The sequence below is a fragment of the Amycolatopsis sp. NPDC049252 genome (genome assembly GCF_043197175.1).
Lineage (GTDB): Bacteria > Actinomycetota > Actinomycetes > Mycobacteriales > Pseudonocardiaceae > Amycolatopsis.
The window spans coordinates 56600-104348 of the sequence record NZ_JBICSQ010000015.1 but is presented as its reverse complement, the minus strand read 5'-3'; the positions used below and the strand labels follow the sequence as shown (position 1 = coordinate 104348).

Here is a 47749-nt window from a genome sequence, read left to right as displayed (position 1 = left end):
ACAGCGATGTCGGCACGGGCGTCCGCGACCGGCACCCCCGACGCAGGCGACGTCCTGGCCCGCCACGTGCTCACCACCATCGCCGAGCGGCGCGGGGCAGCCTGAACCGGTGTCCGGTGACGCAGCGGGACCGCGGCGGCGATGTCGGCGCGCGCGACGCCGGCCTGGATCGAGACCACGCTGATCCCGGTGCTCACCGATCCCGCCCGGATCACAGCGATGTCGGCACGGGCGTCCGCGACCGGCACCCCCGACGCAGGCGACGTCCTGGCCCGCCACGTGCTCACCACCATCGCCGAGCGGCGCGGGTCAGCCTAGGTGGGCAGCTGCACCGTGACCCGCAGTCCGCCGCCGGGCCGGGCGGTCAGGTTGAGGATGCCGTCGTGGGCCCGGGTGATGCTCCGGACGATGGCCAGGCCCAGACCGACGCCGCCGTGGTCGTTGCGGATGCGTTCGGCGCCGCGCTGGAACGGCTCGGTGAGGGTCGAGACCAGCTGCGGGGTGAGTTTGTCGCCGGTGTTCTCGACGGTCAGCACGACGAACCCGGGACGGACGGCCGTGTCGATCTGCACGGTGCCGTCTTCGGGGCGGTTGTGGACGATGGCGTTGTGCAGGAGGTTCGTCGTCAGCTGCAGCAGGAGCGCGGGTGAGCCCCCGACCGGCGTCATGTCCCCGGACGTCCGGACCGTGACACCCCGCTTCTCCGCCAGGGGCAGCAGGGTTTCGGCGGCTTCCTCCGCGACGAGGGACAGGTCGACGCGCTCCGGGGTGAACGAGCGCTGGCCGCTGCGGCTGAGCAGGAGCAGCGCCTCGGTCAGCTCGATCGCGCGGGTGTTGACCGTGTGGAGGCGCTCGACGAGCTCGCCGCTGGGGCCGCCGGGATCCCTGCGGGCCACCTCGAGCAGGGCCTGCGTGGCCGCCAGCGGGGTGCGCAGCTCGTGGGAGGCGTTCGCCGCGAACCTCCGCTGCTCGCCGACGTGCGCTTCGAGCCGCGCGAGCATGGCGTCGAAGCTGTCGGCCAGTTCGCGGAACTCGTCGCTGCGGCCCTCCAGGTTGATCCGGTGGGAGAGCGAGCCGCTCGCGGACATCCGGGTGGCGGCGGTGATCCGGACCAAGGGGCCGAGCATCCGGCCGGCGAGTAGCCACCCGCCCAGCAGGCCGAACACCAGCAGGAACCCCGCCACCGCGGCCGCCCGCGGCAGGAACACGTGCAGGAGCGTCGACCGGACCGGGAAAACGCCGTTGAGCGCGGTGCTGTCGGGGACGTAGAGCATCGCCCGGTCGGGGACGTACCGCAGGAGGAACACCCACACCGCGGCCAGCAGCAGAGCCCCCGCGACCATGAGGAACCCGGCGTAGCTGAGGGTCAGCTTGAGGCGGACGCTCAGCCCCGGCGCCCTATTCACCCTCGCCCCCGGTCCCGATGCGGTAGCCGACCCCCGCCACCGTGGCGATCAGCCAGGGTTCGCCGAGCCGCTTGCGCAGGGTCGAGACCGTGATGCGGACGGCGTTGGTGAACGGGTCGGCGTTCTCGTCCCAGGCCCGCTCCAGCAGCTCCTCGGCGCTGATCACCCCGCCTTCGGCGGCGACGAGCACCTCGAGCACGGCGAACTGCTTCCTGGTCAGCGCGACGTAGCGGCCGTCGCGGTAGACCTCGCGGCGGAACGGGTCCAGCCGCAGGCCCGCGATCTCCCGCACCGGCGGCCGGTTGTGCGCCCGCCGCCGGTCGAGGGCCCGGAGCCGGAGCACGAGCTCCTGGAGCGCGAACGGCTTGGTGAGGTAGTCGTCGGCGCCGAGCTCGAACCCGGTGGCCTTGTCGTCGAGCCGGTCGGCGGCGGTGAGCATGAGGATCGGCAGGCCGCTGCCGGAGGCCACGATGTGCTCGGCGATCTCGTCACCGGAGGGGCCGGGGACGTCGCGGTCGAGCACGGCGATGTCGTAGGCGTTGACGCCCAGCAGCGCCAGCGCCGTGTCACCGTCACCGGCGATGTCGGCGGCGATCGCTTCGAGGCGCAGCCCGTCACGGATGGCTTCGGCCAGATAAGGCTCGTCCTCGACGATCAGCACGCGCATCCTCCGATGCTAGGAGGCGCCGCATATCGCCCGCATATCCGAAGCCGGATACGGGACGGCAACACCGCGCGCCCTTGGCTGGTGGCATGCCCGACTTCGAACCCGCCGTCCGGCAGGCCCTCGGCCCGGCCCACGGCGCCGTCCCCGTCCCCGTGCCGGTCTTCGACGACGAGACCCCGGCCGTGGCCAACCTCCATCCCGCGCTGCTCGGTGCCCTGCGCCGCGCGGCAGCGGACGCCGCACGCGACGGCGTCGGATTCGTCGTCAACGGTGGCTGGCGATCGCCGGAGTACCAGGAACAGCTGCTCCACGACGCCGTCTCGAAGTACGGCTCGGCCGAGGAGGCGGCCCGCTGGGTGGCCACCCCCGCCACGTCGGCGCACGTGCGGGGCGACGCGGTCGACGTCGGGCCCGCCGACGCGCGGGCCTGGCTGTCCGAGCACGGCGCCCGGTACGGGCTGTGCCAGATCTACCGCAACGAACCCTGGCACTACGAGCTGCGCCCGGAGGCCGTGACCGGCGGCTGCCCGCCCCTGTACCCCGACCCGACGCACGATCCGAGGATGCGGCGGTGACTACGGCAAATGACCGATGGTCAAGCGGGGCGTTTTCGGGCACGGTGGGAGGTTCAGGTCATTCGAGCCGAGGGAGGCCGGCGTGCCTCGTCGCCGCGTGCCCGAATCCGCCACCGAAGGCCAGGCCGGACGGATCTTCCTGCCCGTGATGCTGGTCCTGTTCGGGCTGGGCACGGCCGTTCTCCTGGTCGCCCGGATCCTCGTGCTGGTGGGCGAGCTGGACCACGGGGACGAGACGTCGCCGTGGTTCGTGCTCGCGCTGCTCGCCTCCGCGGTGCAGCTGATCGGCGTGCTCGCCGTCGCCGTCCGGCGGCGCTGGGGCGCGAAGATCCTGGCGGGGGCGTTCCTCGCGGAGGTGCTGCTCGACCTCGGGCAGGTCACCGGCGCGAGCGCGCTGCTGATCATCGCCAAGATCCTCGTCGCCGGCCTGCTCGCCGCCGCCGTCCTCGTCCGCTGGGACGACCTGGCCGCCTGACCGCTCAGTCCTTTTAGGATAGTCCGTCGCGGGCGGCCTCGATCGTGGCGTGCGCCGGGAAAAAGGCATCCAGGCCGATCAGCTTCAGGCTGCGCTGCAGCTGGCGGGGCACGCCGACGAGCGCGATCACGGCGTCGGCGGCCAGGGCGAGGTTGCGCGCGGCCAGCAGCGCCGAGATGCCGCTCGAGTCGCAGAACGCCAGCGCGGACAGGTCGACGACCAGCTGCTCGCCGCGGTGCGGGGTCAGCGCCTGGATCGCCTTCAAGGCGGTGGGGGCGGTGGCGGCGTCCAGCTCGCCGGTGAACGCGAGGACCGGGCCGGCGGGCTCCGTGCGCGTGGCGGTCGTGAAGCCCGGGGTCACGATGCCGTCTCCGAGGGGATGCTCAACGCGAGGAGGGCCGTGTCGTCCTCGACGCCGTCACCGAAGCTCGTCAGCAGGCCCTTCAATGCCGCCGTCACCGCCGGTGCCGTGGTCGGGGCGGGAGTCCTGAGGAACTCCCGCAGCTCCTCTTCGCTGTAGCGGGCCCGGCCGGACGACGTGCGGGCTTCGGTGAGGCCGTCGCTGTAGAGCAGCAGCGTGTCGCCGGGCGCCAGACGCAGGCCGACCTTGGTGAACCGGGCGTCGGGCACCGCGCCGACCAGCATGCCGCCCGGCGTGCCGACGAACTCGACGGTGCCGGCCGCCCGGATGAGGAGCGACGGCGGGTGCCCGCCGCCGGCCAGGGTGATCACGCAGCCGCCGGCTTCGGGGGTGAGCGAGCCGTAGACGACCGTGCAGTACCGCGGGTCGGTGCCGCGGAACTCCTGGTTCAGCACGGTGTTGAGGTTGCGCAGCACGCCGACCGGATCGGGGTCGTAGACGGCGGCGGCGCGCAGCGTGTAGCGGACCAGGGACGTCACGGCGGCCGCGACGGCGCCCTTGCCGGAGACGTCGCCGAGGAAGAAGCCCCAGGTGCCGCCGGTGAGCGGGAACAGGTCGTAGAAGTCGCCGCCGACCTCGTCGGCGGAGGCGGGGTGGTAGTGGGCGGCGACCTCCATGCCGGGCACCGCCGGCAGCGCCGGCGGGAGGAGGGTGCGCTGCAGGATGGCCGCGAGCCCGCGCGCCCGGTCGCGTTCGAGGTCGGCTTGGCGACGGGCGCGCAGCAGTTCCTCTTCGTAGGCGCGGCGGTCACGGGCGTCGAAGATCGTGCTGCGGATCAGCTGGGCGGTGCCGTCCGCGCCGTTCTTGACCGTCGAGGTCACGAGCACCGGCAGCCGGGTCCCGCCGGCGGTGCGCAGCTCCAGGGCCAGGCCGCCGGCCTCGCCGTGCATCGCCAGCATCGGCGCGATGTGGGTCTCGTGGTAGATCCGGCCGCCGACGGTCAGCAGGTCGGCGAACCGCCGCCGCCCGACCAGTTCTTCGCGGCGGTGGCCCAGCCAGCCGAGCAACGTGGTGTTGATCTTCGCGATGGTGCCGTCCATCAGCGTCGAGAGGTACCCGCACGGGGCGTGCTCGTAGAGGTCCTCGGCGCTGTCTTCGAGCAGGGCCGGGAACGCGTCCCCGACCGTGTCCTCGCTGCTGCCGTCGGCGTCCCCCGCCTCGCACATCACCGCGGGCTCGCGAACGCCAGGATCGCTTCGGCGGTCGCTTCCGGCGCGCTGAGCTGAGGGCAGTGCCCGGTCGCGTCGAGCGTCACCAGGGCGCTGCCGTCGATCTGCTCGTGCACGAACCGGCCGACCTCCGGTGGCGCGATGGCGTCCTGGGCGGTCTGGATCACCAGCGTGGGCACCGCGACCCGCGGCAGGTCGGCGCGGTTGTCGGACAGGAACGTGGCGCGGGCGAACACCCGCGCGATCACCGGGTCGGTGCGGCAGAAGCTGTCGGTCAGCTCGCCGCCGAGCTCGGGTCGCTCGGGGTTGCCCATGATGACCGGCGCCATGGCCGCCGACCAGCCCAGGTAGTTGGCTTCGAGCGACTCGAGCAGCTCGTCGACGTCCATCCGGCTGAACCCGCCGCGGTAGTCCCCGTCGTCGATGTAGCACGGCGACGGCGTGAGCAGCACCAGCTTCGCGAACCGCTCCGGCGCGCGGTTCACGGCCAGCACGGCGATCATCGCCGACACGGAGTGACCGACGAGCGTCACGTCGCGCAGGCCGAGTTCGGCGCAGATGTCCAGCACGTCCGAGGCGTAGGCGTCCAGGCCGGCGTACCGCTCCGCCGACCACGCCGAGACGTCCGACTTGCCCGCGCCGACGTGGTCGAACAACACCACCCGGAAGTGTTTCGCCAGCGCGGGGACGACGAGCCGCCAGAGGTTCTGGTCGCAGCCGAAGCCGTGGGCCAGCAGCACCACGGGACCGTCGGCCGGGCCGGTGACGACCACGTTGTTCCTGCTGCGCGCGTCCATCGGGACATCCTGCCAGGTGGCACGCGCTCAGCCCGCCCGGCCGAACGCGAACAGCCGCCGGTGCTCACTCGGGGAGACGTTCGTCGCGCGGCGGAACTGCGCCCGCAGGTTGGCCGGCGAGCCCAGGCCGACCTCCCGGGCGATCTCCTCGATCGGCAGGTCCGAGCTCTCCAGCAGCTCCTTCGCGCGGGCGATGCGCTGCTCGCGCAGCCACGACAGCGGCGGCACGCCCGTCCGTGCACGGAACCGGCGGTGGAACGTGCGCTCGGCCATGGTGACGCGCTCGGCCATGTCCCGCACCGACAGGTTCTCCCCCATCGCGGTGAGCATCCACTGCTGGGCGCGGGCGATGACGTCGTCCCCGGGCGGCACGACCTTCTTCTCGACGAACTGCCGCTGGCCGTCCGGCGCCCGCGACGCCATCACGACCCGCCGCGAGACGTGGCGCGCCGCCGCGGCGCCGAGGTCGCTGTGCAGGACGTGCAGGCACAGGTCGACGCCGGCGGTCACCCCGCCGGACGTCAGCACCGCGTCGGTGCCGGCGACGAGCAGCGACTGGTCCACCGTCACCGCCGGGAACCGCGCCGCCAGGTCGTCGCACAGCGACCAGTGGGTCGTCACCGTCAGCCCGTCGAGGACACCGGCCTCGGCCAGCGCGAACGCCCCGGAGCAGATCGAGATCATCCGGGCACCGCGGCGGTGCGCCGCGGCCAGGGCGCGCACCACCATCCCGGGCAGCCGCCGCCCGGCGGCGTCCGCGTACCCGGGCACGATCACCGTGCGCGCCCGGCGCAGCAGATCGAGGCCGCCGTCGGGCACGACGGACGTCCCGCCCGCGACCGGCACCGGCCGGCCGTCCACGGAAGCGGTCACCACGTCGTAGGCCTCCGGCGCTTCGCGGGCGAAGACGTGCAACGGGATCGCGTAGTCCAGCGGGAGGACTTCGTCGAGCAGGACGACGACCAGACGATGACGAGCCATGGCAGGATCGTAGCGCTGAGAGGCAGTCCTGCCACTGCTCGAGCACGCCGCGAAAGCCGAGACTTCCGTGCATGACCACCAAGACCGTTGTTCTCGTCCACGGCGCACTGACCGACGCTTCGGTGTGGCGCCGCGTCTGTCCGATCCTGCAGGCCGAGGGGCACGCGGTGATCGCGCCGGCGCTGCCTCTCCGCACCCTCGACGGCGACATCGCCTACCTGCGCCGCTTCCTCGAAACGCTGCCCGGGCCGCTGGTCGTCGCGGGTCACTCCTACGCGGGTTCGGTGCTCTCCGCGCCGGACGCGCTCACCGCGGCGGTGCGGGCGCTCGTGTTCGTCGCCGCGTTCCAGCAGGACGCCGGCGAGACGGCGGGTGAGCTGAACGGCAAGTTCCCGGGCAGCCTCCTCGGTCCCGGCAACCTGGTCGTCCGCGACTACCCCGGCGGCCAGGAGGCCTACCTGCGTCCGGAGATGTTCGCCCCGGCCTACGCCGCCGACCTCGAGCCGGCCGAGGCGCGGGTCCTGGCGGCCGCCCAGCGCCCGTTCGACCCGGCGGCGCTCTCCCAGAGCTTCGACGGGACGGCCACCTGGCGGACGCTGCCGTCCTGGGCCGTGGTCGCCACAGCGGACCGGTCGATCCCGACGGAAGCCCAGCGGTGGATGGCCGGCCGGGCGGGCTCGAAGGTCACCGAGGTCGACGCCTCCCACGGGGTTCCGCTCTCGCAGCCCGACGTGGTCGCCCGGGTGCTCGTCGAGTCCACAAAGGACGTCACAGCTCCGTACTCCGGCTGAGCTCCTCCCACCGGGCGAACTCACGCTGAAGGGACTCGATCTTGCCGCGGGCGACGGCGAGGGCGGCGGTGCCGAGCAGCAGCCGCAACGGCGGTTCGCCGGCTTCGAGCGCGGTGACGATCGCTTCGGCGGCGCGGGCCGGGTCGCCGGGCTGGCTGCCGTACGTGGCCAGCGTCGCTTCGCGGCGCTTGCCCGCGGTCTCGGCGTAGTCGTCGATGCGGGTCGCGGACTGCTTCATCGACGGGCCGGACCAGTTCGTGCGGAACGCGCCCGGCTCCACGATGGTCACCCCGATGCCCAGCGGCGCGACCTCGGCGGCCAAGGACTCCGACAAGCCCTCCACCGCGAACTTCGTCGCGTGGTAGTAGCCGGTGGCCCCGAACCCGGCCAGCCCGCCGAGGGAGGAGACGTTGACGACGTGGCCGGACCGGCGGGCGCGCATGCCCGGCAGCACGGCCCTGGTCACCGCGGCGAGGCCGAAGACGTTCGTGTCGAACAGCGCGCGGACCTCGGCGTCGTCGCCCTCTTCGACGGCGGCGAGGTAGCCGTAGCCGGCGTTGTTGACCAGGACGTCGATCCGGCCGAAGGTCTCCTCGGCCCCCTTGACCGCGGCGGTGACCTGCTCGGGATCGGTGACGTCGAGGGTGCGGGCCACCGCGCGATCGCCGTGGCGGGCGACGAGGTCCGCGACCGTCCGCGGGTCGCGGGCGGTGACCGCCGCGCGCCACCCGCGTTCCAGGACGCAGGTGGCCAGCGCGCGGCCGAGGCCGGTGGAGCAGCCGGTGATGAACCAGGCCGGGGATTCGGTGAGTGTCATGGGCTCCAGGTTCGGCCGGGACGTGCCGGGCCACCAGCCGCCGGGTCTTCCTGGGACCGCTGGTACCAGGCAGATCCGGCGGGCGCGGCGCACACTGGAGGGCATGGCGAAGGCGGAGTTCGGGCAGGCGGTGCGGCGCTGGCGTGACCGGGTCGCGCCGGAGACCGCCGGCCTGCCCGCCGGCGGGCAGCGGCGCGCGGCCGGGCTGCGGCGCGAGGAACTGGCCATGCTGGCCGGGATCTCCGCCGACTACGTCACCCGTCTCGAACAGGGCCGCGCGTCCCACCCGTCGAGCCAGGTCGTCGAGACACTGGCCCGGGCCCTGCGCCTGTCCGCCACCGAACGCGAGCACCTCTTCCACCTGGCCGGGCTCACCCCGCCCGGCCCCGGCACGGTGCCCGCCCGCATCACCCCGAGCGTCCAGCGCCTGATGGACCGGCTCGACGGGACGCCCGCCGCCGTGTTCGACGCGGGCTGGACGCTGCTGGTCGCCAACCCGGCGTACGCGGCGCTGATGGGCGACCCGTCCGGGTGGCACGGCCACGAGCGCAACGCCGTGTGGCGCAACCTGCTCGGCCCGGGCACCCGGGTCCGGCACACGCCGGAGTCGCAACGGGCGATGGAGGCCATGCTGGTCGCCGACCTGCGGGCGGCCGCCGGGCGCTACCCCGCCGATCGCGGGCTGCGCCGGCTGGTCGCCGAACTGCGCGCGGAGAGCGACCGGTTCGGCGAGCTGTGGGACTCCGGTGCCGTCGGGCACCACGAGACCGCCCGGAAGGTCGTCGACCACCCGCGGGTGGGCCCGGTGACGCTGGACTGCGACACGCTCACCGTGGCCGGCAGCGACCAGCGCGTCATGCTCTACACCGCCGAGCCCGGCACCGAAGACGCCGAGCGCCTCGCCCTGCTCACCGTCCTCGGCACGCAGGCACTCACGAGCTAGTGCGCAGGCGCGGCCCGGGACGTGATCGGCGCGCCTGGAAGACGTTCCGCGGCCGCGGGCGGGGCACCATCGGAGGCATGACCGACGCCACCCGGCCGCACGGAACCGCGCCCCGGCAGCTCGTCCGGCAGGGTGCGAAGTTCGTGCTGGTCGGGTCGACGGCCACGGCCGGGACGTTCGCCGTCTACTGGACGCTGCGCACGGTGCTGGCGCCCGTCGTCGCCACGTTGCTCGCCAACGCGGTGACGACGGTCGCCGGGACCGAACTGCACCGGCGGTTCACCTTTTCCCGCGCGAGCGCGATCCCGGCGCGCAAGGCCGTGCAGAACCTGGCGAGCTGGGCGTGGTCCAGCGGGTCGACGTCGGCGGGCCTGCTCGTGCTCCCGCTGCTCGTCCCCCGGCCGGGCGTGCTGCCGGAGAGCCTGGCCATCCTGGTGCTCAGCACCCTCGGCGGGGCCGGCCGGTTCGCCGCCCTGCGCTGGTGGGTGCGGCCACCGCACGAGGCCGGCCGGACCCGCGCGAGTCCCGTCCGGTGATCGCGGCGCCAGTACGCTTCGCGCCATGCACCTGGACCTGAACCTCCTCACGGCGCTGGACGCGCTGCTCGAGGAGGGCAGCGTGGCCGCGGCCGCGGATCGCCTGCACCTGTCCTCGCCCGCGGTGAGCCGGGCGCTCGGGCGGATCCGGCGGGTCACCGGCGACGAGATCCTGGTCCGCACCGGGCGGACGATGACCCCGACGCCGTACGCGCTGGCGATCCGGGCCCAGGTCCGCGATCTGGTGCAGCAGGCCGAAAGCGTGCTCGCGCCGGAACGGGAGCTCGACCTGGCCGCGCTCGACCGGGTGTTCACGCTGGTCTGCCACGACGCGATCACCACCGCGCTGAGCCCCGGGCTCATCGCCGCGGTTCGCCACGCCGCCCCCGGCGCCCGGCTGCGGCTGCTCGCCGAGTCCAGTGTGGACACCCACGAGCTGCGCCGCGGCCAGGTCGACCTCGAGCTCGGCAGCGCGGCCCCGGACTCCCCGGAGATCCGCTCGGAAACCTTCTTCGAGGACCGGCTGGTGCTCGTCGTCGCACCGGATCACCCTTTCGCCAAGCGGAAACCGACCCTGCGGCGCTACGCGGACGCGCCGCACGTCCGGATCAGCAGGCGCGGCCGGCTGCGCGACCCGATGGACGACGTCCTGGCCGGGCACGGCCTCGAGCGGCAGGTCGTCGCGACCGTGCCGACCACCACGGCCGCGCTCGGCGTGGTCCGGCTCGGCGAGTTCGTCACGGCGGTGCCGGAGGGCATGTGCGCGGGCGTGATCGAGGCACTGGGCCTGGTGATCGTGCCCCTGCCGATGCCCCGGCCGCCGGTGCCGCTGGTGGTGTCCTGGCACCAGCGCTACGAGAACGACAAGGCGCACCGCTGGCTGCGCGACCGGGTCCGCGAGGTGCTGGCGGAGATCGGTTAGCCCTGGACGGTGGGCCGGATCACCAGCTCACCGATCTCGACGTCATACGGCTGCTCCACCGCGAAAGCCACCGCACGAGCCACCGCGTCCGGCGCGATCGCGAACTCGTCGATGCCACGGCGGATCTCCGCGCGCACCTGCGGGTTGTCGATCGAGTCGGCCAAGTCGGTCCGGACGAAGCCCGGGGAGATCGCCGTGGTGCGCAACACCCCGTCGGTGGACTCTTGGCGGAGTCCTTCCAGCAGGGTGCGGACGGCGTTCTTCGTGGCGGCGTAGACCGCCATCGTGGGCGTGATCTTCAGCCCGGACGTCGACACCGTCGTCACCAGGTGCCCCCGGCCCTGCCGCCGGAACACGGGCAGGGCGGCGGCGATCCCGTGCAGCACGCCGCGGAGGTTGACGTCGATCATCGCCGACCAGCCCGCGACGTCGAGGTCCGCCACCGGGCCGATCTTGCTGATCCCGGCGTTGCCCACGAACACGTCGAGCCGGCCGAACTCCTCGACGGCCCGGGCGACGAGCCGTTCGACGTCGGCCTGGACGGTGACGTCGGTGGCGCAGGCGACGGCCCGCCCGCCGCGGGCGGTGATGTCCTCGGCCAGCTCGGCCAGGCGATCCGCCCGGCGCGCTCCGACGACGACCGCCGCGCCGCGTTCGGCGAGCAGGCGGGCCACGGCCTCGCCGATGCCGCCGCTCGCTCCCGTGATGGCGACGACCTTGCCCTCGATGCCTGACATGACACGCTCCCGTCGATTGCCGCGGACAAGTGTCCGCTTAAATCGACGTTAGCGGACACTTGTCCACTTGTCCATCGGGGCTCACTCCCCGGCGAGGTGCCGCGCGTGCTCCCGGGTCTCGTCGTTCATCGGGAAGAAGCACTCGATCCGCAGCTCCTGCAGCGTCACGTCCTGCGGGGTGCCGAGCGTCGTCACGGTGGAGAAGTAGTCGAAGCGCCGGTCGCCGCGGGCGTAGCGGATCGGCACGATCGGCAGCACCGGCGCCGTCGCGTCGAGCGACCGCAGCGACGCCGGCACCCCGGGGTAGTCCAGCACCTCGTCGAGGATCCGCTGGGCGCGCTCGTCGGTGATCCCGCCGATCGCCTCGCGACGGACGCGCCGGACCAGGGCTTCGGCGACGTCGGTCCAGTTCGTCACGTTCGGGCGGACGCCGTCGGGGTGGAACATCCGGCGCAGCACGTTCGACGGCCCGGGCGGGGTCGTCGAACGTCCGTCTTGGAGGAAGGCGAAGAACCGGCGGGCCGCGGTGTTGGTGTGCCGGATGTCCCAGTTCCGGTCCATCACCAGCGCCGGGAACGGCTCCTGCTGGGCGAGGATGGTTTCCAGCGCCTCGCGGACGGCGGCGAGCTCCGGGACGTCCCATGCGGACTCCGGGTACTCGGGTGCGAACCCGGCGCTGAGCAGCAGGGTGTTGCGTTCGCGCAGCGGCACGTCGAGCACCTCGGCGAGCTTCAGCACCATGGCGCGGCTGGGCTTCGCGCGCCCGGTCTCGAGGAAGCACAGGTGCCGGATCGACACCGCGGCCTCGGCGGCCAGCGCCAGCTGGCTCAGCCGCCGGGCGCCGCGCCAGTGTTTCAGCAGTGGGCCGATGTCAGACACCGTCCGAGTATCCCGCGGTCCACGCGTGCGGCCGCACGGCCGGCTCCAGCGGCGGCCGGGCGACGTTCGCGGTGTAGTTGGTCATCGTGGAGATCGCCACGCCGGTGATCACCTCGAACACCTGCTCCTCGGTGAAGCCGGCGGCGGTGAACGCCGCAACGTCCGCGTCGTCGAGGTGGCCCCGCTTGGCGATGAACGCGCGGGTGAGCGCCGACAGCGCGGCCATCCGCGGATCGGCCGGCCGTTCGCCGCGGCGCAGGGCCTCGACCACCTCCGGCTCGACGCCGTCCGCGAGCGACTCCAGGGTGTGGAAGGCGACCGCCCACTCGCTGCCGTTGGCGACGGCGTTGGACAGCAGCAGGACCTGCCGTTCGTCCGGGCCGAACGTGCCGCCGCCCCGGAAGTGCCCGAACGCGGAGAAGAAGGTGTTCAGCAGCGCCGGCGAGTTCGCCATGAGCCCCGCCGCGGCCGGCACGAACCCGAACGCCTCCTGGAGCACCTTCAGCGGCTCGGCTTCGGGAGCGGTTTCGACGGTGTGGATCGGATAACTGGTCATGCCACGAGTCTGCGACGGCGCCGGAGCCGAACCAATTCCCTCGGAGGTAAATGCCGCTCCTCCGTGCGAAGATCCGCGAATGGGCTTCTCTTCGACCGGACGGGTCGGCACCCCGGCCTTGGAGGTCGCGTACGAACACACCGGCTCCCCCGGCGCGGTCCCGGTGATCCTGCTTCACGGCTTCCCCTACGACGTGCGGGCCTACGACGACGTCGCGGACCTCCTGGCCGGCCGCGCGTGGGTGGTGGCGCCCTACCTCCGCGGGTTCGGCGCCACGTCGTTCCGCGACGCGGCCACCCCGCGGTCCGGGCAGCAGGCCGCGCTCGCCCAGGACCTGGTCGAGTTCATGGACGCCCTCGGCATCGGCACCGCGGTCCTCGCCGGGTACGACTGGGGCGGGCGCGCGGCGTGCATCACGGCCGCCGTGCACCCGGAGCGCGTGCGCGGCCTGGTCACCGTCGACGGGTACAACGTCCAGGACATCGCCGGCGCGAACGAACCCGCGAAACCCGAATGGGAAGCCACGTTCTGGTACCAGTACTACTTCCACTCCGAGCGCGGGCGCCGTGGTCTGGACCGCAACCGCGAGGAGCTGTGCGAGCTCCTGTGGCGGACCTGGTCGCCCACGTGGTCCGGTGCCGCCGCGGCCTTTCCGGCGAGCGCGCCGAGCCTGCACAACCCGGACTTCGTCGACGTCGTGATCCACTCCTACCGGCACCGTTACGGCCTGGCGGAAGGAGATCCGCGCCACCAGGCGCTGGAAGACCTGATCGCGCGGCAGCCGCCGATCACCGTGCCGGCGGTGATGCTGGAGACCGGCGCCGACGGCCTGCTCGGGCCGAGCTCGTCCGGCGACCGGGAGCACTTCACCGGGCCGTACGAACACCGGCTGCTCGAAGGCGTCGGCCACAACGCCCCGCAGGAGGCGCCCGCAGCGTTCGCGGTGGCGGTGGCGAGCCTGCTTTGACCGGCGGCTGCTGCATTCGGCGGCTGACTTGTCCTGTGGACAACCCCGACAGTGGATCAGCAACGGGATCAGGCGGAGCGTGGACAAGGGAGTGCGCGTGTTCCGAGCACAGTCGCTGAAGACGGTCCAGACCATCGTGGCGCTCCTGACCGGCGCCGTCACGTTCACCGGCGTCGCCGCCGCGCAGGAGGCGAAACCCCGGCTGGAGAGCCAAAGCGTCGTCCAGGACGGGCACGCGCGGTTCGAGGTGCTGTCGCCGACGCTGATCCGGCTCGAATACGCCGGTGACGACCGGTTCCAGGACCTGGCCACCTTCACCGCCGTCAACCGGTCGATCCCCGAACCCGCGTACACGACCACGGTGACCGGCGGCGTCCGCGAGATCCGGACCGCGAACCTGACGTTGCGGTACCGCCAGAACAGCGGCCCGTTCACCCGGGACAACACGTCGGTGCAGCTCACCGCCACGAACGTCACCGCGCAGCCGCTGTTCCCGTCGTACTGCGCGTTCGCCACCGCCTGCGAGGCCGAAAACGGCGTCCCGGGCGGCTCGGCGTCGACCGCCTACGACCACACCGGCAACACCGGCTCGGGCTTCCTCGCCGGGTTCACCTCGGTCGGGGACTCGCTCGCCCAGGACGTCTCCGCGGTCCCGTCGGCCGGGCAGTACCGGCTCACCGTCCGGTACGCGAACGCGCAGGGCGGCGACGGCCAGACCACCACCCGCACGTTGTCCACCACGGTCAACGGCGCGCCCGGGCCGAAGCTCTCGCTGCCGGCGACGTCGTCCTGGAACACCTGGGCGACCGCGTCGGTCACGGTCCCGTTGAACGCCGGGACGAACGCCGTCCGCATCGACCGCAAGTCCGGCGACTCGGGCAACGTCAACCTCGACAGTCTCGCCGTCACCACGACTGCCGGGGCCTACCCCGCCGCCGACACCTCGCTGCTCAGCACCGCCTACGGCGCCGGGCCCAAGTCCGTGCTCGGCGGCTGGGACCGCTCGCTCGACAACCCGGAAGCCGTCCCGACGCCGCAGCACCCCGGGCTGCTCGACCGCGACGGCTGGTACCTGCTCGACGACACGCGCTCTGCCGTGCTCAACGCCGACCGCACCGTCACGGACCGGCCGTCACACGGCGCGCAGCCCTACCAGGACGGTTATTTCTTCGGTTACGGCAAGGACTTCAAGCAGGGACTGGCCGACCTCAACACGCTCACCGGCGGCACGGCGCTGCTGCCGCGCTCCGCCTACGGCGTCTGGTTCTCGCGCTACTTCGCCTACTCCGACAACGACTACCGCACGTCGCTGCTGCCGAAGTTCCGCTCGACCTTCACCCCGATCGACTGGCTGGTCGTCGACACCGACTGGAAGTCGCCGTCGCAGTGGAACGGCTGGAACTGGAACACCGGGCTCTTCCCGGACCCGCAGGGGTTCCTGAACTGGACGAAACAGCAGGGTCTCGCCGTCTCGCTCAACATCCACACCTCCATCGCGGGCAACGACCCGAAGTTCGCGGCGGCGAACACGACCGCGGGCGGGCTGATCCCCGACGGCTCCAACTACGTGTGGGACTGGTCGAACCCCGCGCACCTGCGGTCCTACTTCGACCTGCACAAGCCGTTCGACGCCCAGGGCGTCCGGACGTGGTGGCTGGACTACTGCTCCGGCTGCGGCCGCTCGACGGCCTCGGACCCGGGCGTGGCGCCGGACAACTTCATCAACCAGGCCTACGCCGACCACGCGGCGGCCCAGGGCCTGCGCGGGTTCTCCTTCGGCCGCATCGGTGGTGCCGAGCAGGGCGGCATCCACAGCAGCTACCCGCTCGGCCCGTGGTCGGAACGCCGCAACACCCTCCAGTTCACCGGGGACACGCCCCTGAGCTGGGACATGCTGGCCTACGAAGCCCACTTCACGCCGGACGAGGCGGCGGCCGGGCTCAGCAACGTCAGCCACGACATCGGCAGCTTCCACGGCGGCCACCTGTCCGACGAGCTCTACGCCCGGTGGCTGCAGCTGGGCACCTTCCAGCCGATCGACCGGCTGCACTCCGACCACGGCGACCGGCTGCCCTGGGACTACCCCGGCGCGGCGGGCGACAGCGCGGAGAAGTTCCTGCGGCTGCGCGAATCGCTGGTGCCCTACACCTACACGCTGGCCAAGCAGGCCAACCAGACCGGCGTGCCGATCACCCGGCCGCTCTACCTGAACTACCCGGACCAGGACGCGGCCTACACCCATCCGCAGGAGTACCTCTACGGCGACAACGTCCTCGTCGCGCCGATCACCGCGGCCGGCGGCTCGGTCTCGGCGTGGATCCCGCCGGGCACCTGGACCGACTACTTCACCGGCACCGTCTACACCGGACCGTCGACGGCGACGATCACCAAGCCCCTGTCGGAGATGCCGGTGCTGGTGAAGGCCGGTGGCGTCGTGCCGATCCGCACGAACTACACCGACAACGCCGCCGCGCCGCTCGACCAGCTGACCCTGAACGTGACCGCGGGCTCCGACGGGAGCTTCTCGCTGTACGAGGACTCCGGCGAAGGCGCCGGCGCGTCGTCGACCACCCGGTTCGGCTGGCAGGACGCGGCGAAGACACTCACCGTCGACCCGGCCACCGGCAGCGCCCCGGCGCGGGCCTACACCCTCCGGCTGGCCAACTCGGCCGCGCCCACCGCGGTTTCCGTCGACGGCCAGCGGCTGCCCGAGACGGCGTGGGCGTACAACACCAACTACCGCACGGTCACGGTGTCGACGGCGAGCCTGCCGTCGAACGTGCGGCACACCGTCACGCTGACCGGCACGGCTTCCGGCAACCCGGCCGCCGGCCAGGTGACCGGGCGCGGCGGCCGCTGCCTGTCCGTCCACAACGGACAGACGGCCGTCGGGACGCCGCTGGAGCTGGCCGCCTGCGACCACACGGCGGGCCAGCAGTTCACGCCGCCGTCCGCCGGCGTGGTGCACGTCCTCGGCAAGTGCCTCGACGTCGCCGGCGGCGGGACGGCCGCGGGGACCCCGGTCCAGCTCTACACCTGCAACGGCTCGGCCGCGCAGGCGTGGAGCCTGACCAGCGCGGGCAAGCTGGTGAACTCGACCCGCTGCCTGGCCGCGACGACGGCGGGCGACGGGATGCGCCTCGCCGACTGCGCCGACACCCCGGACCAGGCGTGGCAGTTCCCGCCCGGGCCGGTCACCGGCCCGGCCGGGCTGTGCGCGGACGTGGCCGCCGCCTACCCCGCGTCGGGCACCGCGGTGCAGCTCTACGGCTGCAACGGCTCCGACGCCCAGCGGTGGAGCGCGCCCGGCGACACGTCGCTGCGGACGCTGGGGAAGTGCCTCGACGTGCCCAACGCGAGCACCGCGAACGACACGCCCGTCCAGCTGTGGGACTGCAACGGAACCGCCGCTCAGCAATGGGCCGCGGCGCCGGGCGGGGCGCTGCGCAACGCCGCCTCGGGGCGGTGCCTGGACGACCCGGACAACGCGGGCCAGGCCGGGGACCGGCTGCGGATCCACGACTGCAACTCGACCACCGCGCAGCGGTTCACGCTGGGCTCGTGACCACCGCTGCGGCGGGCGCCGGCGAGCGTTAAACTCCAGGAGGAACACGACGTAGAGGCAACCCCGGACCCCGGTGGCCGAACACGCACCACTTCGCCGATCGGGAGCAGCTGATGGCCGGCGTCCAGCACGCGACGAGACCCCTCCTCACCCCGGAGTTCACCCGGCGCGCGGCCTGCGCCTGGATCCGCGCGGCCGACGCCGGGCTGATCGACGCCGCCGAGCTCGACTGGCTGCTCAGCCACCTGCCCGGCGACCAGGCCCGGACCGGCGTCCAGGCGAAGGAATGCTGACCACGGCCGCGTGGCGCTCCGCCGTTCCCGAACTGCCCGAGCGGATGCTGACGTTGGTCTACCGCGTCGCGAAGCAGACCGGGCGGTCGCCGCGGACGAGCACCGCGTTGTGCCGCCGGGTCCTCGGCGCGGCACCGGAGCTGGACCGGCGGTGCCGGGACACGGCCGCCGGGCGGCGGGTGCGGGCCCGCGTGCTGGTGGCGCTGCGGGCGGACCTGGCCCCGCGGATCGACCACGCCCGGCTCGACGCGGCCCTGCACGACGCGGTGCTGCTCGACGAGGTGACGCTGCTGCCGCCCCGCCAGCGCTTCGCCCTGTGGTCCACCGCGGTGGACCACCTCACCACCGCCGAGCTCGCCACCCGCACCGGCTGGACCCCGCCCCAGATCGCCCGGCTGCTGCGGGCCGGGCTGCGGACCGTGACCTCGGGCGCGGCGCTGCCCGAGTGACGGCGAGCACCGGAACCCGGGCACCACGCTGCGGCCACCGGGCGGCCGGGAGAGACTTGTACCGTGCCCAGCAACGAACCCCCCGAGCCGCTGGTGATCCCCGACGAGCAGCCGGCCTTCCAGTGCAGTGTCAGCCGCCGCGGTGACGCCGTGATCGTCGCCGTGTCCGACGAGCTCGACCTCTTGACCGTGCCGGAGTTCAGCCGGACCCTGACCGCCGTCCAAGCCGCCGCGGCCGGGCCCGTCGTGCTGGACCTGACCGGGGTGACCTTCCTCGATTCGAGCGGCATCAACGCCATCGTGCGGGCGAGCCGCGACGCCGACGACGCCCCCACCGGGCTGCGCGTCGTCGCCGAGGGTCCCACCGTGCTCAAGACCATCCGGCTGGCCGGCGCCCACGACCTGATCACCCTCGCCCCGAGCGTGGACGACGCCCTGAACATGCGCTGAGTCCTGCTAATGTGGAACATGTTCTAGTTTCCCCGGGCGGGAGGGCGATGGCCGAACCACAGCTCAGGAGCGCTTTCCCGGTGGTCACCGGCGTGCCGCCCGCGCGGGCCTTGCTCGGCGCCCGGATCCGGGAGCTGATCGACGCCACGGTGTGCGTGCGCGACGAGGACGGTCTCGCCGCCGCAGCAGCGCGCGTCGAAGTGGTCACCGAGACACTGCGCGCGGCCGGCGGCGAGCCGCCGCTGCTGCTCGCCGCGCTCGAAGGCGGCGGCCACCTGAGCGTCAACAACCCGGTCGAAGGCCCGGGAAACCCGCTGGCCCCGCCGGTGTCGTGGATCCACGTCGGGCCGGACGCGGTCCGCGCCGAGGTGGTCCTCGGCCCGGCGCACGAAGGCCCGCCCGGCCGCGTCCACGGCGGCTGGGTCGCGGCGATCCTGGACCACGTCCTGGGCCGCGCCACCGCCGCGGCGGGCTTCCCCGGCATGACGGCCTCCCTGACGGTCGACTACCGCCACGGAACCCCCTACGGAGTCCCGCTGACGGCGGAAGGCCGCCTCACCACCCGCGACGGCCGCAAGCTCCACGCCACGGGCGAACTACGAGCGGGAGACCTGGTCTGCGCCACGGCGACCGCGCTGCTGGTCCAGTTCCGCCCAGGCCAAACCCCCACCCCAGCTCCACCTTCCTGACCCCACGCCCACCTCGCCGCGTGTCGTCCCCCAACCACGCGAGCCGCCCCTCCAGGCACACCAGCCGACTGCCTCACCGCGAGTCGACCCCCCAACCACGCGAGCCGCCCCCCTCACCGCGTGCCATCCCCCAACCACACGAGTCGACCCCCAACCCCGCGAGCCGACCCTCCAGGCACGCGAACCGACTGCCTGGCCGCGTGTCGTCCCCCTAACCACGCGAACCGACCGTCCAAGTGCGCGAGTCGTCCGCCCAGGTACGCGAGTCGTCCGCCCAAGTACGCGAGTCGTCCGCCCAAGTACGCGAGTCGTCCGCCCGAACAGCCAGACCGACCACCGGGTACACGCCAAAGCTGCGGAAACCCGGGCGCCGCCCCACGGTGCCCCGGTGGTCGTGAGTGGCAAAGAGGGTTCTAACCCTTCTGAACACTCACGACCCCGGTGACCACTCGCTAGGTCGCCGGGCCGCGGCTCGGTAGCTCGACCACCACCGTGCCGTGCTCGTCCACCTCTCCGGCCGGCGCGGCCGGCGGAACCAGCGGGGCCAGCGGGGTCGGGGGAATCGGCTCGCCCGGGGGGCGGGCGTCGAGGATGTCCGTGGCGCGGATCAGGCGCAGCGGGGTGTCCGGGGTGGCGCAGAACGGGCGGACGCGGACCCACGTCGTGCTGGTGTGCTCGTCGCGCAGGGTGGGGCCGGCGATCGTGCCGATGCGTTCGCGAGAGGCGCCCGCACGCTCTCCTCGCCCCCGGTAACGGACCTGCCAGCCCGGTGGGTAGCCCTCGGCCATCTCGTCACCCCGCTCAGTCGACGGTGCTCCGGGCGCCGGGGTCCGGGGCGCGCCATCCAGCCTAAGCCTGGGCGCGGCGCCTGGCCCTCAGCCAGGTGGGTGGTTCCGTCGGAGTCCTTTGAGGACAGATGTCACCCGGCCGGGGTTCGGCTAAGGTCGTCATCACGCCCCGGACCTCGGCGCTCGTTCCTCCGACGGCGGCCGGCGCCGCCCCGAACGGCTGAGGCGAACCATGCTCACACGCGTGCTCCGGGCGGCGGCCGCCGTCTTCGCGGCGATCGTCCCGCGACGCCGGGAACCACCACAGCAGCGCGGCCTCGGGCCGGCCGCCGAGGACGTCATCGCCGCGGTCACCCTGCCCCCGCCGTCCCGGCCGGTCGCCGAACTCAGCACCGACGAACTCTGCACGGCTTGGCGGCGCAGCTACTTCCAGCTGCTCGTCGCGCGGGACGCCCCGGCCCGCCGGAGCACGGTGCAGCGCCGGCAGGACTACCTCGACGAGATCGAACGGCGCGACCGCCGTGGCTTCGTCCGCTGGCTCCACAGCGGCGCCCGCGCCGGCGGCGACCCGGCGCCCTACCTCAGCACGAAGCGCTGAACGCTCACCGGCGCGCCTGCCTCGCCAGCACGATGGCGGGATCCAGCGCCCGCTCGGCCAGCGCGCGGGCGACGTCGCTCAGCCGAAGGCTGTTGCTGCGGGCGTAACCCCGCAACGCGCCGAACGCGCCGTCCATGGTGAGCCCACCGGTCACGGCGAGCACGCCCTTCGCCTGTTCGATGGTCACCCGGCTGTTCAACGCGGTCTGCAGCTGCTCGGACATCGTCTCCCCGTGCCGGACGGCCCGCTCCTGGAGGATGCCGATCGTCGCGGTGTCGGCCAGCCCCTGCGCCAGGTCGACGTCGTCGGACCCGAGCTCACCCGGCCGGGTGCCGAACAGGTTCAGCGCGCCGATGGTCTGCCGGCGCAGCCGCATCGGCAGCGCGTGCACCGAGGCGAACCCCTGGTGGGCGGCTTCGGCGGCGAACCGCGGCCACCGCGCGGCCTGCGCGGCGACGTCGGCCACCAAGACCGGCGCGTGGCCCGCGAAGCACTCCACGCACGGGCCCTCGTCGCTGCTGAGCTGGAAGAGCTCGAGCAGGCGCGCCTGTTCGGTGGACGACGCGAGGACCTGCAGGCTGCCGCGCTCGTCGACCAGCGTCAGGCCGGCCGCGGCGACGTCGAGCAGGTCCACGCAGCGCAGCACCAGCGTGTGCAGCAGGTCGGCGACGTCGAAATCGTCGACGAGCGTGTCGGCCAGTGCGACGAACGTCCGGGTCACCTGTCGTTCACGGTCGGCCATGCCCACCATCTCCTGATTGCTCGTCGGTTCTCTTCATGGTGGTCCTCACCGGGGCTCCCGGTCCAACCTGAGCCGTCCGGCCACGATGTCGGCGGCGACGTCGCGCAGCGCGCGGCCGTGCCCGAACGCGTGGGCCCGCATCCGGGCCAGCGCCTCCGCGGCGGGCAGGTCCAGTTGCACGATGAGCATCCCGGTGGCCTGGTGCACCTCCCGGTGCCGCATCCCGGCACCCTCCATCCACCGGCCGTCCCCGTCGAGCCACCGGTCGCCGCCGAGCAGGCCGGACAGCGCCAGCGCGGCGATGTCGGCCACCTGCAGCGCCGTGGCGAGCTCGGCCGCGGTGAGCGACCCCGGCGTCGCCCGGTAGGTGTCCAGGGTCGCGACGCGCACCACCCCGATCTGCAGCGGGAAGGTGAACAGCGCCGCGACCGGCTGCTCGGCGGCCTGGGCGGCGAAAACCGGCCAGGCCGACGGCAGCGTGGCCGCGAGATCGGGGTGCAGCACCGGGCCGCCCAGGGAATAGGCCTCGAAACACGGCCCTTCGCCCAGGGTGAACTGCAGTTCGGCCAGCACGGCGCTCACCGTGTCACTCGTGTAGACGACTTCGCGGCGCCCTGCGTCCGCCATCACCGAAACGGCGGCGCCGTCCACCGGGAGCAGCCGGACGAAGGCCCGGCAGACCTGGCCGACGACGTCGACACCGCTGTCCGGCTGACCTTCCGCGAGCGCGGCGAGCACGCTGACGCGCAGGGCGTCGAGCTCAGCCACCGACCTCCCGCCACCGCATTCCGCCTCCTGCCCGGAACCCTACCCCGCGAGGTGCGGGTACACCGGCGAGCGATGCTGGAAGGCCAGGATCGCCGGGTTCCGGATGACGCCGTCGCGGATTTCCACCGCGCGCCGGACGGTTTCGTGACCGTCCCATGCGGACGGTCCGCCGAGCACCGGCCGCAGGAGCGGGAGCAGGGCCGCGCTGATCTCCCACGTGGCCGAGTTCCAGAGGTAGGACGGGCTGTGGTCCACCGCGTAGTAGGTGATCCCGTCCCCGACGGTGAACGCCGGATGGGTGAACGTCGTCGGCTTCGCCCAGCTGAAGCCCATCCCCTCGTCGCAGGAGACGTCGACGATGAGGCTGCCCGGGGCGAAGGCGGCGAGGTCGTCCTCGATGAGGAACGTCAGCGGTTCGGCGGTGTCCTGCAGGACGCAGTTGACGACGATGTCGTGCTCGGCGAGGAACCCGGCGAGCGGCACCCGGCCCCGGTCGGTCAGGGCGTGGCTGCGCCGGAGGTCGCCCGGGTTGTTCTCGTCGTGCTCGAAGTGCACCATCGTCGCCGAATGGATCGGCGAGCCGACCGCGGTGACCCCGCGGCCGGTGAGGACGTGCACGTCGTGCACCCCGTGGGCGTTGAGCGCGGTCACCGAACCGCGCGCCGTCGCGCCGAAGCCGATCACGACCGCCTTCAGCCGGCGGCCGTAGTCCCCGGTCGAGCCGGCCAGCTGCAGCGCGTGCAGCACCGAGCAGTAGCCGGCCAGCTCGTTGTTCTTGTGGAAGACGTGCAGGCCGAACGAGCCGTCGCGGTTCCAGTGGTTCATCGCCTCGAAGGCGATCAGCGTCAGCTTGCCGTCGATCGCCAGCTGCGTCAGCTCGGTGTCCTGGACGCAGTGCGGCCAGCCCCACAGGACCTGGCCGGGCCGCAGTTCGGCGACGTCCTCCCGCAGTGGCTTGGCGAGCAGCAGGACGTCGCACTCGGCGACAAGCTGCTCGTGGGTGCGGAATCCGCCGACGAGGGCGGCCAGCTGTTCGTCGGGCATGCCGAAGTCTTCGCCGTAGCCGTGTTCGAGGAAGATGCGCTCGCGCAGATCGCTTTCGATCTGCGCGAAGTGGCGGGGGTGAATGGGGAGCCGGCGTTCGTTCTCCTTGCGGGAACGCGAGACGACGCCGAGGGTGAGCTGGTCCACGAGGGCCCCTTTGCTAGACCCCAGTTCTAACACACGGTGTAGGGTTCGAGGTGACCGAGAGCATTTCGCGCGCGGGCGCTCGAGCCCGCGCCGTCCTCGGGCACGTTCCGGCCGCGATCGGCAGCCGGAGACGGGAGCACCGGCATGACGTCGGGCCCACACACAGTCACCGCCCCCGCGGCCGAGGAGCACGCGCTCCGGCTGCGGTTGAAACCGAAGGGCCCCACGACGGGGTACGTCGACGGCGCGTGGTGGCCACGATCGGCCGACCTGGTCGGCGAGCTGCCGGAGCTGTTCGCCGTGCTGGCCGTGCGCCTGGGCCGGATCGAACGGGTCACGTTCCACCTCGGCGACTTTTCCGAGCCCCCGCGCCGGATCGTGTACGACGGCGAACGGGTCCGGCTGGAAGGGTTCCGCGCGCAGCGACCCGGGACGGTGACCGTGATCGGCGCGTCGGACCGGCATCGGGTGACGCTCCTGACCGTGCCGTCGGACACCGACCCGGACGTCGCGCACGACGTGCAGATGACCGCCGCGCACCGCGACAACACCGACACCGTCGAGACGCTGCGCGACCGTCTAAAGTAGACGGCCCGGCAGGGCGAGGCGGAAGATCTTGCGGACGACCGAGCCGAGCTGCCGCGACAGCGATCCCGTGTTGTAGGGCAGGCCGTGGTCTTCGCAGATCTCCCGCACTTCGCCGGCGATCCGCGGGTACCGGTGGCTGGGCAGGTCGGGGAACAGGTGGTGCTCGATCTGGTGGCTGAGGTTCCCGGACAGCACGTGGAACAGCGGGCTGCCGGTGATGTTCGCCGAACCCAGCATCTGGCGCAGGTACCACTGGCCCCGGCTTTCGTCTTCGCTCTCCTCCTCGGAGAAGACCTCTGCACCGTCGGGGAAGTGGCCGCAGAAGATGATCGAGAACGCCCAGAGGTTGCGGATCACGTTGGCGGTGACGTTCGCCGTCAACGTCAACGGCGCCAGCGGCCCGGTGAGCAGCGGGTAGACGACGTAGTCGCGCCCAGCCTGTCGCGCGGTCTTGCGCAGCATCGGTTTCAGCAGCGGGAGGACGTCCCGCCAGCTGCGCCGCCGCTGCACGATCCGGTCGACTTCGAGGTCGTGCAGCATGATCCCGTACTCGAAGAACACCGCCTGCGCCGCCGCGTAGAGCGGGTTGCCGAGGTAGTACGGGTGCCACGGCTGGTCCTCGGTGATCCGCAGGATGCCGTACCCGACGTCGCGATCCTTGTCGAGGATGTTCGTGTAGGTGTGGTGCATGAAGTTGTGCGAGCGGCGCCACTGCTCGCCGGGACAGACCATGTCCCACTCGAAGGTCCGCGAGTTCAGCGCCGGGTCCTTCATCCAGTCGTACTGGCCGTGCATGACGTTGTGGCCGATCTCCATGTTGTCGAGGATCTTCGACACCGCGAGCGCCGCCACCCCGCCCAGCCACGCGGGCGGGAACCAGCCGGCGAACAGCAGCACGCGGCCCGACACCTCGCAGAACCGTTGCACGGCAACGACGTTGTGGATGTAGTCGGCGTCTTCCGCGCCCAGCTCCCCGGCGACGCGGGTGCGCAGCTTGTCCAGGGCGGTGCCGATCTGCTCGATCTCGACGGGATCGAGCTCCCGGTGCGTGGTGGTCATCAAGCGTTCTCCTCGGGCCGTTCGACTGCGGTCGCCGTGGTCCGGGGCGAGCCCCCAGCGTAGGCGCGTCCGCCGCGCCCGCGCTCGGCCAGGTGGGTGGTCCCGGATCGTTTCCACCGGTGCCACACGCGCGTAACGTGGCGCACCGGAGACCCGACAGCCGGAGCGGCACATGGACTCGTCGAGGAAAACCGCGCTCGTCGCGGGCCTGCTCTACCTGCTCACCTTCGTCTCGATCCCGACTCTCGCGCTGTACGGCCCGGTGCGCGACCGGAACTACGTCACCGGCCCCGGGCCGGACACCGCCGTGATCGTCGGCGGGATCCTGGAGGTCGTCGTCGCCTTCGCCGGCGTCAGGACGGCCGTCGTGCTGTTCCCGATCTTGAAGCGGCAGAACGAATCCGCCGCGCTGGGCTTCGTCGGCGCGCGGACCCTGGAGGGCGCGGCGATCGTCGCCGGCGTCGCGTGCCTGCTGACCGTCGTGACGTTACGACGGACCGGGGCCGGCGCGGACGCCGTCGTCGGCGGCCAGGTGCTGGTGGCGTTGTACGACCGGCTGTTCCTGCTCGGGCAGAGCCTGATGCCGGTGGTGAACGCGCTGCTGCTCGGCTCGCTGCTGTACCGGGCCCGGCTGGTGCCGCGCGCCCTGCCCGTGCTGGGATTCGTCGGCGCCCCACTGCTCCTCGCGGCCACGCTCGCGACGATGGCCGGCGCCGTCGAGCGGGACGCGCCGGTGGTCGCCCTCGCCGCGCTGCCGATCGCGTTGTGGGAGTTCTCGCTGGGGATCTGGCTGGTGGCCAAGGGGTTCAAGCCCTCACCCGTCCTACCCGAGGCGGCGGTGGCGTGATCAGTCCGCGACGGCGGCGTCGACCAGGGCGGCGGCGACCGACCGGGCGGCCGACTCGGCACTGGGGTCGCGGTCCATCCACGCGCTGATGCCGGCGCCGTCGTACAGCACCACGAGCTGCTGCGCGAGCAGCTTCGGGTCTTTCGCGTGCGCCTGCCTCGCGAGGTCGAAGAAGAGGGCGTGCAGCCAGGTCCGGTAGTCGGCCGCGGTCTGCTCGACCACCCCGCCCGGCGGGGCGTCGGCGCTCGCGCTGACGAACGCGCAGCCGCGGAAACCCGGCTCGGTGAAGGAAAGGCCCTGCACCTCGAACGCACCGACGAGACGCTCTTTCGCGGTGGCGTAACGGGTTTCGAGCTCGCGGGCCATCCGGTCGGCGGTGGCGGCGTGACGCGCCTCCAGGTACGCGCGGACGAGGCCGTCCTTGCTGCCGAACGCGCTGTAGAGCGTCGCCTTGGCGACCCCCGCGTGCTCGATGACCCGGTCGATCCCGACCGACTGCACACCCTCGGCGTAGAACAGCTCGTCGGCGGCGGCCAGCAGCCGCGCCCGCGCGGCCGCGCTGCGCTCCCGCGGTGACGGTGCCTTCTCGGACATGCGCACACCATAGCAGACAGGTCGGTCTGTCTGAGCTGAGGCGAGGATCACGCTTGACGCAGTCAGACAGGTCTGTCTACGTTGACTCTTGCCAGACAGACCGGTCTGGATGAGAACTACGGAAGGCGCCGACCATGTCCGTTCAGCCCACCACCGCCCTGGTCACCGGCGCGACGTCCGGGATCGGCAAAGCCGTCGCGAAGAAGCTGGCCGCCGACGGGATGACCGTCATCGTGGTCGGTCGCGACGCCCGTCGCGGCGCCGCGACCGTCGAGGAGATCACCGCCGCGGGCGGCCGGGCCCGGTTCGTCGAGGCCGATCTCGAAGACCCGGCCGCCATCGACCGGCTCGCGGCGTCGGCCGGCGAGATCGACGTCCTGGTCAACAACGCCGGACGGTCGGTCTGGGCCCCGACCGAGGACCTGAAGCTCGCCGACTACGACGCGATGTTCGCCGGCAACGTCCGTGCCCCGTTCCTGCTGGTGGCCGCGTTCGCCCCGGCGATGGCGGCGAAGGGGTCGGGCAGCGTGATCTCGCTGGGCAGCATGGCGGGCAGCGTCGGCCTGGTGAACGGCGCCGCGTACGGCGCGACCAAGGCGGCGCTGGCCGCGCTGACGCGGGGCTGGGCGGCCGAGTACAGCGGCCGCGGCGTCCGCTTCACCACCGTCGCCCCGGGCCCGGTCTACACCCGCCCGGAGGCGCGCGAGCTGTTCGACGCGCTCGCCGAGACGACGGCGATGAAGCGTGCCGCGGACCCGGCCGAGATCGCCGAGGTGGTCTCGTTCCTGGCCTCCCCCAAGGCGAGCTACGTCACGGGCGCGACCATCGCCGTCGACGGCGGCCGCACCGCCATCTGAGGCCGCTGCCGGCCGGGAATGACGTTCAAGACCACGGGTACCGTCGGGACATGCCCGAACCGACACGTCGCGGTCCGCACGCCGAGGGGAGCACGCCGCCGGGCTTCGAGCTGCTGGTGTCGTCGCCGTTCGTCGCTCAGGTGGGCCCGATCCACATCAACGACGAGGGCGTCCTCGGCGTCCACGTGCGCGACGAGCACCGGAACGTGATGGGCACGGTGCACGGCGGCTTCCTGATGACGTTGGCCGACGTCGCCGCCGGCCGGATGGCCCGCCGCGCGATCGGCGAAGGCGCGGTCGTCCAGACGGTCAGCGCCACGGTCGACTTCCTCTCGACGGCCGCCGTCGGCAGCTGGCTGGAGATCGAGGCGACGGTGGACCGCGCCGGCCGCCGCGCGGTGTTCACGTCGTGCCGGGTGACGTCGGGCGACAAGACGATCGCGCGGGCCAGCGTGGTCCTGCTGCGCAGCTGACCGCCCGCACCGGCCGTGTCGTCCGTCCAGGTACGCGAGTCGTCCGTCCAGGTACGCGAGTCGTCCGTCCAGGTACGCGAGTCGTCCGTCCAGGTACGCGAGTCGTCCGTCCAGGTACGCGAGTCGTCCGCGGAGGTACGCGAGATGGCCGGCGATCTCGCGTGATGAGCGGGCATAACCCGTGATTGACGGGTTGACCCGCGTGATCGGGAGGACGACATGCGTACCTGAGTGGACGACACGCGTACCTGAGTGGACGACACGCGTACCGGAATGGACGACACGTGGGCCGGGAGGGATTTCCGGGCGGCGGAAAATTGCGAACTGCGGCGGCCGGCCGGCGGGGGCACGGCGGGAGGGGCGGGTGGTCCTGGGGTGTGGGCGTGAATTGTGGACCAACTTCGAGGTGGCGGGCCGGCTGGCGGGACTACGGCTTGTGACACGGAGGGGCGCCGGGGCGACCGGCTAATGTCAGCACCACAAAGAGGACGTCGCGAGGAGACACTGTGGTAGCCGAAAGCGGGCAGCCCCACCGGCTGGCTGAGTTGCTCGGAACCGAGCGGGAACAGCTGGTTCGCCGCTGGACCGAGCTTGCCGGTTCGGCCCTCCGGGGACGGCTGACCACCACCGAGCTCGAGCGCGACCTCGGCGAGCTGTACACCGCGATCACCGCCGTGCTCACGCTGGACGGCGACCTGTCCAAGCCCGAGTACACCGAGCTCAAGGCGCAGCTGGGCGACCTTTCGCGCACCCGCGCCCGGCAGGGCTTCAGCCCGTCCGAGACCGCCGCGGGCGTGTTCGCCCTCAAGCAGGCCGTGTCCGAGCTGGCCGAGGCCGACGACGGCTCCCCGGTGTTCCGCGAGGTGCTGACCTTCTCGAACCTGCTCGACACGCTGGGGCTGTGGACGTTCGAGACGTACGCCTCCGCCCGGGAGGAGATCATCCGGGAGCAGTCCGAGCAGCTGCTCGAGCTGACCACGCCGGTGGTGAAGCTGTGGGAAGGCGTGCTGGCGGTGCCGCTGGTCGGCACCCTCGACTCCGCGCGCACCCAGGTCGTGATGGAGAAGCTGCTCGAGGCGCTGGTCGAGACCGGCTCGGAGCACGCGATCATCGACATCACCGGGGTGCTGGCCGTCGACACGCAGGTCGCCCAGCACCTGCTCAAGACCGTCGTGGCGGCGCGGCTGATGGGCGCCGAGTGCATCATCTCGGGCATCCGGCCGCAGATCGCGCAGACGATCGTCGCGCTCGGCATCGAGTTCGGCGACATCACCACGAAGGCCACCCTGGCCGACGCCCTCCGGCACGCCCTGCAGCGCGAGGGCGTCGTGGTGAGCCGCCGATCCCGTGAAGGGACCCTGTGATGGACCGCGTCCCCATCCTGAAGATCGGCGACATGCTGCTGGTCTCCATCCAGATCGACCTGCAGGACCAGAGCGTGCTCGCGCTGCAGGAGGACCTCGCGGACAAGATCAGCACGACCGGCGCGTCCGGCGTGGTCATCGACATCTCCGCGGTCGAGATCGTCGACTCGTTCATCGGCCGGATGTTCGCGACGATCGCCTCGCTGTCGAAGCTGTTCGACGCCGAGACGGTCGTGGTCGGCATGCGGCCCGCGGTGGCGATCACGCTGGTCGAGCTCGGCCTGACGCTGGGCGACGTGCGCACCGCGCTCGACCTCGACCGCGGGATCAAGGTCCTCAACTCACTCACCGCCGCGCGGAACAAGGGGGCGTCGGACGATGATTCCGTCCGGGTGACCGGATGACCGCCGCCGACGGGCCGGAGGAGATCGTGATCCGGGCCGACGAGGACGTCGTCCGGGTCCGCCAGCTCGTCCGCTCCTACGCGCTGCAGGTCAAGCTCTCCCTGGTGGACCAGACCAAGCTGGTCACCGCCACCAGCGAGCTCGCCCGCAACACCCTGATCTACGGCGGCGGCGGGACGGCGCGGGTCGAGGAGGTCGCCGACGGCCGCCGCAAGGGCGTCCGGGCCAGCTTCCACGACGACGGCCCCGGCATCCCGGACGTCACCGTGGCCCTGGCCGACGGCTGGAGCAGCGGCAAGGGCCTCGGCCTGGGGCTCGGCGGCGCCAAGCGCCTGGTGGACCAGTTCGACCTGGACACCGAGGTCGGCCGCGGCACGGACATCACCGTCGTCAAGTGGGCCCGGTGACCACCGCCGGCTGCCTGCCGGTCACCGAGGACGTCGCCTGGATCCGGGTCGAGGACGACACGGCCCACGGCCGGGCCCGGCGCACCGCGGCCACGCTCGCCGCCCAGCTGGGTTTCGCCGAGGTCCGGGTGGCCGAGGTCGGGCTCGCCGTCACCGAACTCGCGACGAACCTCGCGAAGCACGCCACCGAAGGCGTCCTGGTCGTCCGGTCCGTCCGAGCGGTCACGCAGGCCGCGGTCGAGGTCGTCGCGTTCGACCGTGGCCCGGGCATGGCCGACGCCGTCGCCTCGGGCCGGGACGGCGAGTCCACCACCGGGACGCTCGGGGTCGGCATGGGGACCGTGCGCCGGCTCGCCGACGCGACGTCGGTGCTGTCCGAACCCGGCCGCGGCACCGTGGTGACCGCGCGGTTCCACCCCGGGCGCGCCCCGCTCGACGAGATCCCCGAGACCGGCACGGCCGGGATCACCCGCCCGATCGGGGGTGAGGACGTCTGCGGCGACACCTACGCCGTGCAGAGCGGGCCCGGCCGGCTCCGGCTGATGATGTGTGACGGGTCGGGTCACGGCCCGCTGGCGGCCGCGGCTTCCCGGGCGGCCGCCGACACCTTCTGCGCACGCCCGACGGACCCGCCGGAGGCGATGGTGAAGCAGATCCACGAGGCCCTGCGGCGGACCCGCGGCGGCGCGGTCGCCGTCGCGGACGTCGACGTCGCCGCCGGCACCGTCCGGTTCGCCGGCCTGGGCAACATCGCCGGCTGGGTCGTGGCCGGCGGGCGCAAGCAGGGCATGATCTCGGCGCCCGGGGTCGCCGGGCACCAGGCCCGCACGATCCGCGCGTTCGACTACGAGCTGCCGCCCGGCGCGACGGTGGTCCTGCACTCCGACGGCCTCACCGAGCGGTGGAGCGTGGACGGCCGCGAGCGCCTGTTCGCCGCCACTCCCCTCGCGATCGCGGCGGCGCTGCTGCGCGACGCCGGGGTCCGCAACGACGACGCCGGCGTGCTGGTCGGCAAACCACGCCCATGACCGGCCGGGCCCGCGACGAGCTCATCCGGCTGCCGGTCAGCGCGGAGACCGACGTGTTCACCGTCCGCCGGTGCGGGCGCGAGGTGGCCGCCGCGGTCGGCCTGGAGGGCCAGGACCAGGTCCGGGTCGCCACCGTGCTCAGCGACCTCGGGCGCGACCTGGTGCACGCCGGGGTGAAGGCCACCGTGCGGTTCGTCCTCCAGGAGACGCCGCCCGCGCTCGTCGTCGAGTTCGGCTGGGCCGGCGGCGCGGCCGAGGCGGTGCTCAGGACCGGCCGGGACACCGCGGACCGGCTCATGGACGGCGTCCGCGTCAGCCAGGACGGCGGCCAGCACCTCGTCTCGCTGCACAAGCTGCGCTCCCCCGCGGCGCGCACCCCCGCGCCCGCCGATCTCGCGCGGCTGCGCGAGGTCCTGGAACAGCGCGGGGTGAGCACCCCGATGGACGAGCTGCGGGCGCAGAACCAGGAACTGCTCGAGACGCTGGAAAGCCTCGAAGCGAAGAGCCAGGAACTGATGCGGCTCAACGAAGAGCTCGAAGAGACCAATCACGGTGTAGTGGCGCTCTACAAGGAACTCTCCGAAGAGCTCGAAGAAACCAACCGCGGCGTCGTCGCGCTCTACGCCGAGCTGAACGAGAAGTCGAGCCAGCTCAAGGCGGCCAGCGAGGCGAAAACCCGGTTCTGGTCCAACATCAGCCACGAGCTGCGGGCGCCGATCAACTCCGTCATCGGCCTCGCGCGGCTGCTCACCGGCCCCGGCGCCGACCCGCTCACCGACGACCAGCGGCGTCAGGTGGAGCTCGTCAACGACGCGGGCTCGACGCTGCTCTCGCTGGTCAACGAGCTGCTCGACACGGCGAAGGCCGAGTCCGGCCGGCTGGTCGCGCAACCGACCCAGGTCGACCTGACCGTGGTCTGCCTGCAGTTGCGGGGCGCGCTGCGCTCGACGGTGAACTCGCGCGAGGTCAAGCTGGTGATCGAGGAGCCGGACCCGGTACCGCCGCTGCTCACCGACGAGACGATGCTCGTCCGGATCCTGCGCAACCTGCTGTCCAACAGCCTCAAGTTCACCGAGCGCGGCGAAGTCCGGCTGGTCATCGACACCGACGAGGACAACGTCCGGTTCACCGTCTCGGACACCGGCATCGGCATCCCGGACGACCAGCAGGAGCGGGTCTTCGAAGAGTTCCACCAGGTGCGCAACGACCTGCAGGCCGGCGTCGCGGGGACCGGGCTCGGCCTGCCCTACGCCCGCCGGCTCGCCGAGATCCTGGGCGGCGGGCTGACGCTGTCGAGCGAGCACGGCCGGGGCACCACCGTCGTGCTCGCACTGCCGCGGCCCGACCCGCGCCGGGCCACCCCCGCGGGCGTCGGCTCGCTGCTCATCGTGGACGACGACGCCGACTTCCGCGACCGGCTCGCACGGCTGGTCCACGGCGTCTCCGCCGACGTCCGGCACGCCGCGGACGGGCGCGAGGCGATCGAGGTGCTCGACGAGCACCGGCCGGGCCTGATCTTCCTCGACCTGTTCATGCCGGGGATGAACGGCAAGGAGGTGCTCCAGGTGCTGCGGGAGAAACCCGAGCTGCGCGACATCCCCGTGGTCGTGGTCACCTCGTCGGCGCCGGACGGGCTGGACCTCACCGGGGCCGGGCTGCGCGCGGGCCTGCTGCTCAAGTCGCAGGTCACGCCGGAAACGCTCAAACTCGCCATCGGAGAAGCATTCGCGGTCGTGGCCAGGACGGTGCCCAGATGAGTTCCCCCGAACACGACTCCACGGCCGGGCGGGCCAGCATCCTGGTCGTCGACGACCTTGAAGCGAGCCGGTACCTCACCAGCAGCTGGTTGCGCCGCAACGGCTACCGCGTCACCGAGGCCCGGACCGGCCGGGAGGCCCTGGACGTCCTCGCCACCGACGAGCTCGACATGGTCCTGCTGGACGTCAACCTGCCGGACATGAGCGGGTTCGAGGTCTGCGAGCGGGTCAAGGGCGACCCGCGCACGGCCGCGATGCCGGTCATCCACATCTCCGCCACCGCCATCGAGGTCGAGGACCGCACCACCGGGCTCGACCGCGGCGCGGACGGGTACCTCGTCGAGCCGGTGGACCCGGGTGAGCTGGTGTCCACCGTCGAGGCCGCCCTGCGGTACTACCGGGCCCGGACCCACGCCGAACGGCTGGCGCTGCGGCTGGGCCGGCTGACCCGCGCCACCCTCGCGATGAACAGCGCGAGCACGTTCGACGACGTCCTCGTCGCGGCGGCGGCCGGCGCCGCGACGATCTTCGAAGGGCCGGCCTCGGTCGTCAGCGCGAGCCACCGCGGCCTGGTGCGCTCCGCGACCACCGGCGAACCCGACGAACCGCCGGTCGTCCGCGCGGACACCCCGCGCGCGCTGGAGCAGGTCACGAACCTGGCCGGCGACGGTGTACCGGCGTCGTCGGTCTTCCCGGCCCCGGACGGGCTTTCGACGGTGGCCCTGGCCTTCCCGAACCCGTCGCGGCTGCCCGTCGCGATCACGGTGGCGTCGCGGGCGATCCGGTCCGAGGACGACCGCAACCTGCTGCTGCAGCTGGGCCAGGCGACCGCGCTCGCGTGCGAGGCGATGCGGAGCTTCACCGAGGAGCACCAGCTCGCCCTGACCCTGCAGCAGAGCCTCCTACCCCGGGAGCTGCCGGCCCGGCCCGAGCTGGAGATGGCCGCCCGGTACGCGCCCGCGAGCGACAACGCGGAGATCGGCGGCGACTTCTACGAGGTGTGCGACCTCGGAGGCCGGCTCCTGATCGCCGTCGGGGACGTCGTCGGGCACTCCATCGAAGCGGCCACGGTGATGGGCGAGGTCCGGCACGCGCTGCGGGCGTACGCGGTGGAAGGGCACGGCCCGGTGGAGATCCTGCACCGGCTGGACGCCGTGCTGCGCCGCTACCACCCCCGCAGCCTCACCACGCTCTGCCTGGTCGCGATCGACCCGGCGACGGGCGCGACCGAGATCGCGAACGCCGGCCACATCCCGCCCCTGCTCGCCGACGCGACCGGCGCCCGCTACGTCGAGCTCGCCGGCCCGCTGCTGGGCATCGGCCTGCCGCGCCCACCGGCGACAGAGCTGACCGTGGCGCCCGGCACGCTGGTGCTCCTGGTCACGGACGGCCTGATCGAGCGCCGCGACATCGTGGTCGACGACGGCATGGAGTCGCTGCGCACGGCGGTCGTCCACAACTCCGACCTGGAGACCCTCTGCGACGAGCTGCTGGAGCGCTTCGGCGAAGCGGCGGAGGACGACATCGCCCTGCTGGCCTTCCGCCGCCGCTGATCACTCAGGCTTGCCGGCTCACCCCGCCGCCGCCCCAGGTGAAAGCCGTGAATGGCCCATTGAGGGACTTAGAGTCCCTCAATGGGCCATTCACGGACCTGGCAAACCCGCTGGTCAGGGTGCGGCGGTGTAGCGGTGTGCGTGTTCCGCCTTGGCCGCCGCCGCGCCCAGGTGGACCACCACCCGGCACTGCGGATCGCCCATGGCGATGCGTTCCTCCAGCGTCACCGCCGACGAGCCGACGTTGCGCGCGGCGATGCCGCCGAAGACCGAGGACGTCATGCGGCACAGGGACGGGGACTGGCGCACCGCGGCGCCGAACGGGCAGTCGGAGTTCACGAAGACCAGCCGGTCCTCGGTGACCTCGACCACCTTGAACGTGCCGCCGATCGCCGCCTTCAGGCGGACCAGGCACTCCGCGATCTGGGCGGGCTCCAGCGGGGCCGCGGGGCTCGCGACGGCGTCGCGGTACTCCTGCTCCATCTGGCCGCCGATGTCCGCCGCGACCTGGGCGATCGCGCGCTGCGCCGCTTCCGGGCCCTGCTGCTGCTCGACGGCCGTCGACAGCTGGACGACCAGGGCGCGCAGGAAGCTCTCGCGGCCGAACCCGCCCTCGGGCCGGGCCTCCGACAGCGCGGGCAACGGGCTGACCCGGCGCGCGGGCAGGTCGAGCGTCAGCTCACGCGGGCGGACCACCGGCAGCACCGACCGGACGAACTTCCCGCCGGCGCGCTTCGCGGCCACCGCCAGCTCGGACGAGAACCGGGACACGATCCACAGCCCGCGGCCGCGGGACTGCTCCGCGGACGGCGCCTCCCGGGGCAGCGCGAACGCCGCCCCCATGTCGTGCACCTCGAGCACGGGCTGGGCCTCGGTCCACTGGAGCGACACCCAGATGTCGCCCTGGCCGTGGTCGTAGGCGTTCGCGAGCAGCTCCGCCACGATCAACGCGGCGTCGTCGATCTCCTCGGCCTGGTCCACCGTGTGCCGGGTGAGGAAGGCGGTGATCTCGCGGCGCAGCAGCGACGCCGACGCCCGGTCCTGCCGGTCAAGGAACCAATCCACGCCAAGGACCTCCTCGGTAGCCCCCCATACCGTACGCTCCCCGGCCGCGGCTCCCCGGCGCTCCGGAGCACGGCCGCCGGCGCCGCGGGCTGCTACCGTCGTGTCCATGCGGCCTAGAACCCAGCCGTGGTCCAGTCATGCGTGGCCGCCACCCGGCCCGCAGTGACCCGGAGGAGTCCCCCGTGCTCGACGGCCCGCCCGCTCGCCTCAACTTCTCGATCGAACTGACGTCCACCGGCGCCGCGACGGTGCTCAAGGTGGCCGGCGAGATCGACGCGGCCGTGTCCGGCCGGTTGACCGAACAGCTGGCCGCCGCCGTCGAGGCCGGGCGGCCCGTGGTCGCCGACCTGGCCGGCGTGACCTTCTGCGACTCCACCGGGCTGACCGCGCTGATCCACGCCCACCGGACCGCCGAGGCGGCCGGCACGAGGTTCGTGATCGCCACCGGGCAGCGTGCCGTGCTCCGGCCGCTGGCCCTGCTGGGGCTGACCCAGCTGCTGGAGATCCACCCGGACGTCGAAACCGCCCGCCACGCCGTCGCCTGACCCGGCAGTCCACTGAGGACACGATCGTCCCGGTAGGGTGAGCGACGCTCATCGCACTGGGGCGGATCGACGACCGAGCCGTCCGACGCGCCGGTGAACTGGAAGTTTCCCGGGTCGCTCGGTGCCCTGGTGGTGGTGGTCCTGGTCGTCACCGCGGCCGGCCTGAAGTACGCCTCGAGTTTCGTCACCAGCGGGCCGGAGCCCGGGCAGGCACCCGGCGAAACCTCCTGCGGTGGCCCGGTCCCTGGCCGGGCCGAAGGTCACCCACACCGGGCTCGTGGGCGGCGAGGCGATGCCGGCCAAGCTGGTCGACGGGGTCGCCGCCGGGCCGAAGCCGCCCACGGACGGGAAAGTGGGCGAGTCGCGCACCGCGCACGAAGCGTTTTCGGTGTCCGGCGACCGGATCGAGATGGGCTGCACCCGAGCGTCCGCGACGCAGGAGACCGTGCCGGTCACGCAGACGATCTACCGGTACGCCGACTTCGCCGCCGTACCAGGCCGGGGACCTCGGCGGTGCCGCCCGGGCGATCCACGACGCGCTGCCGGCGTGAAGACCGCGCCGCCGGCCCGGCGGCGCGGTCTTCGGCTTCAGCGGCGGATGGTCTTCGACGCGTTGATGTAGGCGTTCGACGGGGCCATGAAGGACAGCACCACGCCGACCACCGCGGCGAGGACGCTGACGTAACCCGCCCACGTGCTCTGGCCGACCAGGACCGACAGCAGCTGCAGCGCCGTGATCACGGTGAGCACGATGCGCGCCCAGTTGCGCCCGGCCCGGAGCTTGAACGCGAACAGCAGGTAGAGCAGGGCGATCACGACGGCGATCACCAGGGCCACGACGATGCCGATGGTGACGAGCTGGTCGATCTGCGCCTCGGTGAGGCTGCTGCCGGTCTGCCGGCTGCTGTTGCGGGTGGCTTCGGCGAGGGCGTCTCTGTTGCCGAAGACCAGGATCCCGCCCAGCAGGCTGATCACGGTCGAGGCGATGAACGCCCAGAACGCGCCCTCGATCGTGCTGGGACGGGCCTGGACGGGGGCTCCGGAAGCGGATGGGTCGGACGAAGCCGGATAACTCGGGTATTCGCTCATGGGATCAACTTGGCACGGCCGTTCGGCGGTCGCTAGCTGAATACGAAAGGCGGACTCGACTGGCCTCATCGGAAGCCGGAAACCGGCAGCGGCGCTACGCACCGCTACGGATTCCACGCTCCACGTCACCGTTCCCGGACGTGCTCAGCCCCAACGGCCGCGGTGCACGACGTCGGCCGGCGGCTTCCGGCGCCGCTTGAACCGGTCCCGGTCGACCGGCACGGTCTCCGCCGGGTACCCGATGGCGATGGCCCCGATCGGCTCCTGGTCGTCCGGGACGCCGTACAGCGCGCGGAACGGCGCCACCTGCCCGGGCACGATCCCGAAGTACAGCGCGCCCAGGCCTTCGTCGACCGCGGTCTGCAGGATCAGCAGCGCCGCCATCCCGGTGTCGATGTGCCAGAACGGCACGGGCCACCGGGATTCGTCACGGTCGGTCCACCCCTTGTCCGGTTCGGCGTAGCGATCCAGGTACACCCGCTTGCACGACAGCGGGACGATCACCAGGGGCGCACTGCGCACCGATTCCTGGACGGCGTCGGAACCCACCGTCCAGAACGGTTCCAGGGCGTCGCCTTCGAGCACCAGGAACGCCTGCCCCTGCGAGAATCCGGCCGACGGCCCGCGGGTGGCGTTGCCGAGGATGCGGTCCAGGCTTGCGGCGGGAACGGGATCGGGCCCGAACTCCCGCACCATGCGCCGCCGTCGCACGACGTCTTGGAACTCCATGGTCGAAAACCCTAGTCGAAGACGGCAATTGGTATCAATTTCGGCTATCGAGATTGACTGTATCCTGCGGGCATGTCGAGGGATTTTTCGGCGACGGCGGGCCGCGGCGAGCGGGTGCCGTCCGGCGCCGATCTGGCGAACGCGCTGATGCGCGCCACGCACACCCTGCGCCGCTTCGCCGGCCGCCCGTACCGGCAACGCGGCTGGTCGACGCCGCGCGTCCTGCTGATGCTGGCCGTCGAGGAAGCCGGCTCGCCGCGCATGGGCGACCTCAAGAAGCAGCTCGGCGTGACCGGTCGCTCGATCACCTCCCTGGTCGACGGCCTGGCACAGGAAGGTGTACTGACCAGGCACGCCGATCCGGACGACCGGCGCTCGACCCGGCTGCGGATCACCGAGAAGGGCCACGAGCACCTGGCGGAGATCAAGGCGCTGCACGGCGCGCACGCCGACCGGACGTTCGGGGTGCTGGGCGCCGCGGAGAAAATGCTGCTCCTCGAAATGCTCGAACGGCTGGAGCGGCACGTCCTCGACCAGTCCGAAAACGCTGGAAATTGACACTTTAATCGTCGCCGGACCCCGGGTCGCCGTATTGGTCCAGACCAGGATGCGGCATCCTCGCCGGTGGGCGCCGGCGGTCGCCGGTGTCGAGTCACCGACCTGACGAGGAGGATCGTGCGCGACACGAACAGTCCGGCCAACGCCCCCGCCGGACGACCCTGGCTGGTGGCCGGCGGGGTCTCCTTCACCTCCCGGCTGATCGTCGGGATCGAGCAGTACGCCGACCCCCGGCTGGTCGCCGACGTCCTGGCCGCCGGCGGCTGCGACGTCTTCATCACCACCTACGACCCGGCCGGGAACCGGGCCAGCCTGCTGCTCTCCGACCTCGACGAAGCGATGGACCTGTCCCGGTTCGGCTGGATCGGGACGACCTCGTTCGCCTACTCGGCCGGGGAAGCCGTGGACACCGCGAAGAGGCTGCGGGACTCGTTCGGCATCGAGGTGATCAAGCTGGACGTCCGCACGCCGGACAACCTGCCCGACGGCGAGCCCACCGTGGCCGCGGCCCGCAGCCTGGTCGCCGACGGGTTCGCCGTGCTGCCGTTCATCCGCGCCGACGCAGACCTGGCGACGCGGCTGGTCGACCTCGGCGCGGTGGCCCTGCGGGTGATGGCCTCACCCGTGGCCAGCGCGCAGGGCATCCTCGGCACGGAAGCCGTCCGGGCGGTGATCGACACAGCGGGCGTCCCGGTCGTCGTCGAGGGCGGCCTCGGGACCCCGGAACACGTCTCGGACGCGATGGCGCTCGGAGCGGACGCGGTCCTGGTCAACACGGCGATCGCGACGGCGCACGACAGCCCGGCCACGGCGGCGGCCATGCGCCGGGCCGTCGAAGCCACCCGCCTCCCCGAGGTGGCCGGCACCTGAGTCCACATCGGACAGTGCCCCGACGATGTCCGTGAAGGCCACATTGAGGGACTCTGAGTCCCTCGATGCGGCCTTCACGGACAGTCAAGCGGAGCGGGTGGGCCAGTCGCGGGCCAGGATGGCCCAGATTTCCTTGTCGTAGCGGACTCCTTCGTACGGCCAGTGCTCGCGCAGCACGCCTTCGCGGACCATGCCCAGGCGCTCGGCCACCGCCGAGCTGCGGGTGTTGTCCGCGCGGCAGCGCCATTCCGCGCGGTGCAGGCCGCGGGTCGTGAACGACCAGTCCAGCAGGGCCGCGCACGCCCGCGTGACCAGGCCGTGGCCCACCGCCGACGGTTCCAGCCAGCAGCCGATCTCGCACGAACCCCGCGCCGCGTCGAAGTCCACGAACAGGACGCCGCCGACGAGCGTGCCGTCCAGGCGGATCCCGAAGATCCTGCCGCCGTCCGCGGCCTGGCTTTCGGCGTACCGGCGCAGCGTCGCCCGGGCGCCCTCGAGACCGTCGGCGACGAACGACGCGCCGACCCACGGGCGGATGTGCTCGCGCGCCCGGTCGAGGTGGGCGGCGAACTCCTCGGCCTGCCACGGCTCCAGCGGCTCGAGCCGGGCGTTTTCCTTCAACGGCAGGTGGAACACAGTGACCCCCAATTCACGCAACGCTTGTTATGCTATCACCGTGCCCCGCCCCAAGGGAGATCACGAGGCCCGCCGCCGTGACGTCTCCGAAGCCGTCTGGCGCGTCCTGACCGCGCACGGCTTCGGCGGGCTGACCCTGCGCGCGGTCGCCGCCGAACTCGGCGCCTCCACCGGCCTGCTCACCCACTACTTCCGCGGCAAGCAGGAGCTGCTCACGCACGCGCTCGACCTGCTCGACGAACGCACCGGCGCCCGCGCGCGCCGCGACACCGGACCGGGACTGGCCGGCGTGCGGGCGCTGCTGCTGGACGTCCTGCCCCTGACCGGGGACGCCGTCACCGGCAACCGGATCTGGGTGTCCTCATGGGACGCGGCCCTGGCCGACCCGGCGCTGAGCGCCGAGTACGCGCGCAAGTACGGGCGGAGCCGCGAACGGCTGCGCGAACTCGTCGCCGACGCGCAACGGCTCGGCGAGCTGCGGCCGGGTGATCCCGCGCGCATCGCCGAGGGCGCGTTGTCCTGCACGCTCGGGCTGGTCGTGCAGGCGCTGTTCGACCCCCGCGCGTTCCCGCCCGAACGGCAGGTCGAACTGCTCGACGACCACCTGGACGCCCTGGTGGAGCCGCAGTTCCGGGCAAACCGATGAGCTCGTGTTAGCCTGACGCCGTGCAGCGCCTGATGACGTCCTCGCGACTCGTAACCCGGCGCGCCGGCTGAACCAGGTCGCCGGCGCGCAGCGTTGGCGACCTCCCGGGGCCTGGCCCGGATCCCGTCAGCTTCCTCAGCTCTGGAGATCCGTCATGGCCCCCACGTCCTTCGCCACCCGTTCCATGCTGGTCCGCCGCCGGATAGCCACGTACTTCACCGGCGGTGCCGAGGGCATCCCCGCCCTGGTCGGCGCGCTGTCCGAGCAGGGCCGCGTCATCCACGAACTGTCGGTCGACGTCCGCGACGGCGTCCGCGAGAGCAACCTGGCCTGCGCCGTCCTGCTCCCCGGCGACGAGGTGGAGCACCTGCTCGACCGGCTGCGCGCCCTCCCGTCGGTCGTCTCGGCCGAGCTGGCCTGAGGCACTCAGGCGACGATCAGGCCCGGCTCCGAGTCCCGGCTGCGCAGGCCGCGCACGGCGTTCGCCACCATCGCCACCCCTTCCTCGGTGAACAGCGACTCCGGGTGGAACTGGACGCCTTCGATCGGCAGCGTGCGGTGGCGGACGCCCATGATCTCGCCCGTGCCGGACCAGGCCGTCACGACCAGCTCGGCGGGGATCGTGCTCGGCTCGAGGACCAGCGAGTGGTACCGCGCGACCGTCAGCGGGTTCGGCAGTCCTTCGAAGACGCCATGACCGTCGTGGGCGAGCGGGGAACACTTGCCGTGCATGGGTTCCACGGCGTGGCGGACGCGCGCGCCGAACGCCGCGCCGATCGCCTGGTGGCCCAGGCAGACCCCCAGGATCGGGAAGCGGCCCGCCAGTGTCCGCACCAGCTCGACCGAGATGCCCGCGTCCGCCGGGTCGCCGGGGCCCGGCGAGATCAGCACCAGCTCCGGGTCGAGCGCGGCGACCTGCTCGACCGTCACCTCGTCGTTGCGGTGCACCACGCACTCCGCGCCGAGGTTTCCCAGGTACTGCACCAGGTTGTAGACGAACGAGTCGTAGTTGTCGATGACGCAGATCACGTGGCGTTCCCTTCCACCGAGACCCCCAGGGCGCGGGCCCCGGAGCCGAGCTTCGCCAGGCACTCGGCGTGTTCCTCCGCCGGGTCCGAGTCGTGGACGATGCCGCCGCCGGCCTGCAGCCGGATTTCGCCGTCGCAGAACACCATGCTGCGGATCGTCAGGAACAGGTCCACATGGGACGGTCCGAACGAGCCGACCGCGCCGGAGTAGAGCCACCGCCGCGACGGCTCGAGGTCGTCGATGATCTCCATCGCGCGCACCTTCGGCGTGCCGGTCATGGTGCCCGCCGGGAACGTCGCCCGGATCAGCTCGTCGGTCCCGCGCTCGCCCTGCGGCCGGCCCCACACGTCCGACGTCAGGTGCATCACGTGCGAGTACCGCTCGACCTCCATCAGCCGCCCGACCGAGACGCTGCCCGGCCGGCACACCCGCCCGAGGTCGTTGCGGGCGAGGTCGACGAGCATCCGGTGCTCGGCCAGCTCCTTGACCGAGGACCGCAGCTCGTCCTCGGCGAGGCGGTCGGCGTCGCCGTCGTGCCCGCGCGGGCGGGTGCCGGCGAGCGGGCGGATCAGCGCCCGGCCGCCCGAAAGCGTCAGGCACGGCTCGGGGGACGCGCCGACGGCCTCGAACCGCGGGCCGGAGTACCAGAAGTGGTACGGCGACGGGTTGATCTCGGTGAGCCTGCGGTAGACGCGCAGACCGTCCACTGTGGCCGGTGCGGTCCAGGCGTTGGACAGCACGAGCTGGAAGACGTCGCCGTCGAGGATGTGGCGCTGGGCGCGGCGCACCGCGTCGACGTACTCGTCGTAGGCGAAGCCGAACCGGCCGGCGCCGACGGAGACCGGGCCCAGCCGCGCGGCACCGGCCGCGTCCAGGATCCGGGCGGCCCGCTCGGCGGCGGCGCGCGCGGTGGCGGGCGTGACACCCCGGCCGATCACCTGGCCGTCGGCGAACCGGACCAGCACCTCGGGCAGGAAGAACTCGTACACCGGACGGCCGGATTCCGGGTGCCGGCTGGGCAGCCGCTCGAAGTCCCGCACGGCGTCGTAGCCCAGGAAGCCGTACCAGGCCTGCTCGGCGTCGGCGGTCGCCGGCGGCAGGTCCAGCCCGGTCAGCAGGTTCACCGCGGCCGCCAGCGGGGCGTGGCCGTCACCGCCCGGGTGCGCGAGGACGGCCAGCTCCCCCGCGGCCAGGACCGCCGACGTGCCACCGGCCCCGGCCGTGAGCATCACGCGCCCGGCGGACCGCAGGGCCGCGGCGGCCGCCACCGGGTCCACCTCGGACGTCAACGCCACGACGTGCCGGTGCAGCCGGTCACCCGGGGACAACGCGGACTCGATCACTGCGCCCCGCCCACCAGGCTCGGCGGCACCCGGAACTGCGTCCGCTCGTGGGCGCCGACGGGTTTGCCCATGCCGTAGCGGAACGCGGCGAGCTGGATCGCCCGCGGCGGGCACCCTTCGACGAAGATGCCGAGGTCCCGGCTCTCGTACAGACAGTTCCCGACGAGCATCACCACCCCGCGCAGCGGCGGCATCGCCACCTGCGGCCCGGAGATGACCGTCATCTCCCCGTCCCACGCGCGCAGCTCGCCGGCCAGCGCCTTCATCGCCCCGGCGACGAACCGGCTGCACGCCGGGCACGCGTTTTCGGCGTACACGTGGATTCCTTCGCGGGGCACGACGATTTCGACCGGCGCCTTGACCATGTCGAACGCCAGGTCCGCCAGCGGCGTCCCCAGCAGCTCGATCTCCGGCAGCCCCAGCGGTCCCATGCCCCGCGCGTGCGCGTCCCGCAGGTAGGCGACGCTCTCCGGGTCGAACCCGGCCAGCGTGCCGACCGCGACGTCGAGCGCGACGGCGTTGCGGCTCGCGGCGAGGAAGCCGACCTCCCGCGCCGTCCCGTCCATCGGGTAGTTGCCCTCGATCACCGTGGTCCCGTCGCAGACGACCAGGTCCTGCGGCCGCATCACGTTCAGGTCCACAGTGGACTCGTCGACGCCCGCCATGTGCACGATCCGGGTGGTGTACCCGGGCAGCAGCCCGACCAGGTTCTTCATCGCGTTCGAATAGACGACGCTCGCGTGGGTCCGCAGCTGAGGCACCCCGATGAAGAAGTCGCAGTCGAGGATCAGCTCGGGCACCGCGATCGGCACCCGCAGCGACGTCGCGCCCTCGATGCCGGTGATGCGCAGCGGCAGGTCGTCGAAGCTGACGACACGGGCGTACTTCGCGGCCTCGTGGTCGCGCAGGATCTCGTAGATCGCGTGCGTGCGCTCGGCGATCACCGGCTGCGCGCCGTGTGCGGCGACGACCTTGGCGATCGCCGCCAGCAGCGCCGGGCTGACGTGGAACCCGGGCGCCGTCTGGAACAGGTTCGGCTTGATCAGCACCTGGTCGCCGGCCCGCAGCCCGGCCAGCGGCGCGCCGAGCAGGTCGAGGAGGCGGTGCAGGCCGTCCGGGACGCCGGGTTCGCCGTCGACCGCCGTGAGGGCGACCGATTCAGTCATCGGTCTCCTCCAGCGCGATGACGCGGGCCGGCGCGGCCTCGGCGCCCGCGACCTTGGTCGGCAGCGCGAACAGCTGGACGACCTGCTTGGTCAGCTCGTGCATGTTGGTGACGTACTCCAGCAGCGGGATCCCGGCGGCGAGCAGGGCGTGGTGCACCGGAGACCCGGCATCGCCCGGCCGCTCGGTGAGGCAGTCCAGGCCGAACAGGCTCGCGCCGTTCTCGATGGCCCACTCCGCCGCCGACGGCGTCAGGTACGGCGGGCGGTCCCAGTAGTCGGGCCGGCCCCAGTTGTGGCGCAGGTAGTCGGTGCGCACGAGCAGCCGGTCACCGCGCCGCCACACCGGCCGCAGCGTCTTCTCCAGGTCGTCGCCGGTCACCTCGTCCAGCTCGCCCTTGTGCGACAGGTCGGCGACGACCGCGCGGCCGATCAACGTCTCCAGCGGCACCTCGTCGATGCCTTCGGCGCCGGGGAAGAAGTGCAGCCGGTACTCCATGTGCGTCCCGTTGTGCGGGAAGACGTGCAGGTAGGAGAAGGTGCGCTTGGTGCCGTACGGGTCGGTCTCGGGGGTCATCGACCGTTCGCTGGCGAACTTGGGGAACCAGTCGGCGGGGTAGGACGGCATTCCGTCGTAGAAGCCGTGGGTCAGGTCGACGAGTCGGGTCATCGCCGTGCTCCTTACTCAGCAGGTGAAGAGGCAGGTGTTGCGGACGTCGGGGTTGTTGATCATGGTGATGACCGTGGTGCCGCCGGGCGGGATCGCGCGCACCCCGCCGCCGGACAGGCCGGACGGGGTCATGAAGGCGGCCCACAGCGCGTACCACTCGGAGCTCTCGCCGGTCTGCGGGTCGACGACGGTCTCCAGGTTGGGCCGCACGATCTCCTGGACGAGCGAGCCGGTCCGCGAACCGGCGTCGAGGGTGTCCCGCCAGGTCGCGGTGTCGACCTCCTGGCCGATGACGACGCCCTTGCCGCCGTACGACCCGGTCGGCTTGAACACGAGCTGGTCCTGGCGCCGCACGCACTCCTCGATGCGCCCGGCGTCCGGGCCCGCGCCGGGGCGGCCGAGCATGCGGCTCCACGGCAGCACCCGGTCGATCGCGGCTCGCTCCTCGGCCGTGAAGACCGTGGTGTCGGCGGAGAACTCGGACAGCATCGCCAGCGTGCCCTTGTTGCTGTAGACGTTCGTCGGCGTCCAGACCACGACGGCGCCCTCTTCGTGCGCGCGGAAGACCGGCTCCAGCAGCTCGACGCCGTCGGGCGCTTCGAGCATCTCCTCGAGCCCGTAGTAGCGGAGGATGACGTCGATCCCGGTGCCGTCCAGGTACGGCTTGCCGTCCCGGAACTCGAGGTCGCCGATCTCCCCGACCAGGCAGGTGACGTTCTGCTCGGCCAGCAGCTCCCCGATCGCGCGGCGCTGGTGCCCGTAGGTCGTCATCCCGCCGGGGCCTTCGAGGATCGCGACGACCGGCTCGCCGGCCCCGATGGTCTTGCCCGCGTTGCGCAGGGCCCCGGCCAGGTCGGAGCCCATGTCCAGGTAACCGAGGCCGTGCTCGGCGGCGAACTCGGCGACGGCCGGGACCTTCAGGTACGCCTTTGGCAGGGTGCCCACCATGTCGAGGCCGCCGAGCGCGCTGCCGATGTTGTACTCGAGCAGCTTGAACGCCTCGCCGTCGTAGTAGACGTCCGCGCGGCCGTACAGCGGCGGCGGGCCCTCACCGAGCAGGCGGCACATCAGCGTGGTGTGGACGTCGTCGAGGCCGAGCGAGGTGCGGAACCGCTCGAAGTCGCCGTCGAACAGCCGCCGCGGCAGGCTGGTGACCAGGTCGAAGACGGTGACGAGGTCGCGGCCGAACGCCCGGTACTCCGCCTCGTCGACCACCACCGGCCGGGGCAGCAGCCGCGGCCACGCCGCGCGCTTGGTCGCCGACACGTCGAGGTTCGCCAGCGCGTGGCGCAGCCCGCTTTCCGGCGCGGCGCAGTCCGCGAGGTAGGCCTCGGTGACCCGGTTCGCCTTTGCCGACATGGTTTTTCTCCCTGGGTTAGACCGAGACGGAGGTGTCCGCGGCGGGACGCGCCGCGCGGCGGTTGAGGATCACCCGGTACTGCAGAATGATCACGACGCCGAAGAGCAGGTAGATCCCGGCCATCCCCTGGGTGCTCACCACCGCGCCCAGGCTGATGAGCAGCGAGTTGACGACCTGGCCGAACCGGATGTGGAGGTAGTACGCGGCCAGGTACCGCGGCCGTCCCTCCTCCGGGGCCAGCTCCGCCAGCAGCGCCTGCTGCACCGGCAGGTTCATCAGCTCGCCGACGGTCAGCACGACGCAGGCGGCCAGCAGCAGCCAGGCGTCGTGGCTGACGACGAGCACCGCGAACCCGCCCGCGTACAGGGTGATGCCCGCGTACAGCCGGACCCGGTCGGGCATCCGGCGCAGCATCGTGTTGACGACGAGCGCGAACACGACGACCAGCACCGTGTTCACCGCCTTGAGCACCCCGAGCATCTCGACGCCGGTGACGTCGCCGAACGGGAAGACGTCCTGCTCCGGGAAGTCGGTGGAGAGCCGGATCCCGATCGACGTGCTCAGCTGCCCTTCGAGCGTCAGGATCAGCGTGGCCGCGATGATCAGCCGGCGGAACGTCGAGTCGACCAGCACGACCTTGTACCCCTGGACGAACTGCGCGAGCCCGGTGAGTTTCGCCGACGGCGCCGGCGTTTCCGGCTTGGTCTCCGCCACCAGCGTCACGGTGACGAGCAGCGCGAAGGCCATGCCGGCGGCCCCGCCCAGGATCACCGCGCCGAAGTGCGAGCTGTAGAGGAAGGCGCCGAGCAGCGCGCCGCTGCCGAGCGCGAGGTTGATCACCCAGTAGTTGACCGTGTAGACGTACTTGCGCTCGGCCGGCGGGGTGACGTCGATGATCGTCGCGTCGTTGGCGGGCAGGGCCAGGTTCGTGCCGAACTTGACCACGGCGTAACAGAAGTAGACGGCGAGCGCACCCCAGTCCGCGAAGTAGGCCACGGCCATCAGGACCAGGAACACCGTGCCGACGAGGTCGCCGACGATGAGCACCGGCCGCCGGCCCCGCCGTTCCGACAGGTGCCCGCCGACCAGCATGCCGAACACCGCGAACACGGCGAACACCAGGATCAGCGCGCCGGCGAGGGCGACCCCGACGTGGGCCGCGAGGTAGATCGCGATGAACGTCAGGATCATCGCGTCGATCAGCTTGTGCACGAAGGCCAGCCCGATCCGGAGCCGGACGTTGCGGTGCAACGCGAAGAAGGTCCTCATCGGGCTTCGACCTCGACCTCGATCAGGGCGCGGACGCGGTCCGCGCGGGCCGTCGCCGCCTCGGCGTCTTCCGAAGCGGTGAGGATCACGTAGCCGTGGCGGGTCTTGGAGCTGACCGTCTCCGGCAGGACGTCCCCCACCGCGAACGGGAAGTTCAGGGTGTCGACGAAGTCCAGCTCCCGGGCTTCGTCCACACCGGACACCGAGCGGAGGACGCCGGCGGGAAAGGCGAAGTAGGCGATGTGCCCGACCCCGCCGGCCGGGATCGGCGGCGGCGTCCGTCCGGCCAGCGCGGCGAACATCGCGCGCTTGACGTCGTAACCCCGGCCGAGCCGGATGATGTCGGGGATCTTGTCACCGCCGAGCCGGGCCTGGGACTCGACGATCCGCGGGCCGGCCGCGGTCAGGATGACCTCGGTGTGCGCCGGGCCGCACTGGTACCCGGTGGCGTCGAGCAGTTCCACGGCCAGGTCGGCGACCTGCCTGGTCTCCGGCGTCTCGGGCTCGCCGAACAGGTGCCCCCGCTCGACGAAGTGCGGCAGCGGGCCGAGCAGCTTGCGCGTCACGCCGAGCACGTGGTGCTCACCGCGCACGGTCATCGTCTCGACGCTGAACTCGGGGCCGCGCAGGTACTCCTCGACGAGCAGCGGCCCGGCGTAGCCGAGCGCGGCCAG

General features: G+C 72.4%; 57 protein-coding genes (1 of these 57 only partly in view). 30 read left to right on the top strand and 27 right to left on the bottom strand.

Annotated features, from left to right (window positions below; genetic code table 11):
• Window positions 1-141: 141 nt before the first annotated feature.
• Window positions 142-318: a hypothetical protein gene (locus ACGFMK_RS19615; RefSeq protein ID WP_392764823.1), complete on the top strand. Its 177-nt coding sequence runs from the start codon at window positions 142-144 to the stop codon at window positions 316-318.
• Here ACGFMK_RS19615 and ACGFMK_RS19610 read toward each other — a convergent pair.
• Entirely contained in the window at window positions 315-1406 is a 1092-nt protein-coding gene (locus ACGFMK_RS19610; protein WP_392764821.1) for a sensor histidine kinase, read from the bottom strand. The two genes, ACGFMK_RS19615 and ACGFMK_RS19610, sit on opposite strands and share 4 nt — an antisense overlap.
• Window positions 1399-2073 carry a response regulator transcription factor gene (locus tag ACGFMK_RS19605; RefSeq protein ID WP_392764819.1) on the bottom strand — a complete coding sequence of 225 codons (675 nt, stop codon included), beginning with the start codon at window positions 2071-2073 and terminating at the stop codon, window positions 1399-1401. Before ACGFMK_RS19605 ends, ACGFMK_RS19610 begins: the two co-directional genes overlap by 8 nt.
• Before the next feature lie 86 nt (window positions 2074-2159).
• On the opposite strand from ACGFMK_RS19605, the gene ACGFMK_RS19600 reads away from it, so the two are divergent.
• Both ACGFMK_RS19600 and ACGFMK_RS19595 read left to right on the top strand, forming a co-directional pair.
• On the top strand, window positions 2160-2648 hold the full coding sequence (locus ACGFMK_RS19600) for a M15 family metallopeptidase (protein WP_392764817.1): 489 nt from the start codon (window positions 2160-2162) through the stop codon (window positions 2646-2648).
• 82 nt (window positions 2649-2730) lie between these two features.
• Window positions 2731-3123, top strand: a complete 393-nt coding sequence (locus ACGFMK_RS19595; RefSeq protein WP_392764814.1) for a hypothetical protein — start codon at window positions 2731-2733, stop codon at window positions 3121-3123.
• Between the two features lie 13 nt (window positions 3124-3136).
• On the opposite strand, the gene ACGFMK_RS19590 is transcribed toward ACGFMK_RS19595, so the two are convergent.
• The 4 genes from ACGFMK_RS19590 to ACGFMK_RS19575 are packed head-to-tail and all read right to left on the bottom strand — an operon-like array spanning window position 3137 to window position 6491.
• Window positions 3137-3484, bottom strand: coding sequence for an STAS domain-containing protein (locus ACGFMK_RS19590; protein ID WP_392764812.1), 348 nt, complete (start codon window positions 3482-3484; stop codon window positions 3137-3139).
• Window positions 3481-4710: a PP2C family protein-serine/threonine phosphatase gene (locus tag ACGFMK_RS19585; RefSeq protein WP_392764809.1), complete on the bottom strand. Its 1230-nt coding sequence runs from the start codon at window positions 4708-4710 to the stop codon at window positions 3481-3483. Before ACGFMK_RS19585 ends, ACGFMK_RS19590 begins: the two co-directional genes overlap by 4 nt.
• Window positions 4710-5510: an alpha/beta fold hydrolase gene (locus ACGFMK_RS19580; RefSeq protein ID WP_392764806.1), complete on the bottom strand. Its 801-nt coding sequence runs from the start codon at window positions 5508-5510 to the stop codon at window positions 4710-4712. The genes ACGFMK_RS19585 and ACGFMK_RS19580 overlap by 1 nt, the downstream gene beginning before the upstream one ends.
• A 27-nt stretch (window positions 5511-5537) precedes the next feature.
• Window positions 5538-6491, bottom strand: a complete 954-nt coding sequence (locus tag ACGFMK_RS19575; RefSeq protein ID WP_392764803.1) for a GlxA family transcriptional regulator — start codon at window positions 6489-6491, stop codon at window positions 5538-5540.
• Window positions 6492-6562: 71 nt separating this feature from the next.
• On the opposite strand from ACGFMK_RS19575, the gene ACGFMK_RS19570 reads away from it, so the two are divergent.
• The gene (locus ACGFMK_RS19570) at window positions 6563-7282 is read left to right on the top strand and encodes an alpha/beta fold hydrolase (RefSeq protein ID WP_392764800.1); all 720 of its coding nucleotides are present in this window, start codon (window positions 6563-6565) and stop codon (window positions 7280-7282) included.
• On the opposite strand, the gene ACGFMK_RS19565 is transcribed toward ACGFMK_RS19570, so the two are convergent.
• Complete coding sequence (locus ACGFMK_RS19565) at window positions 7260-8099, bottom strand: oxidoreductase (RefSeq protein ID WP_392764797.1); 840 nt, start codon at window positions 8097-8099, stop codon at window positions 7260-7262. The two genes, ACGFMK_RS19570 and ACGFMK_RS19565, sit on opposite strands and share 23 nt — an antisense overlap.
• Before the next feature lie 103 nt (window positions 8100-8202).
• Here ACGFMK_RS19565 and ACGFMK_RS19560 point away from each other — a divergent pair, with 103 nt between their 5' ends.
• From ACGFMK_RS19560 to ACGFMK_RS19550, 3 genes are all read left to right on the top strand, one after another.
• Window positions 8203-9042, top strand: a complete 840-nt coding sequence (locus ACGFMK_RS19560; RefSeq protein ID WP_392764794.1) for a helix-turn-helix transcriptional regulator — start codon at window positions 8203-8205, stop codon at window positions 9040-9042.
• Between the two features lie 77 nt (window positions 9043-9119).
• Window positions 9120-9578 (top strand): GtrA family protein, encoded by a 459-nt coding sequence (locus ACGFMK_RS19555; protein WP_392764792.1) that lies wholly within the window; start codon window positions 9120-9122, stop codon window positions 9576-9578.
• 25 nt (window positions 9579-9603) lie between these two features.
• Window positions 9604-10500: a LysR family transcriptional regulator gene (locus ACGFMK_RS19550; RefSeq protein ID WP_392764789.1), complete on the top strand. Its 897-nt coding sequence runs from the start codon at window positions 9604-9606 to the stop codon at window positions 10498-10500.
• Here the strand turns inward: ACGFMK_RS19550 and ACGFMK_RS19545 are convergent.
• The 3 genes from ACGFMK_RS19545 to ACGFMK_RS19535 all read right to left on the bottom strand — a co-directional run bounded on the left by ACGFMK_RS19545 (window position 10497) and on the right by ACGFMK_RS19535 (window position 12672).
• The gene (locus ACGFMK_RS19545; protein ID WP_392764786.1) at window positions 10497-11237 is read right to left on the bottom strand and encodes an SDR family oxidoreductase; all 741 of its coding nucleotides are present in this window, start codon (window positions 11235-11237) and stop codon (window positions 10497-10499) included. The two genes, ACGFMK_RS19550 and ACGFMK_RS19545, sit on opposite strands and share 4 nt — an antisense overlap.
• 81 nt (window positions 11238-11318) lie before the next feature.
• Window positions 11319-12116 carry a helix-turn-helix domain-containing protein gene (locus ACGFMK_RS19540; RefSeq protein ID WP_392764783.1) on the bottom strand — a complete coding sequence of 266 codons (798 nt, stop codon included), beginning with the start codon at window positions 12114-12116 and terminating at the stop codon, window positions 11319-11321.
• A complete protein-coding gene (locus ACGFMK_RS19535) occupies window positions 12109-12672 on the bottom strand; it encodes a carboxymuconolactone decarboxylase family protein (protein ID WP_392764780.1) in 564 nt (187 codons plus the stop codon). The genes ACGFMK_RS19540 and ACGFMK_RS19535 overlap by 8 nt, the downstream gene beginning before the upstream one ends.
• Window positions 12673-12751: 79 nt before the next feature.
• Here ACGFMK_RS19535 and ACGFMK_RS19530 point away from each other — a divergent pair, with 79 nt between their 5' ends.
• The 6 genes from ACGFMK_RS19530 to ACGFMK_RS19505 all read left to right on the top strand — a co-directional run bounded on the left by ACGFMK_RS19530 (window position 12752) and on the right by ACGFMK_RS19505 (window position 19085).
• Entirely contained in the window at window positions 12752-13639 is an 888-nt protein-coding gene (locus tag ACGFMK_RS19530; RefSeq protein ID WP_392764777.1) for an alpha/beta hydrolase, read from the top strand.
• A gap of 97 nt (window positions 13640-13736) precedes the next feature.
• Window positions 13737-17204, top strand: coding sequence for a ricin-type beta-trefoil lectin domain protein (locus ACGFMK_RS19525; protein WP_392764774.1), 3468 nt, complete (start codon window positions 13737-13739; stop codon window positions 17202-17204).
• 113 nt (window positions 17205-17317) lie between these two features.
• Entirely contained in the window at window positions 17318-17497 is a 180-nt protein-coding gene (locus ACGFMK_RS19520) for a hypothetical protein (protein ID WP_392764772.1), read from the top strand.
• Window positions 17491-17946 carry a hypothetical protein gene (locus tag ACGFMK_RS19515; protein ID WP_392764770.1) on the top strand — a complete coding sequence of 152 codons (456 nt, stop codon included), beginning with the start codon at window positions 17491-17493 and terminating at the stop codon, window positions 17944-17946. The genes ACGFMK_RS19520 and ACGFMK_RS19515 overlap by 7 nt, the downstream gene beginning before the upstream one ends.
• Before the next feature lie 63 nt (window positions 17947-18009).
• A complete protein-coding gene (locus tag ACGFMK_RS19510) occupies window positions 18010-18396 on the top strand; it encodes an STAS domain-containing protein (RefSeq protein WP_392764767.1) in 387 nt (128 codons plus the stop codon).
• Between the two features lie 47 nt (window positions 18397-18443).
• Window positions 18444-19085, top strand: coding sequence for a PaaI family thioesterase (locus ACGFMK_RS19505; RefSeq protein ID WP_392764765.1), 642 nt, complete (start codon window positions 18444-18446; stop codon window positions 19083-19085).
• A 452-nt stretch (window positions 19086-19537) separates the two neighbouring features.
• On the opposite strand, the gene ACGFMK_RS19500 is transcribed toward ACGFMK_RS19505, so the two are convergent.
• On the bottom strand, window positions 19538-19873 hold the full coding sequence (locus ACGFMK_RS19500; RefSeq protein WP_392764762.1) for a hypothetical protein: 336 nt from the start codon (window positions 19871-19873) through the stop codon (window positions 19538-19540).
• A gap of 232 nt (window positions 19874-20105) precedes the next feature.
• Here ACGFMK_RS19500 and ACGFMK_RS19495 point away from each other — a divergent pair, with 232 nt between their 5' ends.
• Window positions 20106-20471 (top strand): hypothetical protein, encoded by a 366-nt coding sequence (locus tag ACGFMK_RS19495; protein ID WP_392764761.1) that lies wholly within the window; start codon window positions 20106-20108, stop codon window positions 20469-20471.
• 4 nt (window positions 20472-20475) lie between these two features.
• Here the strand turns inward: ACGFMK_RS19495 and ACGFMK_RS19490 are convergent, their stop codons facing one another.
• The 3 genes from ACGFMK_RS19490 to ACGFMK_RS19480 are packed head-to-tail and all read right to left on the bottom strand — an operon-like array spanning window position 20476 to window position 23172.
• Complete coding sequence (locus ACGFMK_RS19490) at window positions 20476-21213, bottom strand: GAF and ANTAR domain-containing protein (protein ID WP_392764758.1); 738 nt, start codon at window positions 21211-21213, stop codon at window positions 20476-20478.
• Between the two features lie 45 nt (window positions 21214-21258).
• Complete coding sequence (locus ACGFMK_RS19485) at window positions 21259-21981, bottom strand: GAF and ANTAR domain-containing protein (RefSeq protein WP_392764756.1); 723 nt, start codon at window positions 21979-21981, stop codon at window positions 21259-21261.
• 39 nt (window positions 21982-22020) lie between these two features.
• Window positions 22021-23172: a N(5)-(carboxyethyl)ornithine synthase gene (locus ACGFMK_RS19480; protein ID WP_392764754.1), complete on the bottom strand. Its 1152-nt coding sequence runs from the start codon at window positions 23170-23172 to the stop codon at window positions 22021-22023.
• A gap of 144 nt (window positions 23173-23316) precedes the next feature.
• Between ACGFMK_RS19480 and ACGFMK_RS19475 the strand changes: the two genes are divergently transcribed.
• The gene (locus ACGFMK_RS19475) at window positions 23317-23760 is read left to right on the top strand and encodes a DUF5994 family protein (protein ID WP_392764751.1); all 444 of its coding nucleotides are present in this window, start codon (window positions 23317-23319) and stop codon (window positions 23758-23760) included.
• Here ACGFMK_RS19475 and ACGFMK_RS19470 read toward each other — a convergent pair.
• The gene (locus tag ACGFMK_RS19470) at window positions 23752-24819 is read right to left on the bottom strand and encodes a fatty acid desaturase family protein (RefSeq protein WP_392764748.1); all 1068 of its coding nucleotides are present in this window, start codon (window positions 24817-24819) and stop codon (window positions 23752-23754) included. The genes ACGFMK_RS19475 and ACGFMK_RS19470 overlap by 9 nt on opposite strands.
• 172 nt (window positions 24820-24991) lie before the next feature.
• Here ACGFMK_RS19470 and ACGFMK_RS19465 point away from each other — a divergent pair, with 172 nt between their 5' ends.
• Window positions 24992-25666, top strand: a complete 675-nt coding sequence (locus ACGFMK_RS19465; protein ID WP_392764746.1) for a DUF4386 domain-containing protein — start codon at window positions 24992-24994, stop codon at window positions 25664-25666.
• Here the strand turns inward: ACGFMK_RS19465 and ACGFMK_RS19460 are convergent, their stop codons facing one another.
• The gene (locus tag ACGFMK_RS19460; protein ID WP_392764744.1) at window positions 25667-26260 is read right to left on the bottom strand and encodes a TetR/AcrR family transcriptional regulator; all 594 of its coding nucleotides are present in this window, start codon (window positions 26258-26260) and stop codon (window positions 25667-25669) included.
• A 134-nt stretch (window positions 26261-26394) separates the two neighbouring features.
• Here ACGFMK_RS19460 and ACGFMK_RS19455 point away from each other — a divergent pair, with 134 nt between their 5' ends.
• The 8 genes from ACGFMK_RS19455 to ACGFMK_RS19420 all read left to right on the top strand — a co-directional run bounded on the left by ACGFMK_RS19455 (window position 26395) and on the right by ACGFMK_RS19420 (window position 34103).
• Window positions 26395-27117: an SDR family NAD(P)-dependent oxidoreductase gene (locus ACGFMK_RS19455; RefSeq protein WP_392764742.1), complete on the top strand. Its 723-nt coding sequence runs from the start codon at window positions 26395-26397 to the stop codon at window positions 27115-27117.
• 50 nt (window positions 27118-27167) lie between these two features.
• Complete coding sequence (locus ACGFMK_RS19450; protein ID WP_392764739.1) at window positions 27168-27590, top strand: PaaI family thioesterase; 423 nt, start codon at window positions 27168-27170, stop codon at window positions 27588-27590.
• A gap of 506 nt (window positions 27591-28096) precedes the next feature.
• Window positions 28097-28954, top strand: coding sequence for an STAS domain-containing protein (locus ACGFMK_RS19445; protein ID WP_392764738.1), 858 nt, complete (start codon window positions 28097-28099; stop codon window positions 28952-28954).
• Entirely contained in the window at window positions 28954-29358 is a 405-nt protein-coding gene (locus ACGFMK_RS19440; protein WP_392764735.1) for an STAS domain-containing protein, read from the top strand. Before ACGFMK_RS19445 ends, ACGFMK_RS19440 begins: the two co-directional genes overlap by 1 nt.
• Window positions 29355-29765 carry an anti-sigma regulatory factor gene (locus ACGFMK_RS19435; RefSeq protein ID WP_392764732.1) on the top strand — a complete coding sequence of 137 codons (411 nt, stop codon included), beginning with the start codon at window positions 29355-29357 and terminating at the stop codon, window positions 29763-29765. Before ACGFMK_RS19440 ends, ACGFMK_RS19435 begins: the two co-directional genes overlap by 4 nt.
• Complete coding sequence (locus tag ACGFMK_RS19430; protein WP_392764729.1) at window positions 29762-30793, top strand: SpoIIE family protein phosphatase; 1032 nt, start codon at window positions 29762-29764, stop codon at window positions 30791-30793. The genes ACGFMK_RS19435 and ACGFMK_RS19430 overlap by 4 nt, the downstream gene beginning before the upstream one ends.
• Window positions 30790-32550 (top strand): ATP-binding protein, encoded by a 1761-nt coding sequence (locus tag ACGFMK_RS19425; protein WP_392764726.1) that lies wholly within the window; start codon window positions 30790-30792, stop codon window positions 32548-32550. Before ACGFMK_RS19430 ends, ACGFMK_RS19425 begins: the two co-directional genes overlap by 4 nt.
• Complete coding sequence (locus tag ACGFMK_RS19420; RefSeq protein WP_392764724.1) at window positions 32547-34103, top strand: SpoIIE family protein phosphatase; 1557 nt, start codon at window positions 32547-32549, stop codon at window positions 34101-34103. Before ACGFMK_RS19425 ends, ACGFMK_RS19420 begins: the two co-directional genes overlap by 4 nt.
• A 114-nt stretch (window positions 34104-34217) precedes the next feature.
• Here the strand turns inward: ACGFMK_RS19420 and ACGFMK_RS19415 are convergent, their stop codons facing one another.
• Entirely contained in the window at window positions 34218-35168 is a 951-nt protein-coding gene (locus ACGFMK_RS19415) for a methanogen output domain 1-containing protein (protein WP_392764721.1), read from the bottom strand.
• A gap of 137 nt (window positions 35169-35305) precedes the next feature.
• Between ACGFMK_RS19415 and ACGFMK_RS19410 the strand changes: the two genes are divergently transcribed.
• Window positions 35306-35713, top strand: a complete 408-nt coding sequence (locus ACGFMK_RS19410) for an STAS domain-containing protein (RefSeq protein WP_392764718.1) — start codon at window positions 35306-35308, stop codon at window positions 35711-35713.
• 232 nt (window positions 35714-35945) lie between these two features.
• The gene (locus tag ACGFMK_RS19405) at window positions 35946-36335 is read left to right on the top strand and encodes a hypothetical protein (protein ID WP_392764714.1); all 390 of its coding nucleotides are present in this window, start codon (window positions 35946-35948) and stop codon (window positions 36333-36335) included.
• On the opposite strand, the gene ACGFMK_RS19400 is transcribed toward ACGFMK_RS19405, so the two are convergent.
• Window positions 36302-36802 (bottom strand): hypothetical protein, encoded by a 501-nt coding sequence (locus ACGFMK_RS19400; protein ID WP_392764711.1) that lies wholly within the window; start codon window positions 36800-36802, stop codon window positions 36302-36304. The genes ACGFMK_RS19405 and ACGFMK_RS19400 overlap by 34 nt on opposite strands.
• A gap of 144 nt (window positions 36803-36946) precedes the next feature.
• The gene (locus tag ACGFMK_RS19395; protein WP_392764708.1) at window positions 36947-37531 is read right to left on the bottom strand and encodes a nitroreductase family protein; all 585 of its coding nucleotides are present in this window, start codon (window positions 37529-37531) and stop codon (window positions 36947-36949) included.
• A 72-nt stretch (window positions 37532-37603) separates the two neighbouring features.
• Here ACGFMK_RS19395 and ACGFMK_RS19390 point away from each other — a divergent pair, with 72 nt between their 5' ends.
• Both ACGFMK_RS19390 and ACGFMK_RS19385 read left to right on the top strand, forming a co-directional pair.
• Window positions 37604-38089 carry a MarR family winged helix-turn-helix transcriptional regulator gene (locus ACGFMK_RS19390; RefSeq protein WP_392764706.1) on the top strand — a complete coding sequence of 162 codons (486 nt, stop codon included), beginning with the start codon at window positions 37604-37606 and terminating at the stop codon, window positions 38087-38089.
• Between the two features lie 117 nt (window positions 38090-38206).
• Window positions 38207-38959, top strand: coding sequence for a HisA/HisF-related TIM barrel protein (locus tag ACGFMK_RS19385; RefSeq protein ID WP_392764704.1), 753 nt, complete (start codon window positions 38207-38209; stop codon window positions 38957-38959).
• Between the two features lie 84 nt (window positions 38960-39043).
• Here ACGFMK_RS19385 and ACGFMK_RS19380 read toward each other — a convergent pair whose 3' ends face one another.
• Entirely contained in the window at window positions 39044-39616 is a 573-nt protein-coding gene (locus tag ACGFMK_RS19380) for a GNAT family N-acetyltransferase (RefSeq protein WP_392764701.1), read from the bottom strand.
• A gap of 19 nt (window positions 39617-39635) precedes the next feature.
• Between ACGFMK_RS19380 and ACGFMK_RS19375 the strand changes: the two genes are divergently transcribed.
• Window positions 39636-40241, top strand: a complete 606-nt coding sequence (locus ACGFMK_RS19375) for a TetR/AcrR family transcriptional regulator (RefSeq protein ID WP_392764699.1) — start codon at window positions 39636-39638, stop codon at window positions 40239-40241.
• Window positions 40242-40395: 154 nt separating this feature from the next.
• Window positions 40396-40662, top strand: a complete 267-nt coding sequence (locus tag ACGFMK_RS19370; RefSeq protein WP_392764697.1) for a hypothetical protein — start codon at window positions 40396-40398, stop codon at window positions 40660-40662.
• 5 nt (window positions 40663-40667) lie between these two features.
• On the opposite strand, the gene ACGFMK_RS19365 is transcribed toward ACGFMK_RS19370, so the two are convergent.
• The 7 genes in view from ACGFMK_RS19365 to ACGFMK_RS19335 are tightly spaced (at most 16 nt apart) and all read right to left on the bottom strand, a layout consistent with a single transcriptional unit that may run on beyond the window.
• Window positions 40668-41270, bottom strand: coding sequence for an anthranilate synthase component II (locus tag ACGFMK_RS19365; protein ID WP_392764694.1), 603 nt, complete (start codon window positions 41268-41270; stop codon window positions 40668-40670).
• Window positions 41267-42613 (bottom strand): anthranilate synthase component I family protein, encoded by a 1347-nt coding sequence (locus ACGFMK_RS19360; protein WP_392764692.1) that lies wholly within the window; start codon window positions 42611-42613, stop codon window positions 41267-41269. The genes ACGFMK_RS19365 and ACGFMK_RS19360 overlap by 4 nt, the downstream gene beginning before the upstream one ends.
• Window positions 42610-43779, bottom strand: coding sequence for a DUF362 domain-containing protein (locus tag ACGFMK_RS19355; protein WP_392764689.1), 1170 nt, complete (start codon window positions 43777-43779; stop codon window positions 42610-42612). The genes ACGFMK_RS19360 and ACGFMK_RS19355 overlap by 4 nt, the downstream gene beginning before the upstream one ends.
• Window positions 43772-44446: a cyclase family protein gene (locus ACGFMK_RS19350; protein WP_392764686.1), complete on the bottom strand. Its 675-nt coding sequence runs from the start codon at window positions 44444-44446 to the stop codon at window positions 43772-43774. The genes ACGFMK_RS19355 and ACGFMK_RS19350 overlap by 8 nt, the downstream gene beginning before the upstream one ends.
• A 15-nt stretch (window positions 44447-44461) precedes the next feature.
• Complete coding sequence (locus ACGFMK_RS19345) at window positions 44462-45805, bottom strand: hypothetical protein (RefSeq protein WP_392764683.1); 1344 nt, start codon at window positions 45803-45805, stop codon at window positions 44462-44464.
• Window positions 45806-45821: 16 nt separating this feature from the next.
• Window positions 45822-47075 carry an MFS transporter gene (locus ACGFMK_RS19340; RefSeq protein WP_392764681.1) on the bottom strand — a complete coding sequence of 418 codons (1254 nt, stop codon included), beginning with the start codon at window positions 47073-47075 and terminating at the stop codon, window positions 45822-45824.
• Window positions 47072-47749 carry the 3' portion of an ATP-grasp domain-containing protein gene (locus ACGFMK_RS19335; RefSeq protein ID WP_392764678.1) on the bottom strand. The gene runs 546 nt beyond the window's last position, so 678 of the gene's 1224 nt are visible here — the last part of the coding sequence; its start codon lies beyond the right edge, outside the window; its stop codon occupies window positions 47072-47074. The genes ACGFMK_RS19340 and ACGFMK_RS19335 overlap by 4 nt, the downstream gene beginning before the upstream one ends.

Excerpts from the sequence above, each read along its gene's own strand:
- ACGFMK_RS19615 (WP_392764823.1), top strand. The coding sequence starts at position 142 with ATGTCGGCGCGCGCGACGCCGGCCTGGATCGAGACCACGCTGATCCCG.
- ACGFMK_RS19605 (WP_392764819.1), bottom strand. The coding sequence starts at position 2,073 with ATGCGCGTGCTGATCGTCGAGGACGAGCCTTATCTGGCCGAAGCCATC.
- ACGFMK_RS19600 (WP_392764817.1), top strand. The coding sequence starts at position 2,160 with ATGCCCGACTTCGAACCCGCCGTCCGGCAGGCCCTCGGCCCGGCCCAC.
- ACGFMK_RS19585 (WP_392764809.1), bottom strand. The coding sequence starts at position 4,710 with ATGTGCGAGGCGGGGGACGCCGACGGCAGCAGCGAGGACACGGTCGGG.
- ACGFMK_RS19580 (WP_392764806.1), bottom strand. The coding sequence starts at position 5,510 with ATGGACGCGCGCAGCAGGAACAACGTGGTCGTCACCGGCCCGGCCGAC.
- ACGFMK_RS19575 (WP_392764803.1), bottom strand. The coding sequence starts at position 6,491 with ATGGCTCGTCATCGTCTGGTCGTCGTCCTGCTCGACGAAGTCCTCCCG.
- ACGFMK_RS19570 (WP_392764800.1), top strand. The coding sequence starts at position 6,563 with ATGACCACCAAGACCGTTGTTCTCGTCCACGGCGCACTGACCGACGCT.
- ACGFMK_RS19565 (WP_392764797.1), bottom strand. The coding sequence starts at position 8,099 with ATGACACTCACCGAATCCCCGGCCTGGTTCATCACCGGCTGCTCCACC.
- ACGFMK_RS19560 (WP_392764794.1), top strand. The coding sequence starts at position 8,203 with ATGGCGAAGGCGGAGTTCGGGCAGGCGGTGCGGCGCTGGCGTGACCGG.
- ACGFMK_RS19555 (WP_392764792.1), top strand. The coding sequence starts at position 9,120 with ATGACCGACGCCACCCGGCCGCACGGAACCGCGCCCCGGCAGCTCGTC.
- ACGFMK_RS19550 (WP_392764789.1), top strand. The coding sequence starts at position 9,604 with ATGCACCTGGACCTGAACCTCCTCACGGCGCTGGACGCGCTGCTCGAG.
- ACGFMK_RS19545 (WP_392764786.1), bottom strand. The coding sequence starts at position 11,237 with ATGTCAGGCATCGAGGGCAAGGTCGTCGCCATCACGGGAGCGAGCGGC.
- ACGFMK_RS19535 (WP_392764780.1), bottom strand. The coding sequence starts at position 12,672 with ATGACCAGTTATCCGATCCACACCGTCGAAACCGCTCCCGAAGCCGAG.
- ACGFMK_RS19530 (WP_392764777.1), top strand. The coding sequence starts at position 12,752 with ATGGGCTTCTCTTCGACCGGACGGGTCGGCACCCCGGCCTTGGAGGTC.
- ACGFMK_RS19520 (WP_392764772.1), top strand. The coding sequence starts at position 17,318 with ATGGCCGGCGTCCAGCACGCGACGAGACCCCTCCTCACCCCGGAGTTC.
- ACGFMK_RS19515 (WP_392764770.1), top strand. The coding sequence starts at position 17,491 with ATGCTGACCACGGCCGCGTGGCGCTCCGCCGTTCCCGAACTGCCCGAG.
- ACGFMK_RS19505 (WP_392764765.1), top strand. The coding sequence starts at position 18,444 with ATGGCCGAACCACAGCTCAGGAGCGCTTTCCCGGTGGTCACCGGCGTG.
- ACGFMK_RS19500 (WP_392764762.1), bottom strand. The coding sequence starts at position 19,873 with ATGGCCGAGGGCTACCCACCGGGCTGGCAGGTCCGTTACCGGGGGCGA.
- ACGFMK_RS19495 (WP_392764761.1), top strand. The coding sequence starts at position 20,106 with ATGCTCACACGCGTGCTCCGGGCGGCGGCCGCCGTCTTCGCGGCGATC.
- ACGFMK_RS19490 (WP_392764758.1), bottom strand. The coding sequence starts at position 21,213 with ATGGCCGACCGTGAACGACAGGTGACCCGGACGTTCGTCGCACTGGCC.
- ACGFMK_RS19475 (WP_392764751.1), top strand. The coding sequence starts at position 23,317 with ATGACGTCGGGCCCACACACAGTCACCGCCCCCGCGGCCGAGGAGCAC.
- ACGFMK_RS19470 (WP_392764748.1), bottom strand. The coding sequence starts at position 24,819 with ATGACCACCACGCACCGGGAGCTCGATCCCGTCGAGATCGAGCAGATC.
- ACGFMK_RS19465 (WP_392764746.1), top strand. The coding sequence starts at position 24,992 with ATGGACTCGTCGAGGAAAACCGCGCTCGTCGCGGGCCTGCTCTACCTG.
- ACGFMK_RS19460 (WP_392764744.1), bottom strand. The coding sequence starts at position 26,260 with ATGTCCGAGAAGGCACCGTCACCGCGGGAGCGCAGCGCGGCCGCGCGG.
- ACGFMK_RS19455 (WP_392764742.1), top strand. The coding sequence starts at position 26,395 with ATGTCCGTTCAGCCCACCACCGCCCTGGTCACCGGCGCGACGTCCGGG.
- ACGFMK_RS19450 (WP_392764739.1), top strand. The coding sequence starts at position 27,168 with ATGCCCGAACCGACACGTCGCGGTCCGCACGCCGAGGGGAGCACGCCG.
- ACGFMK_RS19440 (WP_392764735.1), top strand. The coding sequence starts at position 28,954 with ATGGACCGCGTCCCCATCCTGAAGATCGGCGACATGCTGCTGGTCTCC.
- ACGFMK_RS19435 (WP_392764732.1), top strand. The coding sequence starts at position 29,355 with ATGACCGCCGCCGACGGGCCGGAGGAGATCGTGATCCGGGCCGACGAG.
- ACGFMK_RS19425 (WP_392764726.1), top strand. The coding sequence starts at position 30,790 with ATGACCGGCCGGGCCCGCGACGAGCTCATCCGGCTGCCGGTCAGCGCG.
- ACGFMK_RS19420 (WP_392764724.1), top strand. The coding sequence starts at position 32,547 with ATGAGTTCCCCCGAACACGACTCCACGGCCGGGCGGGCCAGCATCCTG.
- ACGFMK_RS19410 (WP_392764718.1), top strand. The coding sequence starts at position 35,306 with ATGCGTGGCCGCCACCCGGCCCGCAGTGACCCGGAGGAGTCCCCCGTG.
- ACGFMK_RS19400 (WP_392764711.1), bottom strand. The coding sequence starts at position 36,802 with ATGAGCGAATACCCGAGTTATCCGGCTTCGTCCGACCCATCCGCTTCC.
- ACGFMK_RS19395 (WP_392764708.1), bottom strand. The coding sequence starts at position 37,531 with ATGGAGTTCCAAGACGTCGTGCGACGGCGGCGCATGGTGCGGGAGTTC.
- ACGFMK_RS19390 (WP_392764706.1), top strand. The coding sequence starts at position 37,604 with ATGTCGAGGGATTTTTCGGCGACGGCGGGCCGCGGCGAGCGGGTGCCG.
- ACGFMK_RS19370 (WP_392764697.1), top strand. The coding sequence starts at position 40,396 with ATGGCCCCCACGTCCTTCGCCACCCGTTCCATGCTGGTCCGCCGCCGG.
- ACGFMK_RS19355 (WP_392764689.1), bottom strand. The coding sequence starts at position 43,779 with ATGACTGAATCGGTCGCCCTCACGGCGGTCGACGGCGAACCCGGCGTC.
- ACGFMK_RS19350 (WP_392764686.1), bottom strand. The coding sequence starts at position 44,446 with ATGACCCGACTCGTCGACCTGACCCACGGCTTCTACGACGGAATGCCG.
- ACGFMK_RS19345 (WP_392764683.1), bottom strand. The coding sequence starts at position 45,805 with ATGTCGGCAAAGGCGAACCGGGTCACCGAGGCCTACCTCGCGGACTGC.
- ACGFMK_RS19340 (WP_392764681.1), bottom strand. The coding sequence starts at position 47,075 with ATGAGGACCTTCTTCGCGTTGCACCGCAACGTCCGGCTCCGGATCGGG.